35 protein-coding genes and 1 pseudogene (2 of these 36 running past the window's edge) are annotated in these 57,671 nt (G+C 73.3%); 9 read left to right on the forward strand and 27 right to left on the reverse strand.

What is annotated here, in order from left to right; translation table 11 throughout:
* Positions 1-171 carry the end of a VOC family protein gene (locus ABTZ58_RS07845; protein WP_351351728.1) on the forward strand. Its footprint begins 249 nt before the window's first position, so 171 of the gene's 420 nt are visible here — the last part of the coding sequence; its start codon lies beyond the left edge, outside the window; the stop codon is at positions 169-171.
* A 62-nt stretch (positions 172-233) separates the two neighbouring features.
* Here the strand turns inward: ABTZ58_RS07845 and ABTZ58_RS07850 are convergent, their stop codons facing one another.
* Together ABTZ58_RS07850 and ABTZ58_RS07855 are read right to left on the reverse strand one after the other, a co-directional pair.
* Positions 234-716: a GNAT family N-acetyltransferase gene (locus ABTZ58_RS07850; protein WP_351351731.1), complete on the reverse strand. Its 483-nt coding sequence runs from the start codon at positions 714-716 to the stop codon at positions 234-236.
* 54 nt (positions 717-770) lie between these two features.
* Entirely contained in the window at positions 771-944 is a 174-nt protein-coding gene (locus ABTZ58_RS07855) for a hypothetical protein (RefSeq protein ID WP_102913158.1), read from the reverse strand.
* Between the two features lie 458 nt (positions 945-1,402).
* On the opposite strand from ABTZ58_RS07855, the gene ABTZ58_RS07860 reads away from it, so the two are divergent.
* Entirely contained in the window at positions 1,403-1,852 is a 450-nt protein-coding gene (locus ABTZ58_RS07860; RefSeq protein ID WP_351351735.1) for a hypothetical protein, read from the forward strand.
* A 10-nt stretch (positions 1,853-1,862) separates the two neighbouring features.
* Here the strand turns inward: ABTZ58_RS07860 and ABTZ58_RS07865 are convergent, their stop codons facing one another.
* The 6 genes from ABTZ58_RS07865 to ABTZ58_RS07890 all read right to left on the reverse strand — a co-directional run bounded on the left by ABTZ58_RS07865 (position 1,863) and on the right by ABTZ58_RS07890 (position 10,897).
* Positions 1,863-3,365, reverse strand: a complete 1,503-nt coding sequence (locus tag ABTZ58_RS07865; protein ID WP_351351738.1) for an SDR family NAD(P)-dependent oxidoreductase — start codon at positions 3,363-3,365, stop codon at positions 1,863-1,865.
* Positions 3,366-3,468: 103 nt separating this feature from the next.
* Positions 3,469-4,812: a wax ester/triacylglycerol synthase family O-acyltransferase gene (locus ABTZ58_RS07870; protein WP_351351740.1), complete on the reverse strand. Its 1,344-nt coding sequence runs from the start codon at positions 4,810-4,812 to the stop codon at positions 3,469-3,471.
* Positions 4,813-4,958: 146 nt separating this feature from the next.
* A complete protein-coding gene (locus tag ABTZ58_RS07875; RefSeq protein WP_351351743.1) occupies positions 4,959-7,577 on the reverse strand; it encodes a PA14 domain-containing protein in 2,619 nt (872 codons plus the stop codon).
* A 101-nt stretch (positions 7,578-7,678) separates the two neighbouring features.
* Entirely contained in the window at positions 7,679-8,899 is a 1,221-nt protein-coding gene (gene glgC, locus ABTZ58_RS07880; RefSeq protein ID WP_351351746.1) for a glucose-1-phosphate adenylyltransferase, read from the reverse strand.
* Between the two features lie 51 nt (positions 8,900-8,950).
* On the reverse strand, positions 8,951-10,102 hold the full coding sequence (glgA, locus tag ABTZ58_RS07885; RefSeq protein WP_351351749.1) for a glycogen synthase: 1,152 nt from the start codon (positions 10,100-10,102) through the stop codon (positions 8,951-8,953).
* Between the two features lie 39 nt (positions 10,103-10,141).
* A complete protein-coding gene (locus ABTZ58_RS07890) occupies positions 10,142-10,897 on the reverse strand; it encodes a (2Fe-2S)-binding protein (protein ID WP_351351752.1) in 756 nt (251 codons plus the stop codon).
* A gap of 210 nt (positions 10,898-11,107) precedes the next feature.
* On the opposite strand from ABTZ58_RS07890, the gene ABTZ58_RS07895 reads away from it, so the two are divergent.
* Positions 11,108-12,295, forward strand: a complete 1,188-nt coding sequence (locus ABTZ58_RS07895; RefSeq protein WP_351351754.1) for a DMT family transporter — start codon at positions 11,108-11,110, stop codon at positions 12,293-12,295.
* On the opposite strand, the gene ABTZ58_RS07900 is transcribed toward ABTZ58_RS07895, so the two are convergent.
* A complete protein-coding gene (locus ABTZ58_RS07900) occupies positions 12,285-13,526 on the reverse strand; it encodes a transglycosylase family protein (protein ID WP_351351756.1) in 1,242 nt (413 codons plus the stop codon). The two genes, ABTZ58_RS07895 and ABTZ58_RS07900, sit on opposite strands and share 11 nt — an antisense overlap.
* A gap of 351 nt (positions 13,527-13,877) precedes the next feature.
* Between ABTZ58_RS07900 and gnd the strand changes: the two genes are divergently transcribed.
* On the forward strand, positions 13,878-15,317 hold the full coding sequence (gene gnd, locus ABTZ58_RS07905) for an NADP-dependent phosphogluconate dehydrogenase (protein ID WP_351351759.1): 1,440 nt from the start codon (positions 13,878-13,880) through the stop codon (positions 15,315-15,317).
* A 103-nt stretch (positions 15,318-15,420) separates the two neighbouring features.
* Here the strand turns inward: gnd and ABTZ58_RS07910 are convergent, their stop codons facing one another.
* The 3 genes from ABTZ58_RS07910 to panD form a co-directional block, all read right to left on the reverse strand.
* Positions 15,421-15,756, reverse strand: coding sequence for a hypothetical protein (locus tag ABTZ58_RS07910; protein WP_351351762.1), 336 nt, complete (start codon positions 15,754-15,756; stop codon positions 15,421-15,423).
* A gap of 168 nt (positions 15,757-15,924) precedes the next feature.
* Positions 15,925-16,359 carry a GNAT family N-acetyltransferase gene (locus ABTZ58_RS07915; RefSeq protein ID WP_351351864.1) on the reverse strand — a complete coding sequence of 145 codons (435 nt, stop codon included), beginning with the start codon at positions 16,357-16,359 and terminating at the stop codon, positions 15,925-15,927.
* Positions 16,298-16,717 (reverse strand): aspartate 1-decarboxylase, encoded by a 420-nt coding sequence (gene panD, locus ABTZ58_RS07920; RefSeq protein ID WP_351351765.1) that lies wholly within the window; start codon positions 16,715-16,717, stop codon positions 16,298-16,300. Before panD ends, ABTZ58_RS07915 begins: the two co-directional genes overlap by 62 nt.
* A gap of 221 nt (positions 16,718-16,938) precedes the next feature.
* Between panD and ABTZ58_RS07925 the strand changes: the two genes are divergently transcribed.
* Positions 16,939-17,538: a hypothetical protein gene (locus ABTZ58_RS07925; protein WP_351351768.1), complete on the forward strand. Its 600-nt coding sequence runs from the start codon at positions 16,939-16,941 to the stop codon at positions 17,536-17,538.
* Between the two features lie 17 nt (positions 17,539-17,555).
* Here the strand turns inward: ABTZ58_RS07925 and ABTZ58_RS07930 are convergent, their stop codons facing one another.
* Together ABTZ58_RS07930 and ABTZ58_RS07935 are read right to left on the reverse strand one after the other, a co-directional pair.
* Positions 17,556-19,187, reverse strand: a complete 1,632-nt coding sequence (locus tag ABTZ58_RS07930; RefSeq protein WP_351351771.1) for a serine/threonine-protein kinase — start codon at positions 19,185-19,187, stop codon at positions 17,556-17,558.
* Between the two features lie 230 nt (positions 19,188-19,417).
* Positions 19,418-20,974 carry an FAD-dependent monooxygenase gene (locus ABTZ58_RS07935; protein WP_351351774.1) on the reverse strand — a complete coding sequence of 519 codons (1,557 nt, stop codon included), beginning with the start codon at positions 20,972-20,974 and terminating at the stop codon, positions 19,418-19,420.
* A 613-nt stretch (positions 20,975-21,587) separates the two neighbouring features.
* Here ABTZ58_RS07935 and ABTZ58_RS07940 point away from each other — a divergent pair.
* Both ABTZ58_RS07940 and ABTZ58_RS07945 read left to right on the forward strand, forming a co-directional pair.
* Complete coding sequence (locus tag ABTZ58_RS07940; RefSeq protein WP_351351777.1) at positions 21,588-22,751, forward strand: serine hydrolase domain-containing protein; 1,164 nt, start codon at positions 21,588-21,590, stop codon at positions 22,749-22,751.
* A gap of 231 nt (positions 22,752-22,982) precedes the next feature.
* Complete coding sequence (locus ABTZ58_RS07945; RefSeq protein ID WP_351351780.1) at positions 22,983-23,639, forward strand: FMN-binding negative transcriptional regulator; 657 nt, start codon at positions 22,983-22,985, stop codon at positions 23,637-23,639.
* An 87-nt stretch (positions 23,640-23,726) separates the two neighbouring features.
* Here the strand turns inward: ABTZ58_RS07945 and ddaH are convergent, their stop codons facing one another.
* Both ddaH and ABTZ58_RS07955 read right to left on the reverse strand, forming a co-directional pair.
* On the reverse strand, positions 23,727-24,572 hold the full coding sequence (gene ddaH / locus ABTZ58_RS07950; protein ID WP_351351783.1) for a dimethylargininase: 846 nt from the start codon (positions 24,570-24,572) through the stop codon (positions 23,727-23,729).
* Positions 24,573-24,822: 250 nt separating this feature from the next.
* Positions 24,823-25,377 (reverse strand): LmbU family transcriptional regulator, encoded by a 555-nt coding sequence (locus ABTZ58_RS07955; protein WP_351351786.1) that lies wholly within the window; start codon positions 25,375-25,377, stop codon positions 24,823-24,825.
* 757 nt (positions 25,378-26,134) lie between these two features.
* Between ABTZ58_RS07955 and ABTZ58_RS07960 the strand changes: the two genes are divergently transcribed.
* Positions 26,135-27,328, forward strand: a complete 1,194-nt coding sequence (locus ABTZ58_RS07960) for an IS701 family transposase (protein ID WP_502996026.1) — start codon at positions 26,135-26,137, stop codon at positions 27,326-27,328.
* A 38-nt stretch (positions 27,329-27,366) separates the two neighbouring features.
* On the opposite strand, the gene ABTZ58_RS07965 is transcribed toward ABTZ58_RS07960, so the two are convergent.
* From ABTZ58_RS07965 to ABTZ58_RS08015, 11 genes and pseudogenes are all read right to left on the reverse strand, one after another.
* A complete protein-coding gene (locus ABTZ58_RS07965) occupies positions 27,367-29,589 on the reverse strand; it encodes an MMPL family transporter (RefSeq protein ID WP_351351792.1) in 2,223 nt (740 codons plus the stop codon).
* Between the two features lie 341 nt (positions 29,590-29,930).
* A complete protein-coding gene (locus ABTZ58_RS07970) occupies positions 29,931-30,698 on the reverse strand; it encodes a thioesterase II family protein (protein ID WP_351351795.1) in 768 nt (255 codons plus the stop codon).
* Between the two features lie 26 nt (positions 30,699-30,724).
* Positions 30,725-32,074: a lysine N(6)-hydroxylase/L-ornithine N(5)-oxygenase family protein gene (locus tag ABTZ58_RS07975; protein WP_351351798.1), complete on the reverse strand. Its 1,350-nt coding sequence runs from the start codon at positions 32,072-32,074 to the stop codon at positions 30,725-30,727.
* Between the two features lie 258 nt (positions 32,075-32,332).
* Positions 32,333-35,554 (reverse strand): AMP-binding protein, encoded by a 3,222-nt coding sequence (locus ABTZ58_RS07980; RefSeq protein WP_351351801.1) that lies wholly within the window; start codon positions 35,552-35,554, stop codon positions 32,333-32,335.
* 67 nt (positions 35,555-35,621) lie between these two features.
* A complete protein-coding gene (locus ABTZ58_RS07985; RefSeq protein WP_351351804.1) occupies positions 35,622-38,747 on the reverse strand; it encodes a type I polyketide synthase in 3,126 nt (1,041 codons plus the stop codon).
* A gap of 1 nt (position 38,748) precedes the next feature.
* A complete protein-coding gene (locus tag ABTZ58_RS07990; RefSeq protein ID WP_502996027.1) occupies positions 38,749-45,387 on the reverse strand; it encodes a type I polyketide synthase in 6,639 nt (2,212 codons plus the stop codon).
* A gap of 60 nt (positions 45,388-45,447) precedes the next feature.
* Positions 45,448-51,015: pseudogene (locus ABTZ58_RS07995) on the reverse strand (SDR family NAD(P)-dependent oxidoreductase); the annotation flags it as partial.
* Positions 51,016-51,065: 50 nt separating this feature from the next.
* A complete protein-coding gene (locus tag ABTZ58_RS08000) occupies positions 51,066-54,140 on the reverse strand; it encodes a type I polyketide synthase (protein WP_351351813.1) in 3,075 nt (1,024 codons plus the stop codon).
* A 54-nt stretch (positions 54,141-54,194) separates the two neighbouring features.
* Entirely contained in the window at positions 54,195-54,935 is a 741-nt protein-coding gene (locus ABTZ58_RS08005; protein WP_351351816.1) for a thioesterase II family protein, read from the reverse strand.
* On the reverse strand, positions 54,932-56,182 hold the full coding sequence (locus ABTZ58_RS08010) for a cytochrome P450 (RefSeq protein WP_351351819.1): 1,251 nt from the start codon (positions 56,180-56,182) through the stop codon (positions 54,932-54,934). The genes ABTZ58_RS08005 and ABTZ58_RS08010 overlap by 4 nt, the downstream gene beginning before the upstream one ends.
* Positions 56,179-56,490: an acyl carrier protein gene (locus ABTZ58_RS08015; RefSeq protein ID WP_351351822.1), complete on the reverse strand. Its 312-nt coding sequence runs from the start codon at positions 56,488-56,490 to the stop codon at positions 56,179-56,181. The genes ABTZ58_RS08010 and ABTZ58_RS08015 overlap by 4 nt, the downstream gene beginning before the upstream one ends.
* A gap of 448 nt (positions 56,491-56,938) precedes the next feature.
* Between ABTZ58_RS08015 and ABTZ58_RS08020 the strand changes: the two genes are divergently transcribed.
* Positions 56,939-57,671: the 5' portion of a putative nonproteinogenic amino acid hydroxylase gene (locus tag ABTZ58_RS08020; protein ID WP_351351825.1), read on the forward strand. The gene runs 104 nt beyond the window's last position; only the first 733 of its 837 coding nucleotides appear in the window; its start codon is at positions 56,939-56,941; its stop codon lies beyond the right edge, outside the window.

A 57,671-nucleotide genomic window follows, 5' to 3' on the forward strand; every position in this document is an offset into this window, starting at 1 on the left:
TTCGACGCGATGATCGCCCGCCTGGAGGCGCTCGGCGTGACCTACTACTCCGACCCGCGCCACACCGAGCCCGGCCGGGTCAACGACCTCTTCGGCGGTCGCGGCGCCTACTTCGCCGACCCGGACGGCCACAACATGGAGATCATGACCCGGCCCTACGCCCGTCCCTGACGACGGGGCGCCGGGACGGGCGCCGCCGGCGGCGCCCCTGGGGCGGCGCCTGACTCCCGGCCCTACAGGGCCCGGTACATGATGTGCAGGCCCACCGGCCCGTGCCGGGGGTGGTCGAACGCCTCCGGCACCGTGCCGAGGATCGTGAACCCGAGCGAGGTCCACAGCCTCACGGCGGGGTTGGTCTCGACGACGGCGTTGAACACCATGCCCCGGTAGCCGGCGGCCCGGGCCTCGGCCAGGAGGTGCTCGGCGAGGGCCCTGCCGTAGCCCCGGCCGCCCCGGCCGGGGTCGACCATGAAGCCGGCGTTGGCGATACGGGCCGCCGGGCCGCCGTAGTTGGGGGTGAGGTAGGCGGAGGCGACGACCGTGCCGCTGTCGTCCTCGACGACGTAGACGCGTTTGGCGGGGTTCATCCACAGGACCCGGGCCTCCTCCTCGGAGGTTCCCGGGTCCCATGCGTAGGTCTCGCCCGCGGCGACGATGCGGTGCCAGAACGGCCAGATGCGAGGCCAGTCGTCAGCCGTTGCTTCCCTGATCAGCATGGGCGCGAGTGTGGCACGCCCATGCTCGGCGGTCGCTGAGGGGTCCGCGTCCGGTCAGTCGACGCTGGGCAGGATGTGGGGCTCCGCGAGGTCCTCCTCGTAGCCTGCGAGGCGGATCGGGGCCGACCGGGCCCACACGTCGAGGCTGCCGAGCTCGTCGACCCGTCGGCCGGCGCGTTCGCCGCGTTCCTTGGGGCGCTGATCGCGATTCGTCTTCTCCGGTGTCACCGCGCACTCCTTATGTGTCGGTCACCCTCGGGACGTACGCGCCAATCCTGCTGCGCCTGACGCCCCGCTCGGGCTGTGTGTCATGTGCAGTTCGGACGCGGTGGCGCCGGTCGTCTCACGGGAGAGCAGGCCGTGGTGTACCGGCTTGTCCCATGACGGACCGTGGGTGTGGGTAGGACCCCGTGTGGCTGTCCGTCCGCCTCAGACTAACCAAATGAGCGGGACGCCGCTCGATGGGGCTGAAAACAACCGGTAACGATCGCGCGTCATCCGGTGTTCAACTCGGGTTTACGCGCCGATTCGTTCACAAAAGAGGCCCTGTGCGTATCACTCGTTCGGCGTAGGGGAGTGACGGCGCTTTCCGGCCGGTCGCGCCGTTCAGGTGCCGTTGGCCGAGGCGCAAGCTCGTCATGGTCTGCTGCCGTACGGCAACGGCTGCCCCGCGGGAGGACCGGCGCATGGAGCTGCGCGATGTCGAGGAGCTGATGGAGCTGCTGTACGCCTGCCGGGGCACCCGGGACGTCCCGGAGCCCGGCCGGCCGCCGGTCGACCTGCACGACCACGCGCTGCGGACCGCCGCCCTGCTCCGCCGTGCCCACCCGGCCGACAAGGAGCTCCAAGTGGCGGGCCTGGTGCAGCCGGTCGGTCGGCTGCTGTGGCCTGGTGACCCGGCGGGGCGGGCCGGTCAGACCGCCGACGCGGTGCGCGCCCTGCTCGGCGAGCGGGTCTCCCGGCTGTTGCGCGACCGCCCCGGGCGGGGTGCCCCGGCCGGCGACGACCTGCTCGCCCTGCGCCAGGCGACCGAGGAGGGCCGCACGGCCGGGTTCGACGCCGGGGTGCTGGAGGACTGGCGCACCGTGCTGGAACTGCTGGCGGCGCGCAACTCCCGCCTGGGCGCCGTCGAATGACGCCCGGGCCCTACCACTTCCCCGGGGCGTAGTCCTTCAGGAAGACCCCGTACAGGTCCTCCCCCGCCTCGCCCCGCACGATCGGGTCGTACACCCGCGCCGCGCCGTCGACGAGGTCGAGCGGTGCGTGGAAGCCCGCCTCGGCGAGCCGCAACTTGTCGTAGTGGGGCCGCTCGTCCGTGATCCACCCGGTGTCGACCGAGGTCATCAGGATGCCGTCGGTCTGGAACATCTCCTGGGCGCTGGTGCGCGTGACCATATTCATCGCGGCCTTCGCGGCGTTGGTGTTGGGGTGCCCGGCGCCCTTGTAGCCTCGGCCGAAGACCCCTTCCATCGCCGACACGTTGACGACGTACGCGCGTTTGCTCGCCGCCTTCCTCGCCGCCTCGGCCATCGCCGGCCGCAGTTTGCTGATGAGGATGAAGGGGGCCGTGTAGTTGCACAGCTGGGTCTCCAGCAGCTCCACCGGGGAGATCTGCTCGATGGTCTGCACCCAGGTGTTGGTGTCGACGACGTCGGGGACGAGGCCGCCCGCGTCGATCGCCGTGCCGTCGAGGTGCCGCTCCACGCTGGCGTTGCCGGCGACCAGGGCGAGGTCGGCGACCTGCTGCGCGTCGAGACCGCTGGTGCCCGGGGGCAGGGCGGCGAGGCCGTCGACGGCGCCGGAGTTGAACGCGCCGATGACGTGGTGGGCGGGCAGTTCACCGGCGGGCAGCGGCGCGCTCTCGCCCTCGACCAGGGCGGCGTAGGCCGAGGGCAGGCGGCGGACGGTCTGGGTCGCGTTGTTGACCAGGATGTCGAGCGGGCCGGCCTCGGCGACCTGGTCGGCGAGGGCCACGGCCTGCGCCGGGTCGCGCAGGTCGATGCCGACGACCTCCAGGCGGTGCAGCCAGTCCGCGGAATCGTCCATGGCCTTGAAACGACGGATGGCGTCCTTGGGGAAGCGCGTGGTGATCGTGGTGTGGGCGCCGTCGCGCAGCAGCCGGAGCGCGATGTACATGCCGATCTTGGCGCGGCCGCCGGTGAGCAGGGCGCGCTTGCCGGTGAGGTCGGCCCGGACGTCGCGCTTCTCGCGGTTCAGGCGGGCGCAGTCCGGACAGAGCTGGTGGTAGAAGTAGTCGACTTCCACGTAGCGGGTCTTGCAGGTGTAGCAGGAGCGCGGGCGCTGGAGTATGCCCGCGATCCGGCCCTCCTCGGTGCGCGAGGAGGGCAGCAGGCCCTCGGTCTCGTCGTCGATGCGCTGGGCGGAGCCGGTCGCCGTGGCCTCCGTGACCGCCTTGTCGTGGGCGGTCTTGGCGGCCCGGCGCTCCTGGCGGCGGCGCTGCTTGACCGTGCGGTAGATGCCCGCGGTGGCCCGGCGCACGGCGATGGCGTCCGGGTGGTCGACGTCCAGCTTGTCGAGCTCGTCGAGCACGCTCAGGCAGACGGCCAGCCGCTCCGGGTCGATGCCGGGTCCGTACGAGTGCCCGCTCGCCTCGTCCATGGCCTGCGGGCCGTCCTCTGTCACCGTCATCGCCGCTGTGTTCCCTGCTCTGCCCTGGTGGCGCGCCGGCCGCGCCCGCTTTCGAACGGCGAATTTTACTTCAGCGCCGGGCCGCACCGCCAAACCCGCCTTCTCACGACCGGCAGGCCTTGATCAGCGTCGCCACCTCCCTGGGGACGGCGGCCGCGAACAGGTCGAGGTCTCGGACCGCCTCGCCGTCGGCCACGAGGCCGTAGTGGACGGCGCCGCGGTAGGTGGAGACGGCGACCGCGAGGGAGTGGCCGGGGGCCAGCGGGGCGAGCGGGAAGACGGCGGTGAGGGGGTGGCCGCCGAGCTTCAGGCCGAGGCTGGGCAGGGGCACGCTGGTCACGAGGATGTCGAACCAGAGCCGGGCCGCCTGACCGACCAGGGGACCGCCGAGCCGGTGGGCGAGGGCGGGGACGTGGTCGGCGAGCAGGGCCACGGCGCCGGCGCCCCGGTTGGGTCCGGCGTCCTTGTTGCGGTCCATGGCGGTGCGGACCGAGGCGAGGCGGGCCAGCGGGTCCGGGTCGTCCACCGGGAGCCGTATCAGATAGCCGGAGAGCCGGTTGCCCTGCGGGTAGGCGGTGCGCGGGCGGCGTTTGGAGACCGGGATCAGGGCGCGGGGCGCGACACCCTCGCTGCCGTCGCCGCGTTCGTCGAGCCAGCGGCGCAGGGCGCCCGCGACGACCGCGATGAGTACGTCGTTGACGGTGCCGCCGACGGTCTTGCGGATCCGGTGCACGTCGTCGAGGTCGAGGACCACTCCGGCGGTGCGGCGGGTGCCGCTCGGCTCGCAGGTGAGCGCGGGGGTGGAGCGCACGTCGAGGGAGGAGCGGGCGACGGAGGCGCCGATGTCCAGGGCGCGGGCGGCGTCGGAGAGGGCGCCGCGCATGAGGCCGGGCAGGTCGCGCACGTCCGGCAGCGGACCGCGCGGCGGGGCGGCGGGGCGGGGCCGGGGTGTGGGCAGGTCCATCGGGTCCATGACGCCCGCGGCCAGGGTCAGCGCCCGCAGTCCGTCGGCGAGGGCGTGGTGGAACTTGAACAGCACCGCGAAGCAGACCCCGTCCTCGCCGGGCAGCACGTGGGCCTCCCAGGGCGGCCGGCCGCGCTCCAGCGGACGTCCCATGAGCCGTCCGGCCTCCGCGTGGAAGTCGGCGACCGGCGCGTGCAGCCGGACGTGGCGCAGGGGGTCGAAGTCCGGGTCCGGCTCGCGCGCCGCCCCGCCGAAGGCGAGCGGGCGGCGCAGGGCGGAGGGCAGCGGCTGCCACACGTCGCGGATCCGCATCCGCAGTCCCGGGACACCGGGGGCGCGGGCCGCGAGCAGGTCCGCCGCGTGGGCGCCCGCGGCGGGCGAGTGCGCGGAGAAGATGCCGAGCGCGCCGAGGTGCATCGGGTGGTCGGCGGACTCGATGTTCCAGAACGCCAGGTCGAGAGGGGCGAGCAGATCAGCAGTCAAGGGCTTGCCTCGCGTGGACGAACGGGTGGGTCAGCAGTCAATCGCCCCCAGCCGATTACGGTCAAGCACGATCATGCTACGTACAGTAAACGGCGGTTTGAGTCCCGCCCCGGTGGAAGGGGGCGGGACTCATGGTGCATGTGCCGTCAGTCCAGCACAGGTTGCGGCGCCGGGCACCCGGTGGGAGTCACCCGGGAGGCGTCACGGATCAGCGCCTCGTGCGCGGCCTTCAGCTTGGCCGTGTCGGGTTTCAGCACCGCGCGGTCGTAGGTGAGGAAGCCGTTCAGCTCGCCCTCGACGTCCGCGATCTGGGTGTACACGGCACCGTTGCTGCCCTTGCAGACCAGCGCCCGGACCTCGTCCAGCTTCTCCAGGTAGTCCTCGGTGTAGGTGGCCGGGTCGACGTCGACGTACGACTGCTGCACCGACCAGGCGTGGCCGGGCACCGCGAGGCCGAGGCCGCCGTACTCGCCGCTGACCAGGGCGCGCTCCCCGTCGGGGCGGGGCGGCAGGGCCGGGCTCGGATAGCCGTGCTCGTCCATGATGTCGCCGGTGCCGCCGTCGGCGCCGAGGTTCAGCCCGGACTGGCCGTTGACCAGGCGGGTGGGGTCCCAGGCCTTGGCCTGCTCGGCGATCCGGCCCACGTCGTACTGGCCCCAGCCCTCGTTGAAGGTCACCCACATGACGACGGACGGGCTGCTGCTGTGCTCGTCGATCATCTCCTTCAGTTCGCGCTCGTAGCGGGCACGGGAGGTGGCGCTCGGGTTCACCCCGGCCGTCATCGCGGGCATGTCCTGCCAGACCAGCAGTCCGAGCCGGTCGGCCCAGTAGAACCAGCGGTCCGGTTCGACCTTGATGTGCTTGCGGACGGAGTTGAAGCCGAGCTGCTTGTGCGCCTTCAGGTCGTAGGCCAGGGCCTCGTCGGTGGGTGCGGTGTGCAGGCCGTCGGGCCAGAAGCCCTGGTCGAGGGTGGCCATCATGAACACGGGCTCGCCGTTGAGGACGGTGCGCGGGACGCCGTTCACCTTCTCGACGGCGATGGAGCGCATGCCGAAGTAGCTGCCGACCCGGTCGGCGCCGACCTTCACCTTGAGCCGGTAGAGGAAGGGATCGTCCGGCGACCACAGGTGCGGGTCACGGACGGTCAGCGTCAGCGGGCCGCCGGTGCGGCCGCTCGCCGTGGCCACCGTGTGCCGGCCGTCGTAGGCCGTCGCCGTGACCGGTACGCCGTTCCGGACGCCCCGGACCTCGACGGTGACCTTCTCGCCGGCCACGTCGGGCGTGATCTTGAGGGAGTCGGCGTGGTCGCGGGCCACCGGCTCCATCCACACCGTCTGCCAGATGCCGGAGGACGGGGTGTACCAGATGCCGCTGGGGTCCAGGCGCTGCTTGCCGAGGGGCGGGTTCTCGCCGGAGGCTGCGTCGGTCGGGTCGTAGACGCCGACGATCAGCTCCTGGGTGCGGCCGGGCTTGAGCGCGTCGGTGACGTCGGCGCTGAACTTGTCGTAGCCGCCCTCGTGCGTGGCGACCTTCGTGCCGTTGACGTAGACCTCGGAGCGCCAGTCGACGGCGCCGAAGTTGATCCGGAGCCGCCGGCCGGAGCCGATCCCCCAGTCGGCGGGCACGGTGAAGGTGCGGCGGTACCACATGCGGTCCTCGTGCCGCTCGATGCCGGAGAGCTGGGACTCCACCGGGTAGGGGACCAGGATGCGTTCCTTGAGGGTGCGGCCCACGGGCGGCTGCTCGCCCTCCTCGGCGGCGGCGAACTGCCAGCGGCCGTTGAGGTTGCGCCAGGCGTCCCGGGTCAGCTGCGGGCGCGGGTACTCCGGGAGGGCGTTGTCCGGTCCGGCCTCGTCGGCCCAGCGGGTGCGCAGCTGGTGGGTCGAGTGGTTGGGGCCGCTCGTCCAGAACGCGCTGACAACGTTGCCTTGGGTGTCGGTGAGGCCGCCTTCGCCGTCGTAGCGGACGTCGGCGTTGCCGCGGGCGGTGCCCGTCTTGTTGCCGACGACCGGCTCGTCGAGGGCGACCAGGAGGGCGGTGGGGTCGGACGGGTCCGGGCGGGCCTCGCCCAGGGGCCAGGCCGCGCCGCCGATCACGGCGTCCAGGTGGTCGGTGAAGTCCGCCGGGGGCACGGCGAGGGGCTGGGCGAAGTCGAGCTTCAGGGTGCGGCCGGTGGACTGCACGGTGGCCGCGAGGGCACCGTCGTAGTCGAAGCCCTCGGGAAGGCGGAAGGCCGACTGCGGGACGGGGGCCTTGGCGCCGCCGGGCGGGGTCCAGCGCAGGTGGAAATTGGAGCCGCCGTAGTGCTCGAAGTACTCGACCTTGAGGTCGTAGGCCCGGCCGGCGGTCAGCTCGACCGGCTCCGCGGTCTGTTCGCGGTCCCAGTCGTCGACCCAGTGGTCGATGGCGAGCCGGCCGTCGATCCAGAGGCGGAAGCCGTTGTCGGCGGAGACCGAGAAGGTGTGCGGCCCGGTCTTCCCGGGGACGATCTTCCCGGTCCAGCGGACGCTGACGTCGTCGGACCGGCCGGTGGTGAAGTTCAGGCGCGGCTCCAGGTTGTCGAAGTCGAGGTCCTGGTCGAAGGTCGTCGCCTTCAGGGCGTGGAAGTCGAAGGCGCCCGGGGCGGAGTGGGTGTAGTACTCGCCCTTGAGGCCGTGGATCTCGGCGGGGTCGTCCGCGAGCGCGGGGACCGCGCTCAGGCCCGTGAGGGCGAGGAGTGCGGCGAGCAGTAACGCGAGGCGGTTTCTGAGGCGTCGGGGACGCACGGAACCTCCATGCCAACGTTGTCATGTACAAGACGATGGCATGACAGCACGGATCCGGGGCTTCGTCCAGAGCCAGGACAAAGTCCCCCGGCCGCGTGTCGTCAGGTGACCAGCTGCCCCTTGCCCAGGGCGATGACGCCGCCCTTGGACACCGTGTACAGCTCCGCGTCCCGCTCCGGGTTGACACCGATCGTCGCGCCCGGCGGCACCTCGACGTTCTTGTCGAGGACGGCGCCGCGCACCACCGCGCCCCGGCCGATGTGCACGTTGTCGTGCAGCACCGAACCCTGCACCACCGCCCCCGGGTCGACCACCACGCCCGGCGACAGCACGGACCGGGTGACCTGCCCCCGGATCAGGCAGCCCGCCGAGATGATGGACTCGCTGGCGATACCGCCGGCGTTGAACCGGGCCGGCGAGAGCTGGTACGAGTGCGTGTAGATCGGCCAGCTGCGGTTGTACAGGTTGAAGGCGGGGCGCTCGGCGATCAGGTCCATGTGCGCCTCGTAGTAGGCGTCCAGTGTCCCGACGTCCCGCCAGTAGCCCTGGTCGCGGGTGGTCTCGCCGGGCACGTGGTTGGCGCTGAAGTCGTACAGCGCGGCCTCGCCCCGGTCGGTGAGCTGGGGCAGGATCGAGCCGCCCATGTCGTGCACGGAGGACTCGTCCTCCGCGTCCCGCTTGAGCGCCTCGATGAGGGCCTTGGTGGTGAAGATGTAGTTGCCCATCGAGGCGAAGACGCAGTTCGGGTCGTCCGGGAGACCGGGCGGGGCGGACGGCTTCTCCAGGAAGCGCTCCACCGTCTGCCCGTCCGAGCCGGGCGTGATCACGCCGAACGACGACGACTCCGTGCGCGGCACCCGGATCCCGGCGACCGTCACACCCGCGCCGCTGTCGATGTGCTGGGCGAGCATCTGGCGCGGGTCCATGCGGTAGACGTGGTCGGCGCCGAAGACGGCCACGTACTCGGGGCGCTCGTCGTAGATCAGGTTCAGGGACTGCAGGATGGCGTCGGCGCTGCCCAGGTACCAGCGGGGGCCGAGGCGCTGCTGGGCGGGGACGGGCGTGACGTAGTTGCCCAGCAGGTTCGACATCCGCCAGGTGGTGGTGATGTGCCGGTCCAGCGAGTGCGACTTGTACTGCGTCAGGACGCAGATGCGCAGGACGTCGGCGTTGACCAGATTGGACAGGACGAAGTCGACCAGGCGGTACGTGCCGCCGAAGGTCACCGCCGGTTTGGCACGGTCCGCGGTCAGGGGCATCAGCCGCTTGCCCTCACCACCCGCCAGCACGATCCCCAGGACCGAAGGACCACCACCACGCATGGCCGCTCCCCTCACGCCGATTTCCCGATGCCTGCCCCTGACCAGTACCCACTAAGCCTGTTTGACGATCTCCTCGTAGAGCCGGACCGTGCGGCGGGCCACCGCGTCCCAGCCGAACTCGCCGACCGCGCGCTCCCGCCCGGCCTCGCCCATCCGCCGGGCGGCCGCGGGATCGCCGAGCACGGTGTCCATGGCCCGGGCGAGCCCGGCCTCGAAACCGTCGCCGGCCGGGACGAGCAGTCCGGTCCGGCCGTCGTCCACGACCTCGGGGATACCGCCGACCGCCGAGGCCACCACCGGCGTGCCGCAGGCCATCGCCTCCAGGTTGACGATGCCCAGCGGCTCGTACACCGAGGGGCAGACGAACAGCGCGGCGTGCGTGAGGAGCTGGATGACCTCCGGGCGCGGCAGCATCTTCGGGATCCAGAACACACCGTCGCGGACCTCGCTCAGCTCCGCGAACAGCTCCCGGAACTCCCGGTCGATCTCCGGCGTGTCCGGTGCGCCCGCGCACAGCACGACCTGCGCGGCCGGGTCGATGTCCCGCACCGCGCGCAGCAGGTGCGGCACACCCTTCTGGCGGGTGATGCGGCCGACGAACAGCACGTAGGGGCGGGAGCGGTCCAGACCGATCCGGTCCAGGGCGTCCGTGCCGTGGTCGGGCCGGTACAGGCTCGTGTCGATGCCGTTGTGCACGACGTGGACCTTGTCCGGGTCCAGCGCCGGGTAGCAGCCGAGGATGTCCTCGCGCATGGCGCCCGAGACGGCGATCACCGCGTCGGCGGCCTCGATCGCGGTGCGCTCGGCCCAGCTGGACAGCTCGTAGCCGCCGCCGAGCTGTTCGGCCTTCCAGGGGCGCAGGGGCTCCAGGGAGTGCGCGGTCATCACGTGCGGGATGCCGTACAGCAGCTTGGCGAGGTGGCCGCCGAGGTTGGCGTACCAGGTGTGGGAGTGGACCAGCTCGCGGCCCTGGAGGGCGGCGGCCATCGCGAGGTCGACGGAGAAGGTGCGCAACGCGTCGTTCGCGCCGTCGAGCGCGGACCAGGGGCGATGGCGCAGCACACCGTCGGCGCGGCCCTCGCCCCAGCAGTGCACGTCCAGGTCGACCAGGGGTCTGAGCTCCCGGGCCAGGAACTCCACGTGCACGCCGGCACCGCCGTACACGTCCGGCGGGTACTCCCGGGTCAGCAGTCCGACGCGCACCCGCAACTCCCTGCTCTCAACGGCCGTTCCCTTTCATGGTCACCCAGAAGTGGCGCGTGGGGAAGAGCGGGGCGGCCGCGGGAAGCAGCAGTCGCCGCAGACGCCCGCGCCGGGCACCCGGTAGTACAGGCAGCAGCTGCGGCGCCGGAACGCCGTGCCGGTGAGGGTACCGGCGCCGGTGAGCTGCGGGTGGGCGAGGAGCCGCGCGGCCAGGGAGCGGGCCCGGGCGGCGCTGTCGGGGCGGCCGTGGAGCCGGGCCCAGCGCTCCAGCTCCCGGGCGGCGCCCGCCAGCGCCGAGGCGGCGTTGCCCCGCAGCAGCCCCGGTGCGAGGCGGTAGTGGGCGCGCAGGGCCGTCGCCAGCGGGGCGAGGTGCCCGTCCAGGACGACGGCGGCGAGGCGGTCCGGCTCCGCGGGAAGCGGCCGTACGCCGGACAGCCACAGGTCGTCGGGGGCGCTCGCGTCGGGGTCCCAGCGCAGGTGCCGGGCGTCCAGGTCGGGGAGGCTGCCGTACAGGGCGGCGCAGCCGAGGGCGATCGACCAGAGCCGGGCCGCGAGTGCCTGGTGCGTTGTCGAGGCGGCCACGCGCAGTTCCGGGGTGCCCAGGGCGCGTGCGACCTTGTGGACACGGAAAATCAGAGGATTTCCGTCTACGTCCGGTGCCGCCCGCCCGTAGGCCTGTGCGAGAGTGGGAGGAGGCCCCGCCGCCGCTCCCCGCGTGCGCAGCACGAAGAAGCCGCCGAGCGGGCGGAGGGCGGCAAGGCCGGGGTCGAGATCCACGAAGAGCAGTAGTACCAAGGCCCCTAGGGGACGTGATCAGGTGGCCCCCGACTCGGGTCGCCCACCCTGGGGATGACGGGGCAGCACTCGTACTCCATCGGCAGTAGGACCCAATGGGTGCTCAGGGACGACGACGGGAAGACCTGGACACGGCAGGGTGTTGGTCATGAAAGCCGACCAATCGCCGCGCCGGGCCGAGCGCCCCCGCCTGACGCAGAGGAGCAGCCGATGAGCGCCCTCGCGTTGTCCGTCCTGCTCTCCCTCGTCTCCGCGGTCGCCTACGCGGGCGGGGCGATCGTGCAGGAGCGGGTGGCGGAGTCCTCGCCGGGCGAGCAGTACGCTCCGCTGCGCCGGCCGGACTGGTGGGCGGCGGTCGCGCTGAACGGCCTGGGCGGTCTGCTGCACGTGGTGGCGCTGGCCTACGGCCCGCTGAGCCTGGTGCAGCCGCTGGGCGCGCTGACCATCGTGGTGGCCCTGCCCATGGCCGCGCTGTTCGTCGGCCGCAGGGCCGGTGCCACGGCGTGGCGGGGCGCCATCATGGCGACGGTCGGTCTCGCCGGTCTGCTGTCCCTGGTCGCCGCGTCCGACGCGCAGTCGCTGAACGCCGCCGAGCGGGTGGCCGTCGCGCTGGTCACCGCGGGAGTCGTCGTCGCGCTGATGATCGCCGCGCGGGCCGCGCACCGGCACCCGGCGGTCCGCAGCATGCTGCTGGCCACCGCGTCCGGCATCGCGTTCGGCATGTCCTCGGTGTTCACCAAGACGGTGGCCGTCGACTGGACCGGCGGTGTGTCGGCGGCGGACCTGCCGTCCCTGGCCGTGATCGGCGTCCTGGCCACGGCCGGCATGCTGCTGTCGCAGGCCTCGTACAAGGGCGCCGGGCTGACGGCCCCGCTGGCGACGCTGACCGTGGTGAACCCGGTCGTGGCGGCCGCGGTCGGCATCACGATGTTCGGCGAGACGTTCCGCTACGGCACCGCGGGCACCGTGCTCGCCCTGGGCTGTGGTGTGGTGGCCGCCGGCGGTCTGATCCTGCTGACGACGGAGCGGCTCGCGCAGGACCGCCCCGGGAGCGAGCGGGTCGGGCTGGAGTTCGCCGGCGCGGAACCGGTCCCGGCGGACACGGGTCGCGGCCCCGGCACGCCGGTGGAGCTGGACCTGGACCTGCCGGAGCTCGTGGACGACCTGCTCGTGGACGACGTGCTCGTGAAGGACGGACTCGTGGACGACGTGCTCGTCGTGGAGGACGTGCTCGTGCCGGGGCCCGCGGCGCCCGCCCTTCCGGACGGCCCGTACGGGAGCGGGGTGCCGCCGGTGCCCGCCGGCGACGAACGCCCGCTCTCCTACGTGCCCTTCTACGGCATTCCGTACGTGCCGGTGCCGGCCCTGGACCGGCACCGGGTGCGGATCAGATCCTGACGCCGCCGGCCCTCAGGTACGCCACCGGGTCGACGTCCGAACCGAAACCGGGCCCCGTCCGCACCTCGAAGTGCAGATGCGGGCCCGAGCTGTTGCCCGTGGAGCCGGAGCGGCCGATGCGCTGGCCCGCGCTCACCGTCTGCCCGTCCCGCACCGAGATCGCCGACAGGTGCGCGTACTGGCTGTAGCGGCCGTCGCCGTGCCGGATCACCACCTGGTAGCCGAACGAGCCGCCCCACCCGGCGCTGACCACGCTCCCCGCCGCGACCGACTTCACGGACGTGCCGGTGGGCACGGGGAAGTCGATGCCGGTGTGGTAACCCTTCGACCAGGCGGACCCCGCCTGGCGGTAGGGCGTGCCCAGGGAGGCGCTGACGGGCGCGACGAGACCCTGCCGGGTGGCCGTGGACCGGGCGGCCCGCTCCTTGCCCGCCTCCTTCGGCCGGTCCTTGGCGCGTTCCTTCGTGCGGTCCCCGGCGCGCTCCTCGGTACGGTCCTCGGCGCGGTCCGCCGCCGGCTTCCTCGGCTTCGCCGACGGGGCCGGCCGGTGCTCGGGACGCGTCTTCGTGGCGCCCTCGCCGCGCAGGGCGAGCCGCTGGCCGGGCACGATGAGGTCGGGGTCACCCCCTATCGTCGCGCGGTTGGCGGCGTACAGGCCGCGCCAGCCGCCCCGGACCTCGCGGTCGTCCGCGATACCGGAGAGGGTGTCGCCGTGGACCACCGTGTACATCTCGGCGCTGCCCGCCCGGGACTGCGGTGTGGACTGCGGCCGCACCTCCTCGATGGAGGTCTTCTTCTTCGTCTCCCGCTGCTTCGTGCGCTCGGCCGCCGGCCGGATGTCCGGCTCGCCGCCGCCCCGGGTCAGTCCGGCCCGTACCGAGCACACCGGCCAGGCGCCCGGGCCCTGCCCGTCGAGCACCTTCTCGGCGACGGCGATCTGCTGGTCCTTGGTGGCCAGGTCCGCGCGGGCCGCGTAGGCCCGGCCGCCGTAGGCCTCCCAGGTGGACTGGGTGAACTGCAGCCCGCCGTAGAACCCGTTGCCGGTGTTGATGTTCCAGTCGTTGCTCGACTCGCAGGCGGCGACCTTGTTCCAGGTGTCCACGTCCGCCGCCTGGGCGGCGCCGGCGCCCAGGAACGGGAGCGCCATGCCCGCGCCGCCCGCGGTGACGGTGAGTGAGGCGCGGTTGATCCTGTTCGGCTGATACCGGCGGTGCCGGCCGCGTACGGCCATCGATTGCCCCCCTAGACATGCGTCAGGAGGGGCAAAAGTAAGCGCTGCGAACCGGCCAGAACAAGACGCCTATCGGCCGCCCGGGAGTTCAATTGGCCGGTATGAGGCCCCTGTTGCGCGTCGTGCGCCTCGGCGGTGCATCGCGTACGCCACGCGGTGCACGGGTGCGGCGCGCGCGGGGACGCGTACCTCGGCTGAGTGCGACGGGGGCTTGCGTGCGTATCGTCCTGCGCGACGTCGTGCGACCCGCGCGTGCGGACGCAGTAGCGGCACGTCAGGATGGTCGGCGGGGGTCACGTCGGCGGGCACCCGCCGACGGCACCGATACCGAGGTCTTTAGGAGCGAACCGGATGAGCAGTACAGCGCAGATCGGCGTCACGGGCCTTGCGGTCATGGGCCGCAACCTCGCCCGCAACTTCGCCCGCAACGGCTACACGGTGGCGGTGCACAACCGGACGCCCTCGCGCACGCACGCGCTGGTCGAGGAGTTCGGCGGCGAGGGGGAGTTCATCGCGTGCGAGACCGCCAAGGACTTCGTCGCGGCCCTGGAGCGGCCGCGGCGGCTGGTCGTGATGGTGAAGGCCGGTGACCCGACGGACGCGGTGATCCAGGAGTTCGCGCCGCTGCTGGAGCCCGGCGACATGATCATCGACGGCGGCAACGCGCACTTCGCCGACACCCGGCGCCGGGAGCGGGAGCTGCGCGAGCAGGGCATCCACTTCGTCGGCATGGGCGTCTCCGGCGGCGAGGAGGGCGCCCTGAACGGCCCGAGCATCATGCCGGGCGGTCCGAAGGAGTCCTACGACTCGCTGGGCCCGATGCTGGAGAAGATCTCGGCCAAGGCGGCCGACGGCTCGCCGTGCGTCTCCCATGTGGGTCCGGACGGTGCCGGGCACTTCGTGAAGATGGTGCACAACGGCATCGAGTACGCGGACATGCAGCTCATCGGCGAGGCGTACCAGTTGCTGCGGGACGTCGCCGGGTACTCCCCCGCCGAGATCGCGGACATCTTCCGCACCTGGAACCAGGGCCGTCTCGACTCCTACCTGATCGAGATCACGGCCGAGGTGCTGTCGCACGTGGACGCGGAGACGGGCAAGCCGTTCGTGGACGTGGTGGTGGACCAGGCCGAGCAGAAGGGCACCGGCCGCTGGACGGTCCAGATCGCCCTCGACCTGGGCGTTCCGGTGTCCGGTATCGCCGAGGCCGTCTTCGCGCGCTCGCTGTCGGGCCACGCGGCGCTGCGTGAGGCCTCGCGGGGGCTGGCCGGCCCGAAGGCGAAGCCGCTCGGCGAGGCGGAGGCCAGGGCCTTCGCCGACCGGGTGGAGCAGGCGCTGTACGCGTCGAAGATCGTGTCGTACACGCAGGGCTTCCACGAGATCGACGCGGCCCGCGGTGAGTACGGCTGGGACATCGACCTCGGCGCGGTGTCGGCGCTGTGGCGGGGCGGCTGCATCATCCGGGCCGCGTTCCTGGACCGCATCCGCGCGGCCTACGACGCCCGGCCGGACCTGCCGAGCCTGCTGTCGGACGACACGTTCGCGCAGGAGATCGCCCAGGCTCAGGACGACTGGCGCGAGGTGCTGGTCGCCGCGACCCGCCAGGGCGTGCCGACGCCCGGGTTCGCCGCGGCCCTCGCCTACTACGACGCCCTGCGGGCGGAGCGGCTGCCGGCGGCGCTGACGCAGGGGCAGCGGGACTACTTCGGTGCGCACACCTACCGGCGGGTGGACCGGGACGGGTCGTTCCACACGCTCTGGGGTCAGGACCGGTCGGAGGTCACGGCGTAGCGCCACGCGCCGAGCCGACGTGAGAACGGGGCCGGTGGACGCCTTGCGGGGCTGTCCACCGGCCCCGTTCTCATGCCGGTTTCATGCCGGTTTCATGCCGGGGTCACGCGGTGGTCCAGGAGAGCGGCGGGCCGGGTTCGGGGTTGGGCACGGGGTCCGGTCCCGGGGGGATGGGGGACGGGTCGGGGCCCGGCGGGGGCTGCGGGTTCGGCACCGGGTCGGGGCCGGGCGGCGGGGGCGGGGTCGGGCCCGGGGGCGGCGTGGGCGACGGCGGCGACGGCGTCGGCTCGGGGCCGGGCGGGGGCTGCGGGTTCGGCACCGGGTCGGGGCCGGGCGGCTCGGGCGGCCGGGGATCGGGGCCCGGTGTCGGTGCCGGCGGCACGGGGTCGGGATACGGGTTCGTCATCAGGTCCTCCAGCCAGTGGGACGACTCCGGCACTGGACTAATCCCCCGCCTACCCGGCACCCGCTTCGGCAGTCACTCCGGGGCGGGACGGGAGGGGGCCAGGTGGAGGCAGGGGGCGGTCCGAGGATGCTCAGAGGTCCGGGACGACCGGAGGGTCCGGGACGACCGGAGGGTCCGGGAGGACCGGAGGGTCCGGGACGATCAGAAACGGTCGGGGTGGGCCCTCAGCCAGGCCTTCGCCGCCGTCAGCAGGGGCTCGCCCGCCGGTGGGGCCTCGTCGGGGTGGCGCTCGGACCACTTGGCGACGTAGGGGCACAGCGGGGCGACCGCGCTCTGTTCGCGCGCGGCGATGGCGTACAGCTCGCGCGCCAGTGAACCCGCGATGCCCTTGCCCTCATGGGCCGGCTCCACGATCGTGTGGACGGGCACGAGGGCGTGCTCGGGACTGTCGAGCACGAAGTACTCGATACGGCCGAGGACTTCACCGTCGGCCACGGCCTCCAGACGACCCGCCTCCCGGTCGTCACGGATCTCCGGGTCACTCATGGAACGCTCCTGCTCCTGTCGTCTCGCCTCAGGCCCCGACGGCCTGCGGGCTGCGCTGCTGGTCCGAGCCGGGCACCGGCTCGGACGGATCCGCGCCCAGGGCCACGATCCGGTTGTCGCGGTCCACGTGCACGACCCGCGGCGCGAGTGCCCGTGCCTCGGCGTCCGTCACCTGGGCGTAGCTGATGATGATCACGAGGTCGCCGGGGTGGACGAGATGGGCCGCGGCCCCGTTGATCCCGATCACGCCGGAGCCGCGCTCGCCCTCGATGACGTACGTCTCCAGGCGGGCCCCGTTGGTGATGTCCACGATGTGCACGAGTTCACCGGGCATCAGATCGGCGGCGTCGAGCAGGTCGGCGTCGATCGTCACGGATCCCACGTAGTGCAGGTCGGCCTGGGTGACGGTGGCGCGATGGATCTTGGACTTGAACATGGTACGCAGCATGGAGAAGCTCCCGACTTGTCTGCTCCCTGCCCGCTTTGTGCAGGTCAAGGGCGTTCTTCGGAGCGTACAACGGTCCGCGGGCCCCGGTCAGCCGTCCGCGGGTGTTCCAGGGCTCACACCGGATCCACCAGGGCCCGCGCACGCGGCTCCCGTCCCGCCCCTCACCTGGCACCATGGGGAGCGGCGGAGAAGCAGCCGTTTCGCATGGGGGGCCAGAGGCAGTGCCACGTCAGAATCCAGCCGACGATCACCTGCACGCCCTGCACCAGCAGGGCTGGGAAGCCGCGTGTTCGCTGCACCGGCATCTGCGCAACGGAGGGGAGTTGGCCCCCATCGCCACTCCGGGCGTGCTGCTCGAAGTGGGTGAGGTCGCGTACGGCGACGTGGCGGCGGACTACGCGCGCTTCTACGGCATGAACGTGAGCTACGACCAGCGTTCGGGCTTCTACTTCGGCTCGCCGCTGTTCGTCGCCGCCGGACTGGTCGGGGACGCGGTCGCCAACAGCAGCGCCCGCAACCGGGCGCAGGCGATGGCGCAGGCGCAGTGGCGCGACTTCTCCCCCTGCCGGGCGATCCTCACCGACCGTCGCACGCTGCTGCACGTCGCGGCCGAGAACCGCTGGGTGTCGCTGCGACACCACGAGATCATCAGCTTCCTCCCCGTGCTCGACCAGTGGGCGCTGTTCACCGACTACCAGCAGTGGGAGCCGATGCGGCTGGCCGGGCCGACCGTGCCCTGGCTGACCGCCGCGACGATCTCCGTGCTCAACCGGGGCCGCTCCGAGTACCAGCAGCTTCCTCCGCTGCCGTTGCCGGACTGAGGTCTCCCCCCGTCAGGTCATCGGCCGCGCCGCAGCGTCGCACTGTCGCCCACGCTCTTCACCTCGTAGCGCAGGCTGCCCTCGCCGGCGGGGGTCAGGACGATGTCGACCTCGTCGGCGCAGTTCAACGGGCTGCTCTCTTCGGTGATCTCCTCCCGGACCTGTACCGAGTGCCCGGTGTCCATGGTGAGGATCCAGCGGCCGCTGCACGCCAGCGACGGGTACTCGACGGTGGCCACCTGGTCGCCGATCTTCCCGCCCTTGTAGTCCAGCTTGATCGAGTAGAGGTCGTCGTCCGGTTCGCGCACGTTGCCGGTCCACTGACCCTGGTAGTCGCCTGGGGACGCCTTCGGGGAACCCCCGGAGGAAGGTCCCCCGGACGCCCCGGACGCCCCGGACGCCCCGGAACCGTTCCGGTCGTCGTTCCCTCCGAGGCCGGGGCGGTTCACGGCCAGGACGATGGCGAGCACGGCGACGACGGCCGACACGGCCAGCACGGGGCCGACCCGCCTCGGGCTGCGGCCGCCCGGCCGGAAGCCGCCCGGTACCGGGGGCATCGGCGGTGTGGTGACCGTCGTCCCCGGTGCCCGCGCCGGGGGTACGGGGGTCGGGGCGGGCACCGGCGGCATCGGCACGGGTGTGGGAGTGCCCGGCGGCGGGGGCGGGAGGCGCACGCCGTGCTCGGTCGGCAGCGCGTGCACGGCGTCCCCGCCCCGGCCGGCGGACGGCTGGTCGACCCGGGTCGGCGGCGGCTCCTCCAGGTCGAGCAGGCCGGAGGCATGCCGGCCGAGCTCCACCATCAGGGCGCCCGGAAGCCACGCGGCCGGGTCGGCCTGCGCCGTGGCCGCCTCCGCCGTCGTCACGATCTCGGACAGCGGAATCCGGTCCTCGGGCCGCTTGGCGAGGCACCGTGTCACGAACGCGGCCAGCGCCTCGGGCAGGCCCGTCAGGTCCGGTTCGTCCTCGGTCACCCGCAGCATGATGGCGTGGGCGCCGCTGTCCGGGCTGCCGAACGCCTGCCGGCCCGTGGCGGCGAACACCAGCACCAGTCCGAGGCTGAACACGTCGCTCAACCCGGTGATCTCACCGCCCAGGATCTGCTCGGGCGACATGAATCCCGGGGAGCCGACCATCGCGCCGGTGCGGGTGAGCACGCTGGCGTCCGCGGCGCGCGCGACGCCGAAGTCGATCACCCGGGGGCCGTTGACGGTCAGCATGACGTTCGACGGTTTGAGGTCCCGGTGCACCAGTCCGCAGGCGTGGATGCTCTGCAGCGCACGCGCCAGACCGGACGCCAGGTGCCACACCGACTGCTCCGGCAGCGGACCGCAGATCTCGGCCACCGCCTGGTGCAACGTGGGTCCGGCGACATAACCGGTGGCCACCCAGGGGGTGTCCGCCTCGGTGTCCGCGTCCAGGACCGGAGCCGTCCACTCTCCGCCGACCCGCCGCGCCGCGGCGACTTCCGCGCGGAAGCGGCGACGGAACTCCGCGTCGTACGCCAGTTGCGCGTGGACCAGCTTCACGGCGACCGTGCGCCCCCGCTGCGACCGCCCGAGGTACACCTGCCCCATGCCCCCGGCCCCCAGGCGCCGGAGCAACCGGTAGTCCCCGACCTGCGCGGGATCGCCGGGCCGCAAGTTCTCCATGACCGCTCAGTCCCCCTGTGCTGCTTCGCCCGCGTGCCCGTACCCGGCCCGCGCCGAGAGCCGGGGGCGCGGGTGCGCGCGGTGCCGGGCCCAGCGTGTCGCTGCGGCCCGCGCTCATTACAGCATCACCCATCACGGGTGCGGGCGTTACTCGGCGGTTCGGCCCGCCAGGGCGTAACGGCGTCGCGTGGGCGGGGAGATGTGCGGGGCGGACGACGATGCGTATCTCGTCAGCCGGCCCCCGGGCCGGGGATCGCCGTCGGCCTCCGGGGACCGGGTCGGGGTGGGCCGAACCAGGTGGTGAGAGCGGTCCGGAGCGCGGCGGTGTCGGGGACGTTGTCCGGCCCGGCCGCCCAGGCCACATGACCGTCGGGGCGGATGAGCAGGGCGCCTGGAGCCGGGATCTCGTCGTGGGACGGGACGGCCCAGTACGCGTCCTCGCACCGTGCCTCGACGATGTCGACGCGGTCGGCCCAGTCCCGGGCGGCCGTGCCCGGGCCGGCGTTGCCGCGCAGGTCGAGCAGGACCGGGCGGGCGGCGTGCAGCAGCTCGTACACGCGCGTGGCACCGTCGGGTGTCTTCAGGCCGGCGTCCGGCACCCGGCGGCCCGCCAGCGGGTGACGGCCCCCGACCGGGTACCGGATGTCCAGCGCGGTGAGCATGTCGCGCAGCCTCCGGTTGACGTCGTCGTACACCAGCAGTGAGGCGAACACCTCGCGCAGCGCGTCGGTCTGCGCGCCCGGGCGGGTCAGGGCCGCCTGCGCCCGGGTGTTCTGCAGGACCCGCTCCCCCACGGGATGGCGTTCGGCGTGGTAGGTGTCGAGCAGGCTTTCCGGTGCCCGGCCGTGGACCACCGAGGCGAGTTTCCAGCCCAGGTTGACCGCGTCCTGCACTCCGGTGTTCAGGCCCTGCCCGCCGGCCGGGAAGTGGATGTGCGCCGCGTCGCCCGCGAGCAGGACCCGGCCCGCCCGGTAACGGGCGGCCTGCCGCGCGGCGTCCCCGAACCGGGAGATCCACCGCGGGTTGCGCATCCCGTAGTCGGTGCCCGCCAGTTTGACCAGGGACTGCCGGAGCTGCTCGAACGTGGCGGGTTCGTCGCGGTCGGCGACACGGTCGTAGTCGGACGTGATCACCCGGTACCAGCCCGGCTCGAATGAGATCGCCGAGTACTCGCCGGTCGCGCAGCGCCTCGCCCAGACGTACTCCTCGGGCAGGTCGGGGAGTTCGACGTCGCCGATCATCGCGGTCATCGTCGCCGGAGTGCCGGGGAAGGCGATGTCCGCCAGCTTGCGCACCGCGCTGCGGCCGCCGTCGCAGCCCACCAGATAGCGGGCGCGCAGCGGCGCGGAGGGCGCCTCGGCGGTGCGCAGCCCGACGGTCACGCCGTCCCCGTCCTGCTGCGCCCCGACCACCTCGGCCGACCAGCGCACCCGTACGCCCAGTTCGGTGGCCCACTCCTCCAGCAGCCGCTCCACCGCCGACTGAAGGATCGTCAGCGGAAGCGGATGCCGGGATTCCAACCCGTCGAAGTCCAGCATGAGTCCCGAGAAATGGCCGACCGGCGTCAGTTCACCGGCTGCCAGGAAGCGGTCCAGGACCCCTCGCTGGTCCAGCACTTCCAGCGTGCGGCAGTGCATCCCGCCGGCCCGGGACTCCCCCGTGCGCCGCGCGAGCCGGTCGACCACCGTCACGTCGACGCCCGCCAGCCGCAGTTCGCAGGCGAGCATCAGGCCTGTCGGCCCGGCGCCCGCGATCACCACGTCGGTGTCCCTGCCCTCGTGTCCCACGCCGTCTCCCCCTGCCGCTCACGCTCCTTGATGACATCCGCGGAGCACCACCACGGTCCACGGAGGCGGATCAGACGGTCAAGACGACGCCGGGCCGCACGGGGCGCGCCGCTGCCGGACGTTTGCGCTGTCCGTCGCTGCTCGTCCTCCGGCCCGGTTCCCGCCTCCTCCCGTGTCCCGTCGGCGGGACGAGGCCGCGGCGGCCGGACGGGCCCGATTCCGTTGCCGGGGCGGGGCGGGGTGTGTTCTCTTGGTGCCGCTCACCGGGGGCGGACACGACGGCCGGCCGAACCCGGTGCCTCCCCGCCGCTGCCGGCGGTCCCGGCCACCGGACGTACCCGGACCCGCGCCCACGGTCGAACACACGGGGCGGGCGCCGGCGGTCGGCCGGGGCATCCGTCCGTGCACGGCACCGCCCAGGGCCCCACCGCCATCCGGGCGCGCGTCGGCCCCGCCTCCCGCCGGGTGTGCGGCAGGACCCTCACGGGGCGCCCGAGCACGCCGTCTTCCCCACCCCCGCCCGCACCCCCACCCGCGGCGCCCACCCGGCCACCCGCGGGCGCCGTCGGGCGACGGACCGCACAGCCGATGACGAACGACTCCAGGAGCACGCATGACGATTCGCAAGCGCCTCAAGGCCGGCACGGTCGCTCTGGCGGCGGCCACCGTGCTGGTGGCCACCGCCTTCACGGCTCCCGCCCGGGCGTCGCAGGACTCCCGTGCCGCGGCGGCTGGTCACGAGGCCACGCAGCGGGCGCTGGACGCGGCCGTGGCAGCCGGTGTCCCCGGCGTCACCGCCCAAGTGCGGGACGCCGACGGCGTGTGGTCCTCGGCAGCCGGCGTCGGTGACCTGAGGACGGGTGCCCCGCGCGGCAGACACGACCGGTTCCGTGTGGGCACCATCACCGACACGTTCGTGGCGACCGTCCTGCTGCAGATGGAGGCGGAGCGGCGGCTCCGGCTCGACGACACCGTCGAGCGCCACCTGCCCGGCCTGGTGCGGGGCAACGGCAACGACGGCCGCCGCATCACCGTGCGGCAGCTCCTCAACCACACCAGCGGCCTGTTCGACTACCTCGCCGACGAGGGGTACGTCGCGACGTACATGACGGGTGAGGGATTCCTGCGGCACCGCTACGACACCGTGACACCCGGGCAGCGGGTGAGGGTGGCCCTCTCGCACGAGCCTCCGTTCCGGCCCGGCGCGCGGCACTGGTTCTCCCACACCAACGACATCCTGGCCGCGCTGATCGTCGAGAAGGTCGCGGGCAGGCCGTACGAGGACGAGGTGCGCGAGCGGATCGTCGAACCGCTGGGGCTCAGGGCGACGTCCCACCCGGGCGAGGACGCCGGCCTGCCGCGGCCGAGCAGCCGCGGTTACGCCCGGCTCTTCCCCTCGGCGCCCGACCGGGTCGACGACGTCACCGAGATGAACGGATCCCAGGGCTGGGGCGACGGCGACATCATCTCCAGTGCCGGCGACCTCAACCGGTTCTACCGGGCTCTGATGACCGGCGAGTTGTTGCCGCCGCGTCAGCTGAAGGCGATGCGGACCACGGTCGACAACCCCGACTTCCCCGGGTCGGCCTACGGGCTCGGCATCGAACGGTTCACGACGAGCTGCGGCGTCCCGTTCTGGTACCACGACGGGGGCATGCCGGGGTGGATCACCCTGGCCGCCACCACCCAGGACGGCGGCCACCAGATCACCGTCAACTACAACAGCAGCTGGGGGGCGGAGACCGTGCTCCCCGTCCTGGAGGCCGAGTACTGCTAGGCGGCACAGCCGTCGCGGCTCCGCCGTCCCGTGTCCGACGCCCCGGTGGACGGCCCGGAATTCCGGTCTTCCGTCCGCCGGCGGGACGGCATCACAAAGGGCATCACAAAAGGGCCTCGGAAAAGGCATCGAAAAAGGCCTGGGAAATGCGCCGTCGACGTACGGTGCACCCAGCTCCGGAAGCGGCGGACCTGTTTCCGGAAACCGACCACGAAGGAGTGTGATGTCCGGGTGTTCGTTCCCCGTCACTATCGCGAACCGGACGGTTCCTGGATAGCCGACCTGATCCGCCGGAATCCCCTGGCGCTGGCGGTGATCAACGGAAGTGCCGACGAGGGTCCCTTCGCCACGCACCTTCCCGTGATTCCCGACCCGGGGACGACCCGCGACTGGCCCGACGACCTGGTGGGCGCCACGCTGCTGGCGCACATGAACAGGGCCAACCCCCACTGGCGGGCGCTGAGCACCGGGGACGTCGTCCTGCTGGCCTTCACCGGCCCGCACGCCTATGTCTCCCCGACGGTGTACGAGACCTCACCGGCCGCGCCGACGTGGAACTTCACCTCGGCTCATGTGCGCGGCGTGGTCGAGAAGATCGACTCGCTGGAGGAGACGCTCGATGTCGTGCGGGCCACGGCGCTGTCCTTCGAGGACCGGTTCGGGGCCGGCTGGGACCAGTCGGAGTCGGTCGACTACTTCCGCAGCATCGTCGCCGGCGTCGGCGCCTTCCGGATCTCGGTGACGGGCGCCCAGGGCATGTTCAAACTCAGCCAGGAGCAGCCCGCCGACGTGCGCGAGCGGGTGCAGAAGTCCTTCAGCGGGCGGGAGTGCGGCCGGCACCGGGAGACGGCGGAACTGATGGACAGGCTGCCCAGCTCGGGGCCCTGAGGCTCACCGGCCGGGACGCGACACCCCGGCCGACCCGCCCTGCCGAGGGGCCCGGCTCCCCTGGGGAGCCGGGCCCCTCGCACACGCCTAGCGGGTACGCAGTTCGAGTGTGCAGCACTTGACGCTGCCGCCCGCCTTCAGCATCTCGGTCAGGTCGGCCCCGACGGGTGTGTAGCCGTGCTCGCGCAGCTGCGCCGCCAGCCCGACGGCCTGGCGCGGCAGGACGACGTTGCGGCCGTCCGACAGCGCGTTGAGGCCGAATACGGCGGCGTCGGCCTCGCCGGCCAGGAGGGCGTCGGGGAAGCGCTCGGACAGCAGCGCGCGACTCTGGGCGGAGAACGCCGCCGGGTAGTACATGACGTGCCCGTCGCCGAGCACGGCGAGCGCGGTGTCCAGGTGGTACCAGCGCGGGTCGACGAGCGTCAGACTCACCACGGGGCGGCCGAAGAACTCGCGCACCTCGTCGTGCGCCCTGGGGTCGGAGCGGAAGCCGGTCCCCGCCAGGATCTCCCCGCCGGCGAACAGGAAGTCCCCCTCGCCCTCGTTGACGTACTCGGCCTGCCGGACCTCGGACCAGTCGCCGCGGCCGAACCAGTCCAGGTACGCCCGGGCCTCGTCGGTGCGCTGGGGGTGCCGGAACCGGGCGACGAGGACCTTGCCGTCGACGACGGTGGCACCGTTCGCCGCGAACACCATGTCCGGCAGTCCGGGCACCGGATCGATGAGTTCCACCTCGTGCCCCAGGCCGACGAACACGTCGTGCAGCCGTTTCCACTGGCCGAGGCCCACCTCGGCCGACGTGGGTCTGCCGGGATCCATCCAGGGATTGATCGAGTACGTGACGTCGAAGTGCGTGGGGCGGCACATCAGATAACGGCGCGGCGACGCGGCACGGACACTGCCCGCGGAATTCACCGGATACGTGTGCGACATTTCGCTCCCGTCTTTCCTGCAGCAATGGCTGACTTATTGAAGCAGCATCGGAAGGCCCTCGGGAGCGCGCCCGCCATCGCATGCAGCAACGCTCGATTTGATTCTTTTCGGAGGACGGATCGCTTTCGCTTTCCGCGTGCCTCGGGTTTGCTTGGGACATGCCTCCGCCCCGTCCACACGAGGAGGACGGGGCGGTGCTCTCGTGAGCGGATCGCGCCGTCCCGCCGACGGGACAGCGCGAGGGACATCGCTACTCCAGGGACAGGCGCCGGCCGGGGTCCTCCAGCAGCCGGCTGGCGGCCGCGTCGAGTGTGGCCATCACCCAGTCCTCCAGCTCGATGCCCGCCTGCACCGCCGCCTTGTGCCACCACTGGAGCCGGTTGTCGGGCACGGCGAGCCGACGCGTCGTCGCCGCGACGTCCGGCTGCGGCGAGGCGCCCTCGCGTTCGCTGCGGATGGCGTTGCGCAGTTGCTTGGTGCTCCACTGCATCCGTTCGGCGCGGTCCAGCCAGGTCTCCTGCTCGTCGACAGGCAGCGAGGCCAGTTCCGCGTGGTGCTGGAAGCTGAGGGCGGACCGCCGCCGGTCCAGGTCGAACCGCCGGGACACCCAGGCGTAGTTGCGCAGCGTCTGGTATTGGAGGCCGGCGGCTCGGATGCCTCGCTCGTAGCGGTCGGCATAGTGGGCCTTGCCGTATACGAGCCAGTCGCCCAGCCACCAGGACGAGGAGTTGAGCAGCCCGGAGAGCTGACGTCCGGCGTTTTCCCACTCCTCGAAGGCGAGTCCGGCGGGGATGTGCAATCCCACCTTCGTCGTGAGCACCTGTTCGCGCCGCTGGTCCGCTTCCCTGCTTCTGCGGCCGTGCGAGGTGGTTCCCGCGGGTCTACCGAATATGACCGTCTTGGGCTCCGAGCATTCCTCGACCTGATTTGCCATCATGCCCCCGTGTCGACGTGCTGGTACACCGATTGGTTTCGCGCGATTGCCCCCTCGACCGGGGAGGCATTCACGTCGTTCATGGCACGCGTACAAAGAACGTCGGCCACGTTCCGCCACCGAATGGCAGCGACCCGAGAAAGCCGATAATGACCGGTTCTCGTTGTCGGCGGGACGGCCACCTGCTGCGGCCTTGAGTAGATCCCAGCCGCGGCACCAGTTCAAGGATCTTGGCACCATCGAGTACTACTTTGCGGAGTTCGAACGTTCCCTTGACGCCGCCCTGCGGCCACGGATGGCGTGATGTGGGGGTAGGCAGCACGTCGCAGATCGGCCAACAAACCGGGCCTTAGCTGCATCTGATGGATGGTCAGGCACGCACCGGGGTCGTTTCCGGGCCTGCCGGTGGCCGCGGCTCGCCCCCGGGATCCGGGGGCCGGGGGCCCGAGCGCCCGACACCGGGGCGGTCAGGCGGTGAGCGGCTCCACCGGTCCACGGCCCCTCGATGCCGGGGTCCGCGCCATCCGAGGTGCCAGATCAAGCCATCCGACGCGACGGTGGCGCCACTGTGAAGCGCGTCCTACACTCAACCTTCACATGGCCAGAAACTCGGGGGAGTTGTCGCGGAATGGAAACGGCCCCACCGCACTCGTCGTCGCTTCCACGTCATGCGACGGACACCGCAAGTTCAGATTCAACGTTGGAACACTTCAGCAGGACGATCTTCAAGAGCTTACGCCGGATCGATCAACGCAAGTGCGCCCACGCCTATCTGAGCGGATTACTCGCCACACCGGGCAAGAAGACGGTACGCAGGATTGCGGCCGGAATATCCCGCGATCCGTCCGTCGTGCAGTCGCTGCGCCAGTTCGTCAGCCTCAGCCCGTGGAACTTCGACGACGTGGCGGAGGAGATCACGCGCTGGGTGGCGGGCCGGCGTCCGGAGGCCGTGTGGTCCATCGGCCGGACCGTCCTGCCCAAGAGGGGCGACAAGTCGGTGGGCGTGCACCGCCGCTTCGATCTGCACTCGGGCCGTACGCTCAACTGCCAGCTGGGGCTGGGCTCCTTCCTCCACGTGGGCACGGTGCAGATTCCCGTCGACTGGTCCCTGTACCTGCCGCGGGCCTGGACGCAGGACCCCGAACGGCGCCACGACGCGCGCATTCCGGACTCCGAGCAGTACCTCCCGACATGGGCACACGCGCTCCGGCTCGTCGACCGGCTGTCGGCCCGTGTGGACTCGCCGTCTGCCGTGGTCCTCGCCGACATGAGCAACGATCCCGACGTCGGGTACCTGGTGCGCGGGCTCGCCATGCGGCGCCGGGACCTCGTCGTCGCGGTGCCGCCACAGCTGGCCGTGGTCCCCGTCGGCGAGGCATCCCCGGGGCCGGTCAGTGCGCGGAGCCTGCTCCGCGGCCAGGGACCGGAGGGCGACACCCTCGCCCCACCCGACGGGCCCCAGCGGGCAAGTGGCCCGCCGTCGGTGCTGGTTCACCTGCCGGGCAGCTCCCCAGGGCACTCGCCCGGACCTCCGTACCGGCTCTTCGCGAGCGGAGGCGACACCGGCACGACCGGCCGGCTGTGGCTCACGAGTCTGGTCCACCACTCCCCCGGCACGGTTGCGGCGACCGCCGCGCTGACCGGTGGGACGTCGGCCGTGCTGGATGCCCTGAGGCAGGACTTCGGGCTGCTGGACTTCGCGGGGCGTTCGTTTCCGGGCTGGTACCACCACATGGCGTTGATCTCCGCCGCGTACGCCTTCCGCGGTCTGCACGGTGCCACCGCGCCCCCGCACCGCAGGCCGGCGCTGCGGCTGCCGTAGCGGCGCGGCGGCCGGCGTGCGGCCGCCGCGCGAGCCGGTCACGGGATCGGCACCTGCCCCCGTGCGGCCGGGGGCCGGTGCGACAGCTTCTCCCCCTCCACGTCCATGTCGGGCAGGGCGCGGTCGAGCCACCGCGGCAGCCACCAGGCGCGGTCGCCGAGGAGGGCGAAGAGGGCGGGGACGATGGCCATGCGGACGACGAAGGCGTCGAAGAGCACCGCGAGCGCCAGCCCCAGGCCGATCATCCGCACGAAGACGTTGTCCTCCACGATGAACCCGGAGAAGACGCTGGTCATGATGAGTGCTGCGGCGGCGACCACCCGGCCGCCGTGCCGGAAGCCGGTGACGACTGCCTGGGGGGTCGACTCCCCGTGGACGAAGGCCTCGCGCATCCGGGTCACCAGGAAGACCTCGTAGTCCATGGCGAGGCCGAAGACCACCCCGATCATGATGATCGGCATGGTGCTCATGATCGGGCCCGGTTGGTCCACCCCGACGATGTCGGCGAACCAGCCCCACTGGAAGATCGCCACGACGGCACCCAGCGCCGCGGACACCGACAGCAGGAAACCGAGGGCGGCCTTCAGCGGCACCGTGAACGAGCGGAAGGCGAGGACCAGCAACAGGAAGGCGAGTCCGACCACGAGCGCGAGGTACGGAAGCAGCGCGTCGTCGAGGGTCCGGGAGAAGTCCAGGAACATGGCCGTCTGTCCGCCGACCAGGATCTCGGCGTCGTGGGTGCGCGCGAAGTCGGACAGGTCGTCACGCAACTTCTCGACCAGGTGCCGGGTCCGGTCGTCCGTGGGCCCCCCTTCCGGCACGACGTTGATGATCGCGGTGTCGCCCGACGTGTTCGGCACCACCGGGCCCACCTCGGCCACTCCGGGTTCACCGGACAGCTCGGCGGCGACGTCCTTGCCGACACCGCGGGCCTCGTCCGCCGCGACGGTGACCAGCAAGGGGCCGTTGAAGCCGGGACCGAAGGACTCCGACAGCATGTCGTAGGCCTTGCGCTGGGTGGTGTCGGGGGCCATGGTGCCCTCGCCGGGCAGGCCCAGTTCCAGCCGGGTCGCGGGCACGGCGACGGCACCGAGGCCGACCACGCCGACCAGCAGGACGACGAGAGGGCGGCGGAGGACGAAACCCGCCCAGCGGGAACCGAGGTTCGGCCGCTGGCGCTCCGCTGCCCGGGCGGCCTTGCGCTGACGGCGCTCGGACAGCGGCTTGCCCGTGATCCGGTGGCGGTCGGCGCGGCGCAGCACCCGGACCGGGGCGAAGCCGAGCAGCGCGGGGACGAAGGTCACCGCGACCAGCACGGCGATCAGGACGGTGCCGGCCGCCGCGAGGCCCATCTTCGTGAGCATCGGGACGTTGACGACGGTGAGGCCGGCGAGGGCGACGATGACGGTGAGGCCGGCGAAGACCACGGCCGAGCCCGCGGTGCCGACCGCGCGCCCTGCGGCCTCCTCCCGGTCCAGTCCCTCCAGCAGCTCGGTGCGGTAGCGGGAGACGATGAACAGGGCGTAGTCGATGCCGACGGCGAGGCCGATCATCAGGGCCAGGGTGGTGCTGGTCGAGGAGAGGCCGAGCGTGCTGCCGAGGGCGCCGATGGCACTGACGCCGATGCCGACCCCCATGACGGCGGTGAGCAGGGGCATGCCCGCCGCCACCAGGGAACCGAAGGTCACCAGCAGGATCAGGGCGGCGACGGCGACGCCGATGCTCTCGGCGGTGCCGCCGGCCGCCTGCTCCACGGGGACGGCGTCGCCGCCCATCTCGACCGTGAGCCCGCGCTCGCGGCCGTCGTCGGCGGCTTCGAGCAGGGCGTCGTGCGCCCTGTCGGACACCTCCAGCGCGCTCACCTCGTAGGTGACGACCGTGTAGGCGGTGGTGGCGTCCTCGCTGACGGCGTCCGACGTGAACGGGTCCGTGGCGGCGGCCACCTGCGGGGCCTTCGCCAGATCGGCGACGAGCGCGGCGACGTTCTTCCTCACACCCGGATCGGTGACCTTCCCGCCGCTCTGCGCCCGGATCGCGACCCGGGCCGACGCTCCGTCGGCGCCGGCGGCCGGGAACTTCTCGTTCAGCAGGTCGACGGCCTTCTGCGACTCCGTGCCCGGCATGGAGAAGGTGTCGACGGGCGCAGGCGGCGCGGACGAGGCGGCGACGCCGGCACCGCCGAGGACGAGGAACCACAGCAGAACGGTGAGGCCTCGCCGCCGGAAGGCGAAGCGGCCGATGCGGTAGAGCAAGGTGGCCAAGGCGATTCAACTCCGGTGAGTGCGGACGGTCGGCGGTACGCCGAACCAGCGCCATGATGACATCATCTGGCGCCACGTCTAGCGCCGGATTGCGCCACCCTGGCGCGACAACCGGCGACATCGAGACAACGGCAGCACAATGACCTGCTGACACCGCAGTTACCGGTTGCGCACGCGAGAGTCTTCGACCTGGGAATGAGTTCCCCACACCCAAGCCCCCTGACAACGGGGCTTGCCATGGAGCCACACAGGTGCCATGCTGACACCACCGCGCCACCACGGCCCGGTGCCGTAAGCGCGGGCCCCGGAGAGACATATCCCCCGGTCTCCGGGGCCCGCGTCTACGCCTTCTCCACGAGGTTCCTGACGGGCCGCAGCGCGTCCCTCAGGCCCGCCAGCACGGCGGGTTCCTGGGCCCGCAGATAGAAGTGCCCGCCGGGCAGGACCATGAGCCGGAACGGGCCCTTGGTCACATCCGCCCAGCCGCGCATCTGCTCCGGGGTCACCTCGGAGTCGTCCTCGCCGGTGTAGCCGTACACCGGGCAGTCCAGCGGAGGGCGGTCGCCCCCGGCGTACTCGTCCACCATCCGGTAGTCGGCGCGGATCGCCGGCAGCAGGACCTCGCGCAGTTCCGGCTCCGCGAAGACCGCGGCCCGGCTCTCGTCGAAGCGCACGAGACCCGCGACGATCTCCTCGTCCGTGCCGAACAGGCGGCGCCGGCCGTCCAGCAGCTGCGGCGGGCGCCTGCCGGACACGCACAGGGCGGCCGGTGGACGTCCCAGCTGGTGGAGGCGCACGGCCACCTCGTGGGCCACCGAGGCGCCCATGCTGTGGCCGAACAGCACCAGCCGGTGCCGCGACAACTCCTCGAGGGCCTCCACCACCTCGTCCGCCAGGTCCTCCAGCCCCTCGGGGAACGGATCGCCGAGCCGGTCCTCGCGGCCCGGATACCGCACGGCGAGCACCCCGACATCGGACGGCAGCCGCGCGGTCCAGCCACCGTACGCGCTCGCCCACCCGCCGGCGTGCGGGAAGCAGACGAGCTTCGTCGCGCACCCGTCGTCGTCGTGGAAGCGGCGTATCCACCGTTCTTCGGCCAGGCTGCTCATCGGCGTTCCCCTCGTCGGTCGGGCGTTCAGAGGAAGTCGCCACCGACCTCGACGGGCACGGCGACCGGACTTCCGGCGATCCGCCCGGCACGCCGGGCGACGATCGAATCGGCGATCTCGCCGCTGCGGACGGCGATGTTCGACAGCAGCGAGGACGTCAGACCGTGGCTGTGCTCGGTGCCGCCCTGCAGATAGATGCCGCACCGCAACTCCGGGTCGGTGACGACACGGTAGTCCCGCTCGATCCGGTAGCGGTCCTCACCGTCGCGCACGCAGTAGCGGTCGAGCTCGCCGAGCAGGCCGGTGGGCTCCATCCCCTTGTACCCCGTCGCGCAGACGAGCGCGTCGCAGTCGAGTTCACGCACCTCGGCGTCGGGTCCCACCTGGAGGGAGACGCGCGTCTCGGCGCCCACGCGCTTGACGCCGGTGACCCGGGTCAGGTTCAGGAACTGCAGCCGCTTGGTTCCGCGCACCTCGTCGTCGTACGCCCTGCGGTACAGGTCCCGGATCACCTCGTCGTCGACGACCGAGTAGTTGGTGTTGCGGTGGTAGCGCCAGAACGCCTCACGGGTCTGATCGGTGCCGAAGTAGTAGTCGTCGACGGCGCCGGGGTCGAAGATCTGGTTCGCGAAGGGCGTGTCGTCCGCGACGGAGTACCCGTAGGAGGGGATGACCGAGTACACCTCGGCGTGCGGAAGCTCGTCGTAGAGGAACCTGGTGATCTCGGCGGCGCTCTGGCCCGCCCCGACCACCGCCACCCGCCGCAGCGCCGACGGATCCATCCGGCGGTACTTGTCCAGGAACTCGGAACTGTGCCATACGCGTTCGTCCCGCTCGGTCCCCTCGGGCATGCTCGGGACCAGGCCCGTGGAGACCACCACGTTCCGCGTCTCGATCACGCGCCCGGCCCGCTGTCCCCCGTCCGCGATCTCCAGCCGCAGGCGGTCCGCCTCCGGGGCGTCGCCCGGGACGAGCCGGATCGACGTCACCTCCGAGCCGTAGCGGACCCGGTCGGCGACCCGGGCCTGGGCCCATTCCAGGTACTGGTGGAACTCCTCGCGTGTGGGGAAGAAGTCCTGGTTGTTGACGAACTGCGGGAGCCGCCCCGAGGCGTGCAGGAACGCGACGAAGCTGTAACTCGACGTCGGATTGCGGAAGGTGACCAGGTCCTTGAGGAAGGAGATCTGCATGGTCGCCGAGGGCAGCAGCATGTTGCGGTGCCAGCCGAAGGAGGACTGCCGCTCCAGGAACAGGGCGCTGACCTCCCCGTTCTGACCGCTCGTCCAGTGTTCCCGCAGGGCGATGGCGAGCGACAGGTTGGACGGACCGAACCCGATGCCGACCACGTCGTAGATGGGGTGTTCACGCTGACTCATAGAGGATTCTCCCGCTGGCATGGCTGCGCGATGCGCCGTCCGCATCGTCGACCGGTGATCTTCCGCGCCCAGAAGAACCGACGTGGGGGCGGGATGTGACGTTTTCCGGGTCGCGCCGCCGACCCGCTGCGGCACGAGGGCCTTCACGTGCGCCGGACTCGGCCGGCTTGTGTCCCGTCGGCGGGACAGCGAAGTCGTCTCCTCCCATTGTCCCGGGCCGGACGGGGATGGGGAATGGGAGGCGGTCCGCCGGCGGACTCACAGCACGTGGCCGTCCCTGGTCCTTCTGCGCAGGGCGGGCCGGCTCGACGGGGCCACGTCCCCCCACAGGTCCGAAAGACCGGCGATGGTGCGCGCCGCGAACAGCTTGCGGATGGACACCTCCTGGTTCAGTTCGGCGCGGATCAGGCCGACCAGGCGGATCGCCCGCAGCGAGTTGCCGCCGATGTCGAAGAAGTCGTCGTCGATACCGACCCGTTCCACCTCCAGCACGCCGGCGAACGCCCCGGCCAGGACCCGCTCGGTGTGGTTGCGCGGTGCCCGGTAGGAGTCGCCGTCGCACGACGGCTCCGGCAGGGCCGCGCGGTCCGGCCGGCCGTCCGCCGTGAGCGGCAGACGGTCCAGCACCACGAACACCGACGGGACCATCGCCTCCGGCAGCCGCCCCGTGGCGAACGCGCGCAGCTCCTCGACCGCCGGGGCGGCCGCACCGCCCGGGACCACGTAGGCCACCAGCCTCCGCTGCCCGGCCTCGTCCCGTGTGACCTCGGCGAGCACCCGGGCCAGCCGGGGGTGCTCGGCCAGGGCCTCCTCGACCTGGGCCGGCTCGATGCGGAAACCGCGCACGTCCGCCTGGGCACCGGCCCGTCCCACGTAGGCGAAGCGGCCCTCCTCGTCCCGGCGCACCCGGTGCCCGGTCCGGTACATGCGCCCGCCGGGCGGGCCGAACGGGCAGGGCACGAACTGCGCGGCCGTCTGCCCGGGCCGTCCCGGGCGACCGCGCGCCACGCCGGGCCCGGCCAGGTACAGCTCCCCCGCCACCCCGGGCGGGACCGGCACCAGCCCCGGGCCCAGGACGTGCAGTGCCGTGTGGTCCAGGGGGCTGCCGTACGAGGGTGCCGGGTGTCCGGGCGCTTCGGCGGCCGGGGGATGCCGCACGGCGAACGAGGCCGCCTCCACCAGGCCGTGTACGTCGACGACGGTCAGGTCCGGGCAGGCCTCGCGGACGCGCCGCACCGCGGCCGGCGGGACGCGGTCCCCACCGGTCCACACCTCACGCAGTCCGGCGAGACGTTCGGGACGGTCGGCCGCGAGCGCCGAGAACGCGTCCGCGGTCAGCCGTACGGTGGTGATCTTGTGGGTCTCCCGCAACCCGGGCAGGGCGTCGGCGTCCAGCTCCCCGGGCGGGGCCAGCACGATCCGGCCGCCGCGGAGCAGCGGCGCCCAGACGTCGAGGGCGGTCGCGCCGGCGGTGGGCGGGGCGTGCCACAGCACGGTCCCGCCGGCACCGTCACGCCAGTGACGATCCAGGACGAACCGCTCCATGGTGCGGTGCGTCACGGCGACTTCGGTGACCGAACCGTCCGGCGCCGGGCCGGGGAGCACGGCCAGCAGCTGGTCGGGGCGCGGCGTCGGCGGGGCGGTGCAGGTCCCGTCGTAGCCGGTCCCGTCGTCGCCGGTCTCGGCGCACAGCTCGTCCAGGAGCAGGACCGTCAGGTCCGGACCGGCCGGGAGTGCCGCGGCGGTCGCGGCGTCGGTGAGCAGGACGCCGGGGGCGGCCGCGGTGCCGCCCCATGCCGGGGCCGCCGGGTCGACCGGCAGGTAGGCGCCGCCCGCCCGCACCACCCCCAGCAGGGCGACGACCAGGTCCACCGACCGGGGCACCGCCACGGCCACGACCGTCTCGGGTCCGACATGCCGGCTGCGCAGCGCCCTGGCCAGGTGACCGGAGCGCTCGGCGAGTTCGCCGTACGTCACCGTGGTGTTCCCGGACACCATCGCGACGGCGCCGGGGGCGCGCGCCGCCTGGTGGTCGAACAGTTCGGGAACCGTCAGGCCCGGCAGCGGCGTGCCGGTCTCCTCCGCCGCCGTCGGCGGCCGGTGCCGCTCGATGCCGCGCAGCATGTCCAGGGCACCGACCGGAGTCTGCGCAGGGGCGGCCAGCACGGCCCGGACGTGGTCGAGCAGGTCCTCTCCGACGGCACGCAGCTCGGCGCGGGAGTACAGGCCCGCGGGGGCGTCGAGCCGCAGGAACAGGTCGCTGTCGGGGGTCCCGTCGGTGCAGAAGCCGATCGACAGTTCGTCGAAGGTGCCGGTGGTCGCGGAGAAGTAGCGCGCCGGGTGGCCGCCGAAGCGGAGCTGCTCCACGAAGTCCACGACGTTCAGCACCGCTCCGAAGCTGCCCCGGCCGCTGAGGACGGTGCCGCACGCGCGCTGGATGTCGGAGTAGTGGCAGCCGGTCCGCCCGAAGACCTCGTACGTCTCGTCGACCACCGCGTCGGCGATCCGTGCGAACGACGCCCCGAGCGGAACGCTCATCCGCAGCGGTACCACGTTGACCGCGAGAGCGGGAGTCCGGGCCGCCTCCCCCGACCGGTTGCCCACGGCCAGCGAGAGGAGGAACTCGGGGCGGTCGCAGCGGTGGCGCAGGAAGACCGCCGCGGCCGCGGTCAGCAGCGAGGACATCCACACGCCGAGGGACTTGGCGGTCTCGGTCCAGGCATCCGCCTCGACCCGTGGGACGGTCAGCGTCCGGCTCACCATGCCGATCGCCCCGGCCACCTCCGACCAGCGGTCGGCGCCGCTCAACGGCTCGGAGAGCCGGGCGCGCCGCGCGTCGGACAGGATCACGCCCGGCACCTGCGCCGGTGGGGGCGCGTCCGCCAGGTGCTCGCGCCAGAAACCGGCGTCCTCGGCGGCCTTCCCCGAGGCGGTGTACTCCTCGGCCAGGGCCGCGTAGGACGCGACGTCCCACGGGTGCGCGGGCTCGGGCACCTGCGAGCCCCCCACCAGCGCGGTGTACACCTCGGCGATGCGGCGCGACAGCAGACCGCCGGCGCCGTAGCCGTCGGAGACGAGGTGGTGGTAGGAGATCACCACGAGGAAGCGGGCCGGGGCGAGGGTGACCACGCCGAGCCGGAAGAGCAGGTCGCGCTCCAGGTCGTAGGGTTGCCGCACCATGCGGGCCAGTGCCTCGCGCGCGGCCTGCTCGGGGTCGGTCTCACCGCTCAGGTCCAGGTGGAACGGCCGCCAGTCGCCGAGTTCCCGGGGGACCATGCGCAGGCCGCCGCCGTCGTCGAGGAAGCCGACGCGCAGGACCTCCGCCTCGTCCAGCACGCGCAGCATGGCCGCTTCCATGACCGGGGTGTCCAGTTCACCGTCCACCTCCCACATGGCCAGCGCGTGATTGAGCATGTCGGGCGCCATCTTCTGCGCCAGCCACATTCCTTTGTGCGCGGACGACGCGCCGAACGAACGCACTCGAATCAACCCCTCAGCAAAGGCCGTGGAACGGACGGAACGGATGGAACACGGAAGGCGGGCACGTTCACGCGGGGTCGCCTTCGGCCATCGTGGACAGGATGTGCCGGGCGATCAGTCGCGGGGACGGGTGGCGCAGCACCAGGTTCGCCCGGAGCTTGAGTCCCGTCGTCGCGGCGAGGCGTTTGCTCAGTTCGACCGAGAGCAGCGAGTCGAACCCGAACTGCCGGAACTCCCCGTCGGGGTCCAGGGCGTCGGCCGAGGCGTGTCCGAGGACGGCGGCGGCCCTGTCGAGGACGTGGCCGAGGACGATCGCCTCCGCGTCGGCGCCGGACCGGCCGGCGAGCAGCTCCGGCAGGGAGACCGGGGCCTGGTCGCCGGGGGCCTGATCCGTCGGGGGCAGTTCCACCGTCACGGCCGTGTGCGCGGAGCTCAGCCAGTAGCGCTGCCGGTCGAAGGCGTAGGTCGGCAGCTCCACGCGCTGCCGCCCGCCGAACAGGGACTCCCAGCGCACGGCCCCGCCGTGGACGTGCAGCCGGGCCAGTGAGTCCAGCACGGCGTCGGCCTCCCCCCGGTCCCGCCGGGTGGAGGACAGGACCACGGCGTCGTCCAGGTCCTCCACCATCTCCTGCACCGGATACGTCAGTACGGGATGGGGGCTCATCTCCACGAACACCCGGAATCCGTCGTCGAGCAGATGCCGCACGGAGGTCTCGAAGCGGACGGGTTCGCGCAGATTGGCGTACCAGTAGCCGGCGTCCAGCTCCGCGGTGTCCGTCTTCCGGCCGTGCAGGGTGGAGTAGAAGGGCAGCGCGGACGTCTTCGGGCTCACGTCGGCGAGCCGGCCGAGCACCTGGTCGCGGACCCGGGTCACCTGCGGCGAGTGGGAGGCGTAGTCCACCGCTATCCGCCGGGCCTGGACGCCCTCGGCGTGCATCTTCCCGACGAACTCGTCGAGGGCCTCCGGTTCGCCCGACACCACCACCGAGCGGGGCCCGTTGACGACGGCGACGCTCACCCGGTCGCCCCAGGGTGCCAGGCGCGCCCGGACCAGGTCCGCGGACTCCGTGACGGACGCCATGCCGCCGTGGCCGACGAGAGCGGTCAGGGCCCGGCTCCGCAGCGCCACGATCCTCGCGGCGTCGCGCAGGGACAGCGCGCCGCACACGTGGGCGGCGGCGATCTCGCCCTGGCTGTGTCCGACCACCGCGGCCGGTTCGACGCCCCAGGACCGCCACAGGGCAGCCAGGGAGACCATGACCGAGAACAGGGCCGGCTGCACCACGTCGACCCGGTCCAGCGTGGGTGCCCCGTCGGTGCCGTGCAGGACGTCGGGCAGCGACCAGTCGGTCCACTCGGCGAGGGCGTCCGCGCACGCGTCGAGGGAGTGCGCGAACGCCGGGAAGGTGGCGTACAGCTGCCGTCCCATGCCGGCCCACTGCGAACCCTGGCCGGGGAACATGAAGGCGATCTCGCCGAGGTCGGCGGCGGCACCGCGCACCACCCCGCCGGAGTCCGTTCCGTCGCGCAGCGACGCCAGGCCGCTCAGCAGTTCCTCCCGGTCGCGGCCGAGGACGACCGCGCGGTGCTTGAAGCGCGAGCGGCCGGAGGCCAGCGACCAGCCGGTGTCGGCGGGGTCCGGGTCCGTGCGGGCGGCGGCGAAGGCGTGCAGCCGGCCCGCCTGCCGTGCCAGGGCCGCGGCGTCCTTGCCCGAGACGACCCACGGCACGAGGCCACCGGTCACGGCCGGGCCGGTGCCGCTCCGCTCCGCCGGCTCCCGCGGGGGCTCCTCCAGGATGACGTGGGCGTTGGTGCCGCTGACGCCGAACGACGACACGCCGGCCAGCCGGGGACCGTCCGGCCTGGGCCACGCGCGTCCCTCCTCCAGCAGCCGGACCGCCCCGGACGACCAGTCGACGTGCCGGGAGGGCGTGTCCACGTGCAGCGTCTTCGGCAGCCAGCCGTGACGCATGGCCAGCACGGCCTTGATGACGCCGCCGACCCCGGCGGCGGCCTGGGCGTGACCGATGTTGGACTTCAGGGATCCGAGCCACAGCGGCCTGTCGCGTTCCCGGTCCTGCCCGTAGGTCGCCAGCAGGGCGCCCGCCTCGATGGGGTCGCCCAGGACGGTCCCGGTGCCGTGCGCTTCGACCAGGTCGACCTGTGCGGCACAGACCCCCGCGTTGGCCAGGGCGGTGCGGATCACCTGCTCCTGAGCGCGGCCGTTGGGGGCGGTCAGCCCGTTGCTGGCCCCGTCCTGGTTCACCGCGCTGCCGCGCAGGACGGCCAGCACCGTGCGGCCGTTGCGCCGGGCGTCGGACAGTCGTTCGAGAAGCAGCACACCGACGCCCTCCGCCCAGCCGGTGCCGTCGGCCCCGTCCGCGAAGGCCCTGCACCGCCCGGTGGGGGACAACGCCCGCTGCCGGGAGAACTCCACGAAGATCGCGGGGGTGGGCATCATCGACGCCCCGCCCGCCAGCGCGAGCGAGCACTCCCCCGACCGCAGCGACTGCGCCGCCATGTGCAGGGCGACCAGCGACGACGAGCACGCCGTGTCCAGGGACACCGCCGGTCCGGTCAGGCCCAGTTGGTAGGCGACCCGGCCGGACGCGACGCTGAGGGCGCTGCCGTACAGCAGGTGGCCCTCCAGTTCGCCGTGGTGCGCCTCCAGGAAGCGCCAGCCGTACTCGGAGGAGCTGACGCCGGTGAAGACGCCGACGTCGGTGCCGCGCACGTCGGCGGGGACGATGCCGGCCCGTTCGAAGGCCTCCCAGGAGGTCTGCAGCAGCAGCCGGTGGTGCGGGTCGACCGTCAGCGCCTCGCGCGGGCTGATGCCGAAGAACCCCGCGTCGAAGTCCGCCACGCCGTCCAGGAAGCCTCCCTGGCGGGTGGAGGAACGGCCCACGGCGGCGGGGTCCGGGTCGTAGACGTCGCGCCAGCCTCGGTCCTGCGGGAACTCGTCCACGGCGTCGACGCCGTCGCGCACCAGAGTCCAGAGATCCTCGGGCGAGGAGACGCCTCCCGGGTAGCGGCACGCCATCGCGACCACGGCGATCGGCTCGGCGTGCCGGGCCTTCAGTGCCTCGTTCTCCTGACGGAGGCGGTCGCGTTCCTGCAGCAGGGTGCGCAGTGCGCGCTGCACCCGGTCCGCGTCGTTCGCGCCGTCCGCGGTGCGGTCCGCGAAGTCGTCCATGTCACTTCCCCCTCTCGTCCAGGGCCAGTTCGACCAGTGCGTCGATGTCGAGGCCCGTCAGTGCCGGCGCGTCGGGGCCGTCCTGCGTCTCGTGCCGGGCCACGGGGCCCGGCCGGGAGGGGCCGGCGCAGGCCAGCACCGGTTCGAGCAGCCCCGCGTCGCGCAGCCTGTCGATCGGGACGGTCCGCAGCACCTCCCGGATCGCGGCGTCCTCGTCCGGTCCGGTCCGGGCCGCCGGGCGCACCAGGCCGGTCAGGTGCAGCCCCAGTTCGCGCGGCGTGGGGTAGCTGAAGACCAGCGTGGTCGGCAGGCGCAGTCCGGTCGCGGCGCCCAGGCGGTTGCACAGTTCGACCGAGGTCAGCGAGTCGAATCCCATGGGCGTGAACGCCTGGTCCGCGTCGACGGCCGTGCCGGAGGGGTGTCCCAGCACGAGGGCGACCTGGTCCCGGACGAAGTCGAGGACTGCGGTCTCCGCCTCGTGATCCGGGAGCGCGGCCAGGGCGGCGGGCAGCCCGGGCGCGGAGGCCCGCTCGGGGGCGGCCGTCCGGGGGCGGCGGGCGCGGCCTGCGTCGGCCAGGTCGCGCAGCAGACCGGGCCGTTCGTCGCGCGGCGCGGCGCGCAGCGCGGCGAGGTCCAGCCGGGCCGGGACGAGGACCGGCTTGCCGAGTGCGCACGCCGCGTCGAACAGGTCCAGCGCGTCGGGGGTCGGCATGGCGGCGACGCCCATCCGCCGTACCCGGGACAGGTCGGCGCGGTCCAGGTGCCCGGTCATGCCGCTGCGCTGCTCCCACCAGCCCCAGCACAGCGACGTGCCGGGGAGGCCGGACGCCCTGCGGCGCACCGCCAAGGCGTCCAGGAAGCCGTTGGCCGCCGCGTAGGCGGCCTGTCCCGCGGCGCCGAGCGTTCCCGCGAGGGCGGAGAACAGCACGAACGCGCTCAGGGGGCGCCCGCGGGTGAGTTCGTCGAGGTGGGCCGCGCCGCCGGCCTTGGCCCGCAGCGCCTGGTCGAGCCCGTCCGCGGTGAGCGCGGCGACGGTGCCGTCGGCCAGCTCCCCCGCCGTGTGCACGACCGCCGTCAGCGGGGCGGGTCCGGGCAGGCGGGCGAGCAGGTCCGCCACCGCGGCCCGGTCCGCGACGTCGCACTCCACGACCTCCACCGTCGCGCCCGCGTCCGCGAGGTCCGACACCAGCGCGGCGGCTCCCTCTGCGGCCATGCCGCGGCGGCTCGCCAGCACCAGGCTGCGCACCCCGCGTGCCGTGACGAGGTGGCGCGCCACCAGCGACCCCACGCCACCGGTCCCGCCGGTGACCAGGACGGTCCCGCCGCCGAAGTCGTCGGCCAGGTCGAGGATGAGCTTGCCGATGTGCCGTCCCTGGCTCATCTCGCGGAACGCGGTGCGCGCGTCGCGGACGGGCCGGACGGAGACCGGGTTGAAGTGCAGCCGCTCCTCGGCGAACAGGTCCATGACGGCCCGGAACATCTGGTGGATCCGGTCCGGGCCCGCCTCGTAGAGGTCGAAGGCCTGGTAGGCGACGCCCGGGTGGTCGGCCGCGACCCGGGCGGGATCGCGGATGTCGGTCTTGCCCATCTCGATGAAGCTGCCGCCGGCGGGGAGCAGGGTCAGCGAGGCGTCGACGTGGGCGTGCGCGAGGGAGTTCAGCACGACGTCCACGCCGCGGCCGCCGGTGGCGTGCCGGAAGACGGTCGCGAACTCCAGGTCCCGTGAGGAGGCGAGGTGGTCGTCGTCCAGTCCCATGGCCCGCAGGGCGGGCCATTTGGCGGGGCTCGCGGTCGCGTACGTCTCGGCGCCGATGTGCCGCGCCAGCTGGACGGCGGCCATGCCGACACCGCTGGCCGCGGCGTGGACGAGGATCCGTTGCCCCTTCTCCAGCCCGGCGAGGTGCACGAGCGCGTGGTAGGCGGTGAGGAAGGCGCCCGGCACGGACGCCGCCTCCGCGTGGCTCCACCCGTCGGGGACGGGCACGAGCAGACGGTGGTCGGCCACGGCCACGCGGCCGAAGGCTCCGGTGAAGATGCCGGTCACCCGGTCGCCCGGGGCCAGGCCCGGCACGTCGTCGGCCACCTCCAGGACGGTCCCGGAGCCCTCGCTGCCGAGTCCGGCGTCGATGGCGGTCCGTTCCACCAGGCCGAGGGCGATGGTGACGTCGCGGAAGTTGAGCCCCGCGGTGTGCACGGCGACCCGTACCTGCCCGCTGGTGAGGGGCGCTTCGACCTCGGGGCAGGGGACCCAGGTCAGGTTCTCCAGCGTCCCCTTGTCCGGGATGCCGAGCCGGTGGGGTCCGGCCGGGGGCGGCTGGAGCCGGCCGTGTGCGGGAGAGGCCGGCGCCAGGCGGGGAGCCAGGCACTGCCCGTCGCGCAGGGCCAGCTGGTCCGCGTCGAGGGCGAGCGCGTCCGGGAGGCGCTCCCAGGAGCTCGCCTCGTCGTCGATGTCCACCAGACGGAACCGGCCGGGGTGTTCGCTCCGGGCGGAGCGCAGCAGGCCCCACGCGGAGGCGCCTTGGAGGCTCACACCGCCCTGTCCGCCGCCGGTGTCCTGGGCCAGGCGCGTGAGGAGGACCAGGGTGGCCCCGGCGCAGCGTTCGTCGGCGAGGAGCCGCTGGACCGCGTCGAGAACACGCAGGCCCGCGTGGCGGACCGCGCCGAGCGGACCGGTGCTCCCGGCCGCGCCGGTGGGGTCGGGGGCGGCTTCGGGGCCGTGCGTGCCGTCGTCGTCCAGGCAGAGGACGATCTGCGCGGGGTCCGCGCCCGTGAGGGCCCCGCCCGACACGGCGTCCTCCAGGGACGCGCACCGCACGACGGACGGGCCGGCCGCGCCGGCGGCCCGGGCCGCGAGGCCCTCCCGCGCACCGATGACGATCCGCCTCCCGCCGGGAGCCGTGCCCGCACCGGGCGGGACCGGCGCCCACTCCACTTCGAACAGCGCGGACCCGTGCGCGCCGCGCACCGCGCGGACCTGCTCGGGGCCGGCCGGCCGGAAGGTCAGCGCACCGATGCGGGCGACCGCCCGCCCCTGGTCGTCGGCGACCACCACGGACACGACACCGTCGCCGGCCGGGGAGATCCGCACCCGCACGGCCGGGCCGCAGGCCCCGGCCACGTCGACCCCGCTCCACGAGAAGGGCATCCAGCCCCGGGCACCGTCCACCTCGATGACCTCGCCGGCCACCACCGCGTGCAGCACCGAGTCCAGCAGCGCGGGGTGCAGGGCGAAGCCGTCGTCGGCCGAAGTGCCGTCCGTCCGGGGCAACGTCGCGGTCGCGAAGAGGTCCTCGCCCCGCCGCCACACCTCGCGCAGGCCGCGGAACGCGGGGCCGTAGTCGAAGCCCGCGTCCGCGAAGGAGTCGTACAGCTCCGTGATGTCGATCCGCTGCGCACCGGCCGGGGGCCACACGGCGAGCGGCGCCGCGTCCTCGGGGGCCCCGGACGCGGGCGCCGCGGCGGGCGCCAGACGGCCCGTCACGTGCCGGGTCCAGCCACCGGGTGCCGCACCGTCCTCGCCGGAGTGCGAGAACACCTCCAGAAGACGGCGTCCGGTGTCGTCGGCGGCACCGGCGACGATCCGCACCCGTGTCTCCCCGGAGGCCGCGAGGACCAGGGGCACTTCGAGGGAGAGTTCCTCGACGGCGGGGGCACCGGCGCGGCGGCCCGCCGCCAGGGCGAGGTCCAGGTGGGCCGTCGCCGGTACGACGACCTCACCGAACACGGTGTGGTCGGCCAGCCAGGCATGGGTCCGCAGGGACCACAGGCCGGTGAGGACGACCTCGCCGGTGCCGGGCAGGTCGACCTCGGCGCCGAGCAGCGGGTGATCAGCGGTGGCGAGCCCGGCGGCGGACAGGTCCGGCCGGCCAGCGGCGGCCCGGAAGTCCAGCCAGTAGCGCTGCCGCTGGAAGGCGTACGTCGGCAGGTCCACCGCCCCGCCCGCCGGGAGCAGGGCGCTCAGGTCCACGTCCACGCCCCGCACGTGCAGCCGGGCCAGCGCGGCGACGAACGCCTCCTCCGGCTCGCGGTCCCGCCGTGACACCGGCACGACCAGCGTGTCGTCCGCGCCCTCGTGGGCGAAGGCCTCCTTGGTGATGCCCGCGAGGGTGGAGCCGGGGCCCACGTCGAGGAAGACGTCCGCGCCGGACTCGCGGGCGTGCCGTACCGCGTCGTGGAAGCGGACGGGTTCGCGCACGTGGCGCACCCAGTGCGTGACCGACGTCAGCTCCCCGGCGGTGGCCTCGCGGCCCAGCAGGGACGAGACGACGGGGATCTGCGCGGCGCCACCGCCGAGTTCGCCGAGGAACGCCGCGAAGGCGTCCAGGACGGGGTCCATGAGCGGGGAGTGGAACGCGTGACCGACGGCGAGCAGCTTCGCGGAGGTTCCGTCGGCGACGAGCCGGTCGCGCAGGGCGTGGACCTGGTCGCGGACGCCCGAGACGACGACCGACGCGGGAGCGTTGACGGCGGCGACGCCCACCCGGTCGTACGCGGCGAGCAGGGCCCGCACCTCGTCCTGCGGGGCGCGTACGGCCAGCATCGCGCCCGGCTCCTCGACGGTCTGCATGATCCTGCCGCGGGCGGCCACGAGCCGGGTGGCACTGTCCAGGTCGAGGGCGCCGCAGACGTGGGCGGCGGCGATCTCGCCGACCGAGTGACCGATCAGCCGGCCGGGGGGCGGGCAGTAGCGCGTGATCAGGCGGTACAGGGCGACCTGGAGGGCGAACAGCGCCGGCTGGGCGATGTCGGTGCGGTGGGCGAGGTCGTCGGCGGGCCGGCCGGACAGCAGCAGGGGCCTGAGGGCGAAGGGCAGGTGGGCGTCGAAGCGGGCGCACACCTCGTCGAGGCTCCGGGCGAAGACCGGGAAGGCGTCGTACCACCGGGCCGCCGCGCCGGCCCAGCGGGAGCCCTGCCCGGGGAAGAGGAAGACGGTGCCGCCGGGCTCCCCGGCGATTCCGCGCACCACGTCGGCGGACTCGGCGCCCTCGCTGAGCGCCGCGAGACCGCGCAGGAGTTCGTCCCGCTCGTGACCGAGCACCACCGCGCGGTGCTCGAACCGGGCCCGGGCCGACGCCAGCGAGCGTCCGACGGCGGCGACGTCGGCCCGCGGATCCGCGACGGCGAAGCCGTGCAGCCTGTGCGCCTGCGCCCGCAGCGCCTCGGCCGAGCGCGCGGAGACGATCCACGGCACCACCGTCGTGGCATGCCCGGCCGGGTGACCGGCGGCGGACGCGTCCCCGGGGGGTGCTTCCCCGGCCGGTTCGCGGCCGGCAGGCCGGTCCGCAGCGGGCGTCACCTCGGCGGGGGCCTCCTCCAGGATCAGGTGCGCGTTGGTGCCGCTGGCGCCGAAGGCGGACACCCCCGCCCGCCGGGGACGGCCCGGGGCACTGGGCCACTGCATGGCCCCGGTCAGCAGTTCCACCGCGCCGGCCGACCAGTCCACGTGCGTGCTGGGGCGGTCCACGTGCAGGGTCTTGGGCATCGTCCGGTGCCGCATCGCCATGATCATCTTGATGACCCCGCCGACGCCGGCGGCCGCCTGAGCGTGGCCGATGTTGGACTTCAGCGACCCCAGCCACAGCGGCCGGTCGCGGTCCCGGTCCTGCCCGTAGGTGGCGAGCAGCGCCTGCGCCTCGATCGGGTCGCCCAGCTTCGTACCCGTGCCGTGCGCCTCCACCACGTCGACGTCGCTCGCCCGGACCCGGGCGTTGGCCAGCGCGGCCCGGATCACCCGCTGCTGCGCCGGGCCGTTCGGCGCGGTCAGGCCGTTGGACGCGCCGTCCTGGTTGATCGCCGAGCCCCGGATCAGGGCCCAGACGCGGCGTCCGTTGCGCCGCGCGTCCGACAGCCGCTCCAGGACCAGGACCCCGGCGCCCTCGGAGAACCCGGCGCCGTCCGCCGTGTCGGAGAACGCCTTGCACCGGCCGTCGGGCGCCAGGCCCCGTTGCCGGGACATCTCGCGCAGGACCTGCGTCGTCGCCATGACGGTGACTCCCCCGGCGAGGGCGAGCCCGCACTCGCCCTGCCGCAGCGACTGCACCGCCTGGTGGATCGCCACCAGGGACGACGAGCACGCGGTGTCGGTCGACACCGCCGGTCCTTCCAGGCCGAGGACGTAGGCGACGCGTCCGGACGCCACGCTCAGCAGTGAGCCGGTCTGGCCGTAGCCGGAGATGACCTCGGGGGTGGTGTGGTGGTCGCCGTAGCCGAAGTAGGCGAGTCCCGCGAAGACACCGGTGGCGCTGCCGCGCAGGGTCCGCGGGTCGATGCCGGAGCGTTCCAGGGACTCCCAGGAGGTCTCCAGCAGCAGCCGCTGCTGCGGGTCGGCGGCCAGCGCCTCGCGGGGGTTGATGCCGAAGAACTCCGCGTCGAAGTCGCCCGCGTCGGGCAGGAAGCCGCCGGAGCGCGCGTAGCTCGTGTTGGGCCGGTCCGGATCGGGGTCGTAGAGGGCGTCCAGGTCCCAGCCGCGGTCGTCGGGGAGGCCGGCCACCGCGTCGCGGCCCGAACGCACCAGGTCCCACAGCTCCTCCGGGGACGCCGCCCCGCCCGGGAAGCGGCAGGCGGCGCCGACGACCGCGATGGGCTCGGCGGCGGCCTCCGTCAGCTCCTCCAGCCGTCGGCGGGTCTCGATCAGCTCGATCGAGGTCCGCTTGAGGTAGTCGAGGACCTCGGCGTTGTTGTCGTCACTCATCGCTCTCCCCTAGCCGAGCTCTTGGTCCAGCAGCGAGAGAAGCTCGCCGGCTGAGGCCGTACTGATCCGGTCGGTGATGCCGATCACCGGTCCCTCGCCCGCCATGGCGCGGACTCGGCCCTGCACCTGGCCCACCAGGGCGGACAGGGTGGCCCTTTCCTCGTCCGCGAGGGCGGGGAACTCCTCCTCCAGCCGGGCGCCCAGCCGCTCGATCTCCTCGGCCAGCCGGTCGGCCGGTGTCCGCTGCGGCCCGGCGGGGGCGGGCGTGACGCTGTCGATCAGGAATCGCGCGAGGGCCTGAGGGTTCGGGTGGTCGAACGCGAGCGTGGCGGGCAGCTTCAGGCCGGTCACCGCCGACAGCTTGTTGCGCAGTTCCAGCGCGGTGAGCGAGTCGAGGCCGAGGTCGCGGAACGCGACGGTGGGTCCGACCTGTTGACCGTCCTCGTGACCGAGGACGAGTGCGGTCTGCGCGCGCACGACGTCGCGCACCACCGCCTCCGCCTCGGCCGCCGGCTTCGACAGCACCAGCTGCGCCAGTTCGATGCCGTGCGTCTGCTGCCGGTCCGGACGGTCCGTGCCGGCGGACGGCGCGGGCAGATCGCGCAGGAGTGGCGAGAGGGTGCGGCCGGTGTGCGCGGCGCCGGGTCCGGACAGGTGCAGCCGGGCGGGCACCAGCACCGGCTCGTCCCGTGCGATCGCCGCGTCGAAGAGCGCGAGGCCCTCGTGCGACGGCATCGGCGACACGCCCTGCCGTCGCAGGCGCACGAGGTCCGCCTCCCCGAGCCCGGCGCCCAGTTCGCTGCGCTCGGCCCAGTAGCCCCAGCACAGGGCGGTGGCGGGCAGTCCCTGCGCCCGGCGGCTCTCGGCGAGGCCGTTGAGGAAGGCGTTCGCCGCCGCATAGCCGGCCTGTCCGGCCGTCCCGAGCAGGCTCGCGATCGAGGAGAACAGCACGAACGCGGACAGGTCCAGATGCCGGGTGGCCTCGTGCAGGTGCCAGGCGCCGTGCGTCTTCGGAGCGAGCACCGCGTCGACGCGGTCACCCGTCAGCGACTCGACGACGCCGTCGTCCAGGACGGCGGCGCAGTGGATCACCGCGGTCAGCGGGTGCTCGTCCGGGACGGCGTCGACCAAGCCGGTCACCGCCGCGCGGTCGGTGACGTCGCAGGCCGCCACCTCGACGTGGGCGCCCGCCCCGGTCAGCGCGGCACGCAGTCCGTCCACCGCCGGGGCCGTCGCCCCCCGTCTGCTGGTGAGCAGCAGGCGGCGCACCCCGTGCCGCTCCACGAGGTGGCGGGCCAGCATCGCTCCGAGGCCGCTGGTGCCGCCGGTGATCAGCACCGTCCCGGGCCCGAGGGCGGGACGGTCCCGGTCCGCGCCGGGTGAACGGGGTGCGGCGGCGGGGTGGGTGAGCCGGGGAGCGGTCACGGTGCCCGCCCTGATCCGGAGCTGGTCCTCGCCCGTGCCGGCCGCGGCCGGTACGCGGGCCCAGGAATCGGCGCGGCCGTCGGTGTCGAGGAGCGTGAACCGGCCGGGGTGTTCCGTCTGCGCGCTGCGCAGGAAACCCCAGACCGCCGCCGCGGCCGGGTCGGTGCGGGACCCCCGGCCGTCCTGGATCGCCTCACGGGTGACGACCACCAGGCGCGACGCGGAGAACCGGTCGTCCAGGAGCCACTCGCGGGTCCACCGCAGCACCCGGTGGAGTCGGTGTCCGGCGGCCTCGGGCGGAGTGTCCCCGTCGGCCCCCGCGCCGTCCGGCACGGCGAACACGACCGGGGGTATCCCCGCGCCGGAGGCGGCGAGTTCGGCCGGTCCGGCCAGGACCGGCCCGCCCCGCGCCAGGGACGAGGTGAGCGCGTCCGGCTCGCCCAGCACGGCGTACCGGCCGGTCTCGTGCGGCGAGGACGGTGCGGGTACCCAGTCCACCTGGTACAGGGCGTCGTGCCGGCCGGAGCCGGACTTCGCCGGCTTCCCGGTGTCCGCGGGCCGCAGGGTCAGCGACTCGATCCCGCCGGCCGGTGCCCCGGTCCGGTCCGCGAGGGTCACGGACACCGTGTCAGGTCCGGTGGAGGTGAGTCGGACGCGCAGTGCGCTGGGGCGGGCGGACGTCAGGCGGACACCCCGGAACCGGTACGGCAGCCGGCCCTGCGGGGTGCCGTCGGCGACCGGTATCAGGTTGGTGGCCAGCAACGCGGCGTCGAGCAGCGCGGGATGGATCCGGAAGCGGCTCGCCTGTTCCGCCCCGCCCACCGCCGGCAGCTCCACCCGGGCGAAGAGCGCGCCGTCGGCCTGCCACGCCTCCTCCAGGCCCCGGTACAGGGGGCCCGGCGCGAAGCCGAGGGCGGACAGCCGGGCGTACGCCGCCTCGCGGGACACGTCGGCCGCGTCCGCGGGGGGCCAGGCTGCGAGGCCGTCCGCCCGCGGGCCGACGCCGGTGTCGGAGCCGGCGAAACCCGAGGCGTTCCGGGTCCACCCGGCTTCGCCTTCGCCGCGCGAGTGCACGCCGATCACGCCGTTGCCGTCGACGACCACGCGAACCTCGCGTCCGGCCGGCCCGGACAGCAACAGTGGTTCTTCCAGGACGAGTTCGTCGACGACGTCGTGGCCCGCCCGGTGCGCGGCCCACACCGCCATCTCCAGCGGCACCGTGCCCGGCGCCATGGCGGTGCCGTGGACGAGGTGCCCGGCGAGCCACGGGTGGCGCTCGGGCGACAGGAACCCGCGGGCCACCACGCCGCCGCTCTCCGCGTCGTCCGGCAGGTCGATCACGGCGTCGAGGAGCGGATGGTCCGGCAGGGAAGCGGTGACGGTCTCGCGCGGTGTGTCCAGCCAGTAGCGCTGCCGCTGGAACGGGTAGGTGGGCAACTCCGCCCAGGGACCGTCCGGTTCGGGCAGGGCGGTGGGCCAGGACACGGGGACGCCCGCCACGAAGGCCTCGGCCGCCGACCGGTACAGCCGTGCGAACCCGCCCTGGCCGCGGCGCAGCGAGCCGGTCGCCACCCGGGGAGCTCCGGCGGTGTCGTCGAGCATCTGCTGGATGTTCACCATGAGCAGCGGGTGCGGGCTGACCTCGATGAAGGCTCCGTGGTCCGCCGCGAGCAGGCTCCTCATGGCAGCGTCGAAGCGGACCGGCTCCCGCATGTTGCGGAACCAGTAGGCCGCGTCGAGTTCCGAGCCGTCGAGGGTTCCACCGGTGACGGTCGAGTGGAACGCCACGGGTGAGGACACGGGCCGGATCGGAGCCAGCTCGTCGAGGAGCGGCTGCTCGAAGCGGTCCATCAGCGGCGAGTGGCCGGGGACGCCGGCCGGGATCGGGCGGGCGCGCACCCCTTGGGCCTCGCAGGCCGCCACCAGTTCCGCGACCGCGTCGGCCTCCCCCGACACGGTCGTGGAGTAGGGCCCGTTGACCGCCGCGATCGCGATGCGCGGTCCCCACGGCTCCATCAGCTGCCGGACCCGGTCCTCGGTCGCCACGATCCCGGCCATGCCGCCGTCCTCGGTGGCGGTGGCCAGGAGCCGGGACCGTACGGCGACGATCCGGGCCGCGTCCGGCAGGGACAGGGCGCCCGCCACGCAGGCGGCGGCGATCTCGCCCTGGGAGTGGCCGATCACGGCGTCCGGCTCGACGCCCAGCGCACGCCAGACCCGCGCCAGGGACACCATCATCGCGAACAGCACGGGCTGGACCACGTCGATCCGGTCCAGGTCGGCGGCCTCGGGGCCACCGCACACGGTGTCGACGAGCGACCAGGAGATCCACGGCTGGAGCGCCTGGGCGCAGGAGCGCAGCTGCTCGGCGAAGACCGGACTGGTCTGCCACAGTTCGCGTCCCATGCCCGGCCACTGGCATCCCTGGCCGGGGAAGACGAAAACCGTACCGCCGAGCGGCCGGGCGACGCCGAGGACCACGCCCCGGGGGTGCCGGTCCCCCGCGGCGACGGCCGTCAGGCCGGCGAGCAGCTCGTCGCGGTCCGCGCCGATCAGCACCTGGCGGTGCTCGAACAGCGAGCGGGTCGCCACCAGCGCGTGTCCCACGGCCGCGGCGGTGGGGCCGGCGTCCGCGGCGACGCGCTCCCGCAGACGCAGCGCCTGTTCCCGCAGGGCCTGCGGGGACCGCGCGGAGAGCACCCAGGGCAGGGCCGCCCCGTCGGTGGACACGCGTGGGGCGGCCGCGGGCGGACGGGCGGTGCCCTCCCCCGCCCCGGGCGCCTCTTCGAGGACGAGGTGCGCGTTGGTGCCGCTGACCCCGAAGGACGACACGCCCGCACGGCGGGGCCGTCCCGGCCGGGCGGGCCAGGGCTCGGGCTCGGTCAGCAGCTCCACCGCGCCGGACGTCCAGTCGACGTGCGGGGTGGGGCGGTCCACGTGCAGCGTCCGCGGCAGGACACCGTGCCGCATCGCCATGATCATTTTGATGATGCCGCCGACCCCGGCCGCGGCCTGGGTGTGACCGATGTTCGACTTGAGCGATCCCAGCCGGAGCGGTTCGCCGGGCTCCCGGTCCTGCCCGTAGGTGGCCAGCAGCGCCTCCGCCTCGATGGGGTCGCCCAGCCGGGTGCCGGTCCCGTGGGCCTCCACCGCGTCCACCTCCCGGGGGGCGAGACCCGCGTCGGCCAGGGCCGCTCGCACGACCCGCTGCTGCGCGAGCCCGTTCGGCGCGGTGAGACCGTTGGACGCGCCGTCCTGGTTGACGGCCGAGCCCCGGATCAGTGCCCAGATCCGCCGCCCGCCGCGCAGCGCGTCCGACAGCCGCTCCAGGACCAGCACACCCGCGCCCTCACCCCAGGCGGTCCCGTCGGCCGACTCCGCGAACGACTTGCACCGCCCGTCGGCGGACAGGCCCCGCTGCCGGGAGACCTCCACGAACAGGCCCGGACTCGGCAGCGCCGACACCCCGCCGGCCAGCGCCAGCGCGCACTCCCCGGACCGCAGGGAGCGCACCGCCTGGTGGACGGCGACCAGCGAGGACGAGCAGGCCGTGTCGGTGGACACCGCCGGGCCCTCCAGGCCCAGCACGTACGCCACCCGGCCCGAGGTGACGCTGGTGTACGTCCCGGCGATCCCGAAGCCCTCCACCTCGGCCGCCGTCCCACCGCCCAGCCGGGGACCGTAGTCGACCCCGTAGACGCCGGTGAACACGCCCGTGTCCGAGCCCCGCAGGGTTGTGGGGTCGATCCCCGCGCGCTCCAGGGCCTCCCAGGAGGTCTCCAGCATCAGGCGCTGCTGGGGGTCCATCGCCAGCGCCTCGCGCGGGCTGATGCCGAAGAACGGCGCGTCGAACTCCGCGAGCGAGGCGAGGAACCCGCCCCGGCGCGTGTACGTCCTGCCGGACGCCTCGGGGTCCGGGTCGTACAGCGCCTCCACGTCCCAGCCGCGGTCCCGCGGGAACTCCCCCGTCGCGTCCACACCGGCGGACACCACGTCCCACAGCTGCTCGGGCGACGTCACCCCGCCCGGGAAGCGGCACCCCGCGCCCACGACGGCGACGGGCTCGCGAGCCGACTCCTCCAACGCGCGCACCCGCTCGCGCAGTTCCTGCGCGTCACCGACGGCGCGCCGCAGGTAGGACCGGAGCTTGTCGACTTCCTCCACTGGGTCTCCTTCACCGATGACGGGGCGAACGGGCGGTGCTACACGTAGCCGCGCTCGATGAGCGCGTACAGCTCGTCGTCGCTGCGGTCCTCCTGGCTCGTCCCCTCCGGCTCGGCGGGCCGCGCGGCCGCCGGCGGCGCGAGGAGGGAGAGGAGGTGGCGGGCCAGCCGCCGCGGCGTGGGGTGGCTGAACGCGACGGTGGCCGGGAGCCGCACGCCGGTCGCCGCGGTGAGCCGGTTGCGCAGCCGCACCGCCGTCGAGGATTCGAAGCCCAGGTCCTTGAAAGTGCTGTCGGGGCGTGCCGCGAGGTCGCCGGCCGTCGGGCGCGGACCCTTGGCACCCCACGCGGCGGACGCCTCGGCGCACACGAGGCCGAGGGCGGCCGGTTCCGAGTCCGGCAGGGCCGTCGCCGCGCCCGCTTCGCCGCCCGGGTCGGGGGCAGGGCCCGGCTCGTCGGGCGAGGTCAGCCAGTACCGCCGCCGCTGGAACGCGTAGGCGGGCAGGGCGACCCGGCGCGGCCGGTGCGGGGCGAACAGCCCCGTGAAGTCCACCGGCGCTCCGCGCACGTGGACTTCGGCGAGCGCGGCCAGCAGGTCCGCCTGGCTCCCGTCCTCCTTGTGCAGGCTGCCCACCATCACCGGGGAGACGGCGAGCGCGTCGGCCGTCTCCGCCATCGCCACTTCGAGGACCGGATGGGGGCTGACCTCCACGAACACCCCGGCGCCCGCGCGCATCAGGTGTTCGACGACCTCGCCGAACCGCACGGTCGAGCGCAGGTTGTCGTACCAGTACGCGCCGTCGAGCGTCCGCGTGCCGAGCGGCCCGCCGGTGACGGTGGACCAGAACTGCACCTCGGGTGGTCGTGGTGCGAGGTCCGAGGCGGCCGTGCGGAGCCGCTCCCGGATGCGTTCGACGTGGTGGGAGTGCGAGGCGTAGTCCACCTTGACGCGCCGCACCCGCACGTCCTCCTCGGCGGCCCGCGCGGCGAACAGCTCCAGCGCCTCGTCGTCCCCGGAGACCACCACCGACGCCGGTCCGTTGACCGCGGCCGTGGACAGCCGCCCGGGCCACTGCCGCAGCCGTTCGCGCACCCACGCCGGGGACGCGGACACCGCGCTCATCCCGCCGGTGCCGGCCAGTGCGGTCAGTTCGCGGCTGCGCAGGGCGACCAGCCGCGCCGCGTCCTCCAGGGAGAGCGCGCCGGCCACGCAGGCCGCGGCGATCTCGCCCTGCGAGTGCCCCACCACGGCGTCGGGCACCACACCGAACGAGCGCCAGACCCGGGCCAGCGACACCATCATCGCGAACAGCGCGGGCTGGATGACGTCGACCCGGTCCAGTGCCGCGGCCGGTTCGGCGCCGGTCACCACGTCCACCAGCGACCAGTCCACCCACGGCTCCAGGGCCCGGGCGCAGGCGTCGATCCCGCGCGCGAACTGCGCCGACTCCGCGTACAGCCGGCGGCCCATGCCGAGCCACTGGGAGCCCTGCCCGGGGAAGACGAACACGACCGGTCCGGGCGGGCCCGGGGCCGTGCCCCGCACGGTCCGTTCCGTGCCGGAGCCGGCCGCCAGCTGGCCGAGGCCGGCCAGCGCCTCCTCGCGGTCACCGCCGAGCAGCACCGCCCGGTGCTCGAACCCGGTCCGGGTCGTCAGCAGCGAGTGGCCCACGTCGGCGGTCGTCAGGGAGGCGTCGGCGGCGACGAAGTCGCGCAGCCGGAGCGCTTGTTCGCGCAGGGCCGCCTCGGACCGGGCCGACAGCGCCCACGGCAGCACCTGCGAGCCGCGCGGGCCCGGTCCGGTGTCCGCGGCGCGGGCCGTGGGCGTCCGGGGGGCCTGTTCGAGGACGACGTGGGCGTTGGTTCCGCCCATGCCGAACGACGACACGCCGGCCCGTCGCGGCCGTCCGGGTGCGCCCGGCCAGGGCCGGGCCGTGCCCGGGACCTCGAAGTCGCGGTGGAAGTCGGCGATGGCGGGGTTGGGCGACGCGAAGTTCAGACTCGGCACCAGCAGGCCGCGGTCCACGCAGAGGGCCGCCTTCACGAAACCGGCGATGCCCGCGGCGGGCTCCAGGTGCCCGACGTTCGTCTTCACCGAGCCGATCGTCAGGGGCCGGCCGCGGCCGGTCGCCCGGAACACCTCGCGCAGGCCGGACGCCTCGGCCGGGTCGCCCAGGCGTGTGCCCGTGCCGTGGGCCTCCACGTAGTCGACGCTGTCGAAGGGGATGTCCGCGCGTGCCAGGGCGGACAGCACGGTCGCCGCCTGGGCGCCGGGGCTGGGATCCGGCATCCGGGCGGTGGCGCCCCCGCTGCCGACGCTCCAGCCCCGCACCACCGCGTAGATGTGGTCGCCGTCGGCGACGGCGAGGTCGAGCCGCTTGAGCAGCACGAACGCTCCGCCCTCGCCCCGGACGAAGCCGCTGGCGCGGGCGTCGAAGGAGAAGCAGCGGCCGTCGGGCGACAAGGCGCCCATGTTCGCCAGGCCCAGTCCCGACTCCGGATCGGCGATCAGCTCGACGCCGCCGGCCAGCGCCGTGTCGACCGCGCCGCTCCGGATCCGGTCGCAGCTCAGCGCCAGCGCCACCAGGGAGGAGGACTGGCCGGAGTCCGCGCAGTAGCTCATGCCGCGGACGTCGAACAGGCTGGAGATCCGGTTGGCGATCAGCGCACCGGCGGAGCCGAGCGCGGCGTGGTGGTCGTCCCGGTCGCTGCCGGAGGATCTGCGCAGCGCCTCGTATCCGGAGGGCGCGCTGCCGACCACCACGTCGATCTCGCGGCCCGCGAGCGCGCCCGCCGGGACCCGGGCGTCCTCGACGGCCTCCCAGGCCAGTTCCAGCCCCAGCCGCTGCACGGGGTCCATGGCGGCCGCCTCCGCCGCGTCGAGGCCGAAGAACTCCGCGTCGAATGCGTCGATGGTGTCGAAGAACGAACCCGCCCGCAGGGTGCCGGTGTCCGGATGGGCCGGGCTCGGGGCGCCGGCCGCCCGCTGCTCGGGGAACGTGCCGACGGTCGACCGGCCGTCGAGCAGCAGGCGCCAGAACTCCCCCGGGCCGCTCACTCCGGGGAAGCGGCACGACATCCCGATGACGGCGATACCGGTGGCTGGGCCACTCATACGAATCCTTTCCGGTCTCCGGGCCCGTGGCACGCACGGGCGGTCAAGCCGCGTTCAGCGCCAGGAGCCCAGCAACGAGACAAGTGCGTCGGGCGCGTGCATGAAGTCGTAGTGACCGCCGTCGACGACCCGGACGTCGACCGACTCCGCGTAGGGACGCCAGGCCTCCAGATCGTCCGGGTGCACGTCGGGGTCGTCCCGCCAGTGCAGGACGACGACCGGACACGGGAGCGTCACCGGCTCCGTACGCCGGTAGGCGCCCGCGGCGGCGTGGTCGCGGAGCAGCACCGCCAGACCCATGTCCACCATGTCCGGCCGCGGCTCCATCCCCCGGTCGCGCAGGAACGACTCCAGTCCGGCCCGGAGTTGGGACTCGGTCATGGCGAGCATGCGGTCGCGCGAGGCGTGGTGCGGCGCGGGCTGGCCCGACACGAACAGGCGCTCCGGCAGGGGCAGGCCCCGGTCGGCGAGGCGGAGCACGGTCTCGAAGGCGGGCAGTGCCCCCGCGCAGTGCCCGAAGAACGCGAACGGCCGGTCGAGCAGCGGCACCAGCGCCCCGGCGAGCGCGTCGGCGAGTTCCTCGTAGGTGCCGTAGTGCGGTTCGGCCATCCGGCTCTCCCGGCCGGGGAACTGAACCGGGCAGACCTCGGCCCCGTCGATCGTGGCCGGCCAGGCGCTGAACGCCGAGGCGCCGGCTCCGGAGAAGGGGAAGCAGAAGATCCGGGCGGGGTGGCCGGTGCCGGACGGCGGCCGGACGAACCAGGGTGAGGTGACGGTGGCGGATCCGGATGTCATGGCGTCCTGCGTTCCTGGACGACGACGGGGAGGTGGGTCATGCCGGCGATGAAGTACGACCGCAGGTGCTCGGGTTCGCCGGCGACCTCGATCGATCCGCAGCGCTGGAGCAGCTCTTCGAAGAAGACGCGCAGGGTCATCCGGGCCAGCGGCGCGCCGATGCAGAAGTGCGAGCCGAACCCGAACGCGACCTGGCGCTTGGCGCCGGTCCGGGTGATGTCGAAGGTGTGGGGGTCGGTGAACTGGGCGGCGTCCCGGTTGGCCGACCCGATCCAGGCGACGACCGCTCCGCCGGCCGGGACGGTGCCGCCGCCGATCCGGGTGTCTCCGACGGCGTACCGCATGAAGTTGCAGGCGGCCGAGGTCCAGCGCAGCCCCTCCTCCACCAGGTTCGGCACGAGTGACGGATCGGCCTGGGCCTTCTCGAACTGCTCGGGCCGTTCGACGAGGGCGAGCACCGTGCCCGAGACGGTGTGCGGGGTCGTCACGTTGGCGCCGAGGAGGATGCTGTAGCCGTTGAGGGCGATCTCCTCGTCGGTCAGTGGCGCCTCGCCCGCCCGCACGCTCATGAGGTGGTCGAGCAGGCTGGAGTCCTCGTCCCCGGCCGCGCGGCGTTGCTTGACCCACGCGGTGACGTAGGCGACGAGTTCATGGTGGGAGATGGCGAGCGTCGCGGCTTCGCTGCCCTGCCGGAAGTGCGGGTCCGAGGGGGCCGTCACCATCGCGGTCAGCTGCACCAGTTCGTCCCAGTCGCGCTCCGGGATGCCGAGCAGCGGCCCGGTGACGATGGCCGGCAGGAGCAGTGCCCGCTCGGCCAGGTCGAAGACCGAGCCGTCCAGCGCCGGTTCGAGGAACTTCACGATCGCCTGCCGGATCCGGTCCTCCCAGGGGGCCACGGCGCGCGCCGTGAGCCGGGAGCCGATCGCCCGGCGGACCTGGGTGTGCCGGGGCGGGTCGGTGGAGGTCATCAGCTTGCCCGCCGCGACGTCGTCGACGCCGAGGTGGGTGACGACCGTGCCGCGTTCGGAGGTGAACTCCTGGTGGGAGCCGAGCACCCGGCAGACGTCCTCGTAGCGCGTCACGGACCAGAACTCCCGCCCGTCGGCCGTGACCTGGTGGTGCAGCGGGGCCTCGGCGCGCATGGCGTCCCAGACGGGGTGGGGGTCGCCTTCGGTGTAGAGGTCCAGGTCGAACAGGTCGACGCGGTCGAGGTCGATGTCGCGTGCGGCGCCGGGCGTCAGCCTCATGTCAGCGCCTTTCCCCGCGCGATGAGCGCGGCGACCCGGGCGGGGGTCTGGGCCAGGTAGAAGTCGCGCACCGACAGCTCGACGCCGTGGTCGTGCCTCACCCGGTCGATGATCGCGATCCCGGTCAGGGAGTTGCCGCCGAGTGCGAAGAAGTCGTCGTCCGCCCCGACCTCGCAGCCGGCGAGGTGCTCCGCCCACAGCGCGCAGACCTCCCGCACGAGCGCCTCGGGCGCACCGCCGGCTGCTGCGTGCGCCTCGGTCGCCTCGTGGTGTCCACCTTGCCGGTGAGCCCGCGGTCGCGATTCCATCGCCACCTTTTCCTTTCTCCGAGGGACGCAAAGGCCCGTTTCGGGGGGCATTCACATGCCGCGCGGGAAGTTCACTGAATTTCGGTCACCGGACGAGATTAAAGCCCGGAATTGAATTTAGAAAGACACGGACCGGGTGCCGCGGACCTTCGGCGGCGGCCTGTTGTCCCGCCGACGGGACACCGTGGGCGCGCCGGGGCAAGGCGGCGACGAGCCCCGTGGACGGCATCCACCAGGGGAAGTTCAGGCTGCCCATCGTGCCATCCCTGGCGCTTCCGGGCGAGCGGATCGACGTTCCCGACCGGCTTTGGGGGCTACTCGCAGCCCTGGCGGCCACGTCATTGCCATCGCATTTTCGAAGAATTACTGTGACGCCCCGGAGGGCGCCCACGAACCTCCGCGCTCGTCGAAGTTCGTCAAAAACAACCATCTGCCGGAGGGGATTTCCTTGCTCAAGTCGCAACGGCTTGCGGTGCTGCCCATCGACGCGTACGACCTGGAATCCGAGTTGTCGGTCGTGGACCACCACGACTACGGGGGAGACTATGACGCCTTCACGTTCGGCTCATGGTCGTCGCATGTGCTGGCGAACGGAACGGGCGCCGACTCCGACACCGCGTTCCGCCCGCACGACGGCCGGCTGACCCTGACGGATCTGGGCAAGCGGCTGCCGAACATCATGGCGCTGGTGACCGACAACTTCCCCCTGGACCGGTTGCAGTGGGTGCGTGTCTTCAGCCTCCGGGACGGGCTGATCTCGCCGCACGTGGACTTCCTCGAGTTCTCCGAGCCGGGCACCCGGCTCCAGGTTCCGCTGCGCACCAGCGAGGAGTCCCTGCACTCCGAGAACGAGTCCGTCTACCACATCCGCCGCGGTGAGGTCTGGAAGATCCATTCGACCGACCCGCACTCCGCACGCAGCACCTCCCGGACCGCGCGGCTCTCCCTGTGCCTGGATTTCGCGGACTCCGAGGAGCCGATCGAGATCCGCAACGAGGTACCCGCGACCGAGCCGGTCCGCATCGTCGAGCGGCCCGAGCCGACCGACGCCGAGCTCGGCGATCTCATCGAGTCGGGGCGGGACTTCACCCCGGAGACGATGCGGCCGGCCTTCCGCCGGTTCGCCGAGCTGCACTTCGAGCGGCACGCGCACGCCACGGCGGCCTTCGACTGGTACGTGG

Origin of the sequence: Streptomyces sp. NPDC094143, assembly GCF_040303825.1 — a bacterium.
Classification (GTDB): Bacteria; Actinomycetota; Actinomycetes; order Streptomycetales; family Streptomycetaceae; genus Streptomyces.

Coding starts and splice junctions, on each gene's coding strand:
- ABTZ58_RS08010 (WP_351351819.1), bottom strand. CDS start 56,182: ATGAGGCTGACGCCCGGCGCCGCACGCGACATCGACCTCGACCGCGTC.
- glgC (WP_351351746.1), bottom strand. CDS start 8,899: ATGCGTGGTGGTGGTCCTTCGGTCCTGGGGATCGTGCTGGCGGGTGGT.
- ABTZ58_RS07930 (WP_351351771.1), bottom strand. CDS start 19,187: ATGGAGAACTTGCGGCCCGGCGATCCCGCGCAGGTCGGGGACTACCGG.
- ABTZ58_RS08000 (WP_351351813.1), bottom strand. CDS start 54,140: ATGAGTGGCCCAGCCACCGGTATCGCCGTCATCGGGATGTCGTGCCGC.
- ABTZ58_RS07940 (WP_351351777.1), top strand. CDS start 21,588: ATGACGATTCGCAAGCGCCTCAAGGCCGGCACGGTCGCTCTGGCGGCG.
- ABTZ58_RS07985 (WP_351351804.1), bottom strand. CDS start 38,747: ATGGACGACTTCGCGGACCGCACCGCGGACGGCGCGAACGACGCGGAC.
- ABTZ58_RS07970 (WP_351351795.1), bottom strand. CDS start 30,698: ATGAGCAGCCTGGCCGAAGAACGGTGGATACGCCGCTTCCACGACGAC.
- ABTZ58_RS07860 (WP_351351735.1), top strand. CDS start 1,403: ATGGAGCTGCGCGATGTCGAGGAGCTGATGGAGCTGCTGTACGCCTGC.
- ABTZ58_RS07960 (WP_502996026.1), top strand. CDS start 26,135: ATGGAAACGGCCCCACCGCACTCGTCGTCGCTTCCACGTCATGCGACG.
- ABTZ58_RS07850 (WP_351351731.1), bottom strand. CDS start 716: ATGCTGATCAGGGAAGCAACGGCTGACGACTGGCCTCGCATCTGGCCG.
- ABTZ58_RS07900 (WP_351351756.1), bottom strand. CDS start 13,526: ATGGCCGTACGCGGCCGGCACCGCCGGTATCAGCCGAACAGGATCAAC.
- ABTZ58_RS07975 (WP_351351798.1), bottom strand. CDS start 32,074: ATGAGTCAGCGTGAACACCCCATCTACGACGTGGTCGGCATCGGGTTC.
- ABTZ58_RS08005 (WP_351351816.1), bottom strand. CDS start 54,935: ATGACATCCGGATCCGCCACCGTCACCTCACCCTGGTTCGTCCGGCCG.
- ddaH (WP_351351783.1), bottom strand. CDS start 24,572: ATGTCGCACACGTATCCGGTGAATTCCGCGGGCAGTGTCCGTGCCGCG.
- gnd (WP_351351759.1), top strand. CDS start 13,878: ATGAGCAGTACAGCGCAGATCGGCGTCACGGGCCTTGCGGTCATGGGC.
- ABTZ58_RS08015 (WP_351351822.1), bottom strand. CDS start 56,490: ATGGAATCGCGACCGCGGGCTCACCGGCAAGGTGGACACCACGAGGCG.
- panD (WP_351351765.1), bottom strand. CDS start 16,717: ATGCTGCGTACCATGTTCAAGTCCAAGATCCATCGCGCCACCGTCACC.
- ABTZ58_RS07895 (WP_351351754.1), top strand. CDS start 11,108: ATGAGCGCCCTCGCGTTGTCCGTCCTGCTCTCCCTCGTCTCCGCGGTC.
- ABTZ58_RS07865 (WP_351351738.1), bottom strand. CDS start 3,365: ATGACGGTGACAGAGGACGGCCCGCAGGCCATGGACGAGGCGAGCGGG.